The following is a 57671-nucleotide window of genomic DNA, read 5'->3' as shown; positions in this document are numbered from 1 at the left end:
ACACTGTGTTTTCGGTTCACTCGCTGACGCTCCTTCACATCCGGAAGACGCCGTAGGAAACGGGTTCGAGCGGCGCTTGCGCGCACACCGAAAGGGCAAGTCCGAGGACGGTTCTGGTGTCCGCGGGGTCGATCACGCCGTCGTCCCAGAGCCGGGCCGTCGAATAGTAGGGGTTGCCCTGGCTTTCGTACTGATCGCGGATCGGCGCCTTGAACGCCTCCTCGTCCGCCGCCGACCACGGCTGGCCCGAGCTGTCGAGCTGATCGCCGCGCACCGTCGACAGGACGGAGGCGGCCTGCTCGCCGCCCATCACCGAGATCCTGGCGTTCGGCCACATCCACAGGAAGCGCGGCGAATACGCGCGCCCGCACATCGAGTAGTTGCCCGCGCCATAGGATCCGCCGATCACCACGGTGAGCTTCGGCACCCGCGCGCAGGCCACCGCGGTGACCATCTTCGCGCCGTGCTTGGCGATGCCGCCCGCCTCGTAGTCGCGGCCGACCATGAAGCCGGTGATGTTCTGCAGGAACAGCAGCGGGATCTTGCGCTTGTCGCACAGTTCGATGAAATGTGCGCCCTTCATGGCGGATTCGCTGAACAGCACGCCGTTGTTGGCGACGATGCCGACCGGGTGGCCGTGGATGTGCGCGAAGCCGGTGACCAGGGTCTTGCCGTATTCGGCCTTGAACTCGTGGAAAGCGCTGTCCCCGTTCGGGTCGCCGTCAACCAGGCGATGGATCACCTCGCGGACGTCGTACGGGGTACGCAGGTCGACCGGCACCACGTCGTACAGCTCGGACTCCGGGGCCGCGGGTGCGACCGGCGGCAGCACCGCCCACGGGCTCGACGGACGCGGGCCGAGGGTCGCCACGATGCGGCGCACGATGCGCAGCGCGTCCTGATCGTCCTCGGCCAAATGATCGGTGACACCCGATGTGCGCGAATGCAGTTCGCCGCCGCCGAGGTCCTCCGCGGTGACCACCTCGCCGGTCGCGGCCTTCACCAGCGGCGGCCCGCCGAGGAAGATGGTGCCCTGATTGCGCACGATCACCGCCTCGTCGCTCATCGCGGGCACGTATGCTCCGCCCGCGGTGCAGGAGCCGAGTACCGCGGCGATCTGCGGAATTCCCTTGGCGCTCATATTCGCCTGGTTGTAGAAGATGCGCCCGAAGTGCTCGCGATCGGGGAAGACCTCGTCCTGCTCGGGCAGGTAGGCCCCGCCGGAGTCGACGAGATACAGGCACGGCAGCTGATTCTGCAGCGCGATCTCCTGCGCGCGCAGATGCTTCTTCACCGTCATCGGGTAGTAGGTGCCGCCCTTGACGGTGGCGTCGTTGGCCACGATCACGCACTCGCGGCCGGACACCCGCCCGATCCCGGTGATGATCCCGGCGCCGGGGGATTCGTCGCCGTACATCCCGGTCGCGGCGAGCGGGGAGAGTTCGAGGAATGGGCTGCCCGGGTCGAGCAGCTGGTCCACCCGCTGGCGGGGCAGCAGCTTGCCGCGCGCCACATGGCGGTCCCTGGCCTTCGCGGACCCGCCGAGCGCCGCGGCGGCCAGCCGGGCGTTCAGGTCGTCGACCAGCGCCTTGTGGGCGACTCGGTTGTCGACGGCCAATTCGGTAACTGTCATTACGTGATCCTTGTGGGTCAGCGTCGCGGAGCGACTCGACGAGGGGCGACGGGCGGACCAGTTAGTCGCCGATAACTGGAATCCAGGTTAATCTTGGTTAACCGAGATGTCCAGGTAGGCGAAAGGAGCGCGTGTGACCAGCACCGACCCCGTCGCGCTCACCCGCCGTGAACAGCTGAAAGCGCAGCGACGGCAGCAACTCCTCGACGCCGGAGCCCGGCTCATCGCCGACCGCGGCTTCCTCGGGATGCGCCTGGACGACCTGGGCGCGGCCGTCGGCATCAGCGGCCCCGCGGTCTACCGCCATTTCCCGAACAAGGAGGCGTTGCTGGTCGAACTGCTCGTCGGGGTCAGCCAGCGGCTGCTCGACGGCGGCAAGGCGGTGGTCGCGCGTACCGCGGGCGCGGCCGAGGCGCTGGCCGGTCTGGTCGACTTCCACCTCGACTTCGCGCTCGGTGATCCGGACCTGATCCGGATCCAGGACCGCGACCTGGAGAACGTGCCCGTCGCCGCCCGCCGGGAGCTGCGCCGGACCCAGCGCCAGTACGTGGAAATCTGGGTCACGGTGCTGCGTGAACTGCATCCCGGCTTACCCGAGGAGACGGCGCGGGTGCAGGCCCACGCCGCCTTCGGGCTGATCAACTCCACCCCGCACAGCGCGAGCACCGCAACGGCCGTCCGGGCCAGGCCCGTGCTGCGCCGAATGGCGTTGTCCGCCTTGGGGTGAGGGCTCGATCATCGAGCGCTCCAGCCGCCGTCCATGGTGTAGGAGGCGCCGGTCACCATGCCCGCGTCCGCCGAGGCGAGCCAACTCACCAGCGAGGCCACCTCTTCCGGCTCGACCAGGCGTTTGATCGCGCTCTCGGTGAGCAGGATCTTCTCCAGCACCTGCTGTTCGGGGATGTTGTGCGCCTTGGCCTGGTCGGCGATCTGCTTGTCCACCAACGGCGTTCGGACGTAGCCTGGGCTGACGCAATTGCTGGTGACGCCGTGCCTGCCGCCCTCGAGCGCGGTGACCTTGGACAACCCCTCCAGGCCGTGCTTGGCGGTCACGTAGGCGGACTTGAACTCCGACGCCCGGAGTCCGTGCACCGACGAGATATTGATGATCCGGCCGAAGCCCTGCCGGTACATGTGCGGCAGGGCGGCGCGGATGAGCAGGAACGGCGCCTCGACCATCAGCGTGAGCAAGGTGCGGAACTGGAACGGGGCGAAGTCCTCGATCGGGCTGATGCTCTGCACTCCGGCGTTGTTCACCAGGATGTCGATCTCGAGCTCGAGCGTTTCCAATTCGTCGGCTTCCAAAAGGTCTACCGCCCAGGACTTCCCGTCGAGCTCGCGGGCCAGCGCCTTCGCGCCGACCTCATCGATGTCGGCGATGGTGACCCGCGCGCCGCGGGCGGCCAGGGCCCGCGCACAGGCGGCGCCGATTCCGCTGGCGCCGCCGGTGATCAGGGCGGAACGGCCGGTGAGGTCGCTCATTTGGCGGCCACCGTGGCGGGCCGGCCGGCCAGGTAGTCGGCATCGGCGAGGTCGACGGTTGCCAAATCCAGACCTTTCGTTTCCCGGGCGAAGTAGACGGCGACGACCGTCACCGCAGCGGCGATGGCCAGATAGATGGCGATGGGTACCGCGGACTTGTAGGTGTTCAACAGGCGGACCGCGATGATCGGCGCCAGCGATCCGGCCACGATCGAGGTCACCTGATAGCCAAGGGACACACCGGAATACCGCATGCGGGTCGGGAACATCTCGGCCATGATCGCGGGCTGTCCGGCGTACATGAAGGCGTGGAAGACCAGGCCGATGATGATCGCGAACAGGATGATCGCGTTGTGCCCGCTGTCCATCATGGGGAAGGCGAAGAAGCCCCAGGTGCCCGCGGTGACCGCGCCGATCAGGTAGATCGGCCGCCGGCCGAAGCGGTCGGACAGCCGCCCGACCAGCGGGACGGTCACGAAATGCACCGCGTGCGCGGCCAGCAGCCACCAGAGGATGACCTTGGTATCGACGTGCACCTGCACCTTGAGGTAGGTGATGGTGAAGGTGACGACCAGGTAGTACAGGATGTTCTCGCCGAACCGCAGGCCCATGGCGGTGAGCACGCCGCGCGGGTAGCGCTTGAGCACCTCGACCACGCTCAGCGACGTCGCCTTGATCTGCTCCAATTCCTGTTGCGCGGCAACGAAAATGGGCGCGTCGGTGACCTTGGTGCGGATGTAGTAGCCGACCAGCACGACCACCGCCGACAGCCAGAAGGCAACGCGCCAGCCCCAGCTGAGGAAGGCCGCGTCCGACAGCCAGGTGGTCAGCGCCAGCAGCACGACCGTCGCCAGCAGGTTCCCCATCGGCACCCCGGCCTGCGGCCAGCTCGCCCAGAAACCGCGGCTGCGGCTCGGACTGTGTTCGGCCACAAGCAGAACCGCGCCGCCCCACTCACCGCCGACGGCGAAGCCCTGGATGAAGCGCAGCACGACCAGCAGGGTCGGCGCCCAGTAGCCGATCTGACCGAACGTCGGCAGGCAGCCCATCAGGAACGTCGAGGCGCCGACCAGGATGAGGCTGAATTGCAGCAGCTTCTTGCGGCCGTACTTGTCGCCGAAATGCCCGAACACGATGCCGCCCAGCGGGCGTGCGGCGAATCCGACGGCGTAGGTGATGAAGGCGGCCAGGATCGCGTCCAGATCGCTGGTGCCCTTGGCGAAGAACACCTTGCTGAACACCAGCGTCGCGGCGGTGCCGTAGAGGAAGAACTCGTACCATTCGACGACCGTGCCCGCCATCGATGCGGCGACCACCCGTCTCAGGCCGGTCGGCACCCCGCCCGGGTCGCTTGGCCACAATGCACTGCGCACGCTCATCGAACTCTCCTTCGTGCCAGGGGTCACATCAGGATGTCGATGTGATGGCCCCCACAAATCTCGGCTGCAACGAAGTATTAGTGCAGATCGGTTTGTCCGCAATGACTAGATGTGCAGTACGTATCTGCGAGGATGCAGATATGAACGTCGGTTCCGCGGGGTCTGCCCGTCGGCCGAGCGCGGACGACCTGCTGGTGCTGCTCGCCGTCGGCCGATCGGGTCGGTTCGTGTCCGCCGCCGAGGAGCTCGGCATCAACCACACCACCATCTCCCGGCGGATCGCCGCCTTGGAACACACGCTCGGCGGCCGGGTGCTCACCCGGGCCGCCGGCGGCTGGGAGCTCACCGAACTCGGCAAGGAAGCGCTGGCGGCGGCCGAGGTGGTCGAGTCCGCGGTCAAATCGCTCGCCGCCGACGCCGACGGCAGCCGGGTATTGGAAGGCGTGGTCCGGATTTCGGCCACCGACGGCTTCAGCGCCTACCTCGCCGCCCCCGCGGCCGCCGAGGTGCAACGCCGGCATCCCAAGATCACCGTCGAGATCGTCGCCACCACCAGGCGCGCCTCCACTCAGCGCTCGGGCCTGGACCTCGAGGTGGTGGTCGGCGAACCACAGGTCCACCGCGCCACCGCCATTCGCCTGTCCGACTACTGCCTCGGCCTCTACGGCAGCCGAGACTACCTGCGCGAACACGGAACTCCCTCGACCATCGATGACCTGGCCCAGCACCCGCTGGTCTACTTCATCGACTCCATGCTCCAGGTGGACGACCTCGACTTGGCCTCCAGCTTCGCCCCGGCGATGCGCGAATCCGTCACCTCCACCAACGTTTTCGTGCACGTCGAGGCGACCAGGGCCGCCGCGGGCATCGGTCTGCTGCCCTGCTTCATGGCCGACCGGCATGCCGATCTCGTGCGCGTCCTCCCCGTCGAGGTCTCCGTCCGGCTCGCCTACTGGCTGGTCGCCCGCGCCGAAACCCTCCGCAGGCCGGAGGTGGCCGCCTTCGTGGACGCCCTGCGTACCAAGGTCTTCCGCGAACAGGATGCGCTGCTCGGCTACCTCGATTGATTCGCTACCGGCTCAGGCCGGGTGCGGGACGAAGTGTGCTGGAACGTCCGAGTTCTGGGTCAGGCGGCCGTCGGTCATGGTGTGCACGGCCGTCATCCGGTGCAGGTGGGTGCGGTCGTGGGTGACCAGGAGGGTCGCCGCGTTGTGGTCGTGCACGATAGTCAGGATCAGGTCGATGATGGCGGCGCCGCGCTCGGTGTCCAGGGCGCTGGTCGGCTCGTCGATGACGAGCAGGGCGGGGTTGTTCATCAGGGCGCGGGCGATGTTGACCCGTTGCCGTTGCCCGCCGGAGAGCTGGGCGGGGCGCTTGGCGTGTTGCTCGGCCAGTCCGACAGCGTCGAGGAGTTCCATTGCCCTGGCGCGGGTTTCGTGGCGCCGGCGGGTTGAGGTGGGCCGGCGCTGGCCCAGGTGGGACATGACCTGGAGTTGTTCGACGGCGGTGAGGGCGGGGATCAGGTTCGGTTGCTGGAAGACGATGCCGATCGATGTGCGGCGTAGTTCGGCGGCCTCGCGACGGCCGACCGTGGCGAGATCGACACTGCCGGTGGGGGTTCGGAGGTCGATGCGACCCGAGTCGGAGCGGATCAGCGTGGACGCGACGGCGAGCAGGCTGGATTTGCCCGAGCCGGACGGACCGGTGATCGCGGCGATCTCACCACCCGCCACGCGCAAGCCGACGTGGTCCAGCGCGGTGAGTCTGCCCGATCCGTCGGGGTAGGTGAGGGTGACGTCATCGAGGGTCAGGGTGGTGGTCATAGGTCGAAAGCTCCAGTGCGTCAACGAGTCTTGGGTGGTGCCGAGTCAGCGTCCCGCGCCCAGTGCGGTCAGCGGGTCGGTGGTGAAGAGGAAGCGGAGTGCGAAGGCGGCGCCGAGCAGGCCGAGGACGATGAGGGCCGCGGCGGGGAGCAAGGTGGTCGCTGGACTCAGCACGAACGGGAGCGCGTCGCCCAGGAAAGCCGCTGCGGTGACCGTGATTCCGAGTCCGACGGCAACGCCGGCGGCCAGGACGATCGCGGCCTGCGCGAGTGCGTCGCGGACCAGCGAGCCGGAGGTGGCGCCCAGTGCTTTGAGGGTTGCGATGTCCGGCATGCGCTGGACGGTCCAGACGGTGAAGAACGCGCCGATCACCAGGGCGGAGATGGCGAACAGGAGCACGGTCATCAGGGTCAGCGAGCCGTTCTCGGCCTGATAGGCGCTGAGCGCGGACAGCGCGCCGCGCGGGTCGGTCGTCTGCGTGTGCGCGGCGGCGTTCAACGCCGCCTGGTCCGGCACGCCGGAGACCGCGAGCACGGTGGCCGCGCCGGAGCGCGGGCTCATCGATTGCCAGTCCGCGAGGGTGGTCCAGACCACCGGAGTGTGGCTGTACCAATCGTCTCCGCGCACCGCGGCCACGGTGAAGTCGCGGCCGCCGATGGTGACGGAATCGCCTGCGGCCGCGCCTAGATCCTTGGCCGCGCCGGTGCTGAGCACCACGCTCCCGTTCTCGGTTGCGGATCGGTTGCCGAAAGCGGTTCCGGTGGTGCCGAAGAAGGCGACCTGCGCCGAGGCGCGCCCGCGCGGATCGACCTTGCCGTGGCTGATCCCGATCGGGTCGACCGTGCCGTGCGGGCCGGCCGCGGCCTGCCAGGCGGCGACCTGCTCGGCGGTCAGCGTCGAGGCGTCGAACGACGGGGCGGCGCCGGTGTCGGCGAAGACGACGGTGTCGCCGGGGAACGATTCGACGGCCGAGATGTTCTGGTGCGCGAGCCCGGCGGTGAGCCCGCTGAGGAAGCTCACCAGCAGCGCCACCAGCGTGACGACCAGGGTGATGAGCAGGAAGCGGCCGCGGGCGGCGCGCAGATCTCGGAGTGCGACGAACATGCCTTTCACTGTTCCGCGCCGGGAGCCCGCGGCCATCGCGCGCGGGATGGAAAGGCGCACCATCGAACGGTGGGCGGCGTTTTACACCTTTCGATGGATGCCGCCGGGGTAGCCGCACATAAGCTGGCATGGTGCACTCGTCCCCGCTCACGCCCGTCTTCACCGCGCTGCGGCTCGGACTGCACGTGCTGATGACGGCGCTGGCGGTGGTGATCGCCGTGCGTGCGCTGCTGCCCGGCGCGCCGCACCCGGTCCCGGTGGTGGCGCTGACCGTGGGCTTCCTGGCGACCTACTTCGCGGGACACGTGCTGAGCGGCCGCCGCGGCGGGATCGCGATCTGGTTGACCGCCCTGACCGTGTGGTGGCTCTGCCTCGTCGTGCTCGCCCCCGACGCGGGCTATCTGGCGTTCGGCCTCTTCTTCCTCTACCTGCATCTGCTCCCGCGCCCATGGAGCCTGGCGGCGGTGGCCGTCGCGACCGCGATCGCCGTGGTGGGTTTCGGCGTGCACCGCGGCTGGTCGGTGGCCGGCGTGATCGGCCCGGTGTTCGGCGCGGCGGTCGCGGTCGGCATCGGTCTCGGTTACCAAGCGCTGTTCCGTGAATCCGCCGAACGGCAGCGGCTGATCGACGAATTGCTCAGTACCCGAGCGATACTCGCCGAACAGGAGCGCACGGCGGGCAAACTGTCCGAGCGGGAGCGATTGGCGCAGGAGATTCACGACACCGTCGCGCAGGGCCTGAGCAGCATCCAACTGCTCCTGCACGCCGCGGAACAGTCCGCACCGGATCACCCCGCGCTGCGGCAGATTCGGCTGGCCAGGGAGACGGCCGCGGAGAACCTCGCCGAAACCAGAAGGCTGATAGCCGAATTGGCGCCCGCCGCCCTCGACGGCCAATCCCTCGCGCAAGCCTTGGAACGAATCTGCTTGCGCGCCAACGCTCCCGGCCTCGCCACCCAGCTGGTGGTCGAGGGCACGCCGGAACGGCTGCCGATGCCGATCGAGGCGGCACTGGTACGCATCGCCCAGGGGGCGGTCTCGAACGTCGTGCGACACGCGAAGGCCGATCGAATGCGCTTGACCCTCACCTATGCCGACGCCGAGGTCCTGCTCGACGTGGTGGACGACGGCATCGGCATCGCGCCCGACGTCCTCGACCACTCGCCGTCCGGCTCGTTCGGCCTCGCCGCCATGCGTTCCCGGGTGGAGCAGCAGGGCGGCGTCATGGCGGTGGAATCGGAACCGGGACATACCGCGGTCACTGTCGCCTTCCCCCTCGAAACCGCCGCGCCCGAACCGGATTCGGCCGAACCGGGAGCGCCCGCATGATCCGCCTGCTGCTGGCCGACGACCACGCCATCGTCCGGGCCGGGCTGCGCGCACTGCTCGACGGCGGCGACGACATCACCGTCGTCGGCGACGTGCCGACCGGCGAGGCGGCCGTCGCGTTCTGTGCCACCACCCCGGTGGATCTGGTGCTGATGGACCTGAGCTTCGGTCCCGGTCGCTCCGGCGCGGACGCCACCGCCGAGCTGCGCGCGCTCCCGCAGCCGCCGAATGTCCTGGTGGTGACCAACTACGACACCGACGCCGACATCCTCGGCGCGATCGAGGCCGGCGCCTGCGGCTACATCCTGAAAGACACCCCGCCCACCGAACTGCTCGCCGCCGTGCGCTCGGCGGCCGCGGGGGAGAGCGTGCTGTCGCCCGCGGTGGCCTCGAAGCTGATGACCCGGGTGCGCCGCGCCGACACCACCTTGAGCGCCCGCGAGATCGAGGTGCTGCGGCTGGTCGCCGACGGCCGGTCCAATCGGGAGATCGCCAAGGAGCTGTTCCTCAGCGAAACCACCGTCAAGTCGCACCTGGTGCACATCTACGCGAAACTCGGTGTCCGCTCCCGCACCTCGGCCGTCGCCCGCGCCCGCGAGCAGGGTGCGATCTGAGCGCGACATGCGCCCGCGGCTGCCCCGCCCGGCCGCCCGCCTGCGCCTAGGGTGAAGCAATGGCTTCTCTTTCCGATCCACAGGTGCGCGAGTTTCTTTCCGCAGGCACGCGGACGGGCAAGGTCGCGTTCGTCGCCGCCGACGGCCGGCCGGTGGTGACCCCGGTCTGGTTCGTGCTCGAGGGTGACGAACTGGTCTTCAACACGGGCAAGAACACCGCCAAGGGCAAGGCGTTCGCGCGGGACGGCAGGATCGCGGTGATCGTCGACGTCGAGGCCGCGCCGTACCCGTCGGTGCAGGTGCAAGGCACCGTCACCCTGTCCGAGGATCCGGCGGAACTGCTCCGCACCGCGACCGAGATCGGCGGCCGCTACATGGGCGCCGACCGCGCCGAGGAATTCGGCAAGCGCAACGGCGTCCCCGGCGAACTCGTCGTCCGCCTGCGCCCGACCAAGGTGCTCGCCCACTTCGACGCGACGGCCTGACCCGAACCCGCCTGAATACACTCACCCGCATGACCGTGCACTTCATCGGCGCCGGGCCGGGTGCGGCCGACCTGCTGACCGTGCGGGCGGTCACCCTGCTCGGCGCGTCGCCGGTGTGCCTGTACGCGGGCACCTATCTGGACCGAGAGGTGCTCGCGCACTGCCCGCCCGACGCCGAGCTGATCGACACCCAGCACCTGGACCTCGACCAGATCACCGAGCACCTGGTGCGCGCCGACCGGGCGGGCAAGGACGTGGCCCGGCTGTGTTCGGGTGACCCGTCCGTCTATTCGGCCCTCACCGAGCAGACCCGCAGGCTCGACGCGCACGGCATCGCCTGGGATGTCACCCCCGGTGTCCCCGCCTACGCCGCCGCGGCCGCGCTGCTCGGCGCCGAACTGACCGTCCCCGAGGTCGTGCAGTCGGTCGTGCTGACCCGAACCCAGGCCCGCTCGACCGCGATGCCCGAGTCCGAGGCCCTGGCCACCTTCGCGGCGACCGGCGCCACCCTCGTGCTGCACCTGGCGATCACCCGCATCCGCGCGCTGGCCGCCGAGCTGGTCGCCGACTACGGCCGCGACTGTCCGGTCGCCGTGGTGTACCGCGCCAGCCAGCCCGATCAGCTGATCCTGCGCGGCATCCTGGCCGACATCGCCGATCAGGTCGAGGCCGCCGAGCTGCGGCAGGCCGCGATCATCCTGGTCGGCAAGGCCCTCGCGGGAGCGGCGTCGTGTGCCGAATCCCACCTCTACGATCCGGCGCGCGCCCGGCATCGGTGACCCGCCGCGCCGCCCGCGCAGCGCGTCGCGCAGGATGTGAGGTCTGCAACAGGAGACCCGCGAAGTGCGGACAACTCCACTGCCTGTGATGATGTCGGTCGGCTATCGAGGTTGGTTGGTTCGGCGCGGGCGACGACGGTAGATTGGTTCGGTGATCTGCAGCGAGATGCCCGGCATTGCCGGTCGGTGGGTAACGGGCGCGGTCGCGCCTATGTAACAAGGTCACCCTGGCGGACAGATAGTGCCAATGAGCTTTTTTTGCCTGATTGATTAGAGAACTGAACCCCGAGACGCGGGCGCCACGCTGGGATAGGTGAGCGTCCTGTCCGGGTGTCGTCGGGGAGCGCTTGCGTGGTGTTCCGGAAGCGAGGTTACGGTTGGACCGGCTGGATTTCGGCGGAAACGGCGAAGCTGGTGACGAACGGGCGCACGCTGGTTCGGACTACTTCCCGCTGTCTCCTGCACAGCTGGGCATCTGGTACGCGCAGCATGTCGACCCGCAGGTGCCGGTCAACATCGCGCAGTACGTGGATCTGCACGGCGCGCTGGATGTCGAGATCCTGGAACAGGCCAGCATCGACGCCTCGCACGAGCTCGGTTCGGGCTTCCTGCGCATCATCGAACGCGACGGTGAGCCGTTGCAGTACGTCGATCACAGCATCGCCGACTACGACAAGGTCACCTATGTAGATCTGCGCGCCGAGGCCGATCCGGCCGCGGCCGCGATGGCGTGGATGCGGGCCGAGTACAGCAGGCCGATGGATCTGACCACCGATCGCCTGATCACGATCGCGGCGCTGCAACTGGCCGACGACCACTGGTACTGGTACTCCCGGGCGCATCACGTCACGCTCGACGGCTTCGGCGCCATGACCAACCTGAACCGGATCGCCGAGCTCTACACCGCGTACACCAACGGCACCGAGCCCGCCGCCTCCAAGGCCACCGACCTGCGCACGCTCTATGAGCAGGAAATGGCCTACCGCGAGAGCACGCGATTCAGCTCGGACAAGGAGTACTGGACCCAGCGGGTCGCGGGGCTGGAGGACGGCACCAGCCTGACCGGCCGCTCCGCCCCGCCCGCCGCGATCAACGGGATCGCCAGCGCGGCGTTGTCGGACGAGCAGAACACGCTGCTGGAAGCGGCTGTGCAGCGCCATGATTCGTCGCCGGCCGGGCTGCTGCTTGCCGCGTTCGCCGGGTATCTGGCGCAGTGGAACGGCGTCGAGGACGTCATCCTGAGCCTGCCGGTGACCGCGCGCACCACCGCGGCGATGCGCCGCTCGGGTGGTGTGTCGTCGAACATCGTGCCGCTGCGGTTGCACGTCGGGCACGACACGACGGTCGGCGAACTGCTCAAGCAGGTGACGGTCGAGGTGTCCGGCGCGCTGCGGCATCAGCGCTACCGGCACGAGGACATCCGCCGCGACACCGCCGGTGACGGCGTGGTGACCACCGAGTTCTTCGGGCCGTGGGTCAACATCATGCTGTTCCACGACGAGCTGGTGATGGGCCCGATGGTCGGCCAGCTGCACGTGCTGTCCACCGGCAGCATCGAGGATCTCGGCGTCAACTTCTATCAGTCGGTCGCGGGCACCCGCTCGCACATCGACTTCGAGACCAACCCGAACCTCTACACCGAAGCCGAAGCGCAGCGCCATCATTCGCGCTTCCTGGAGTTCTTCGACCGGTTCCTCGGGGCCGCGGACGACGCCGCGGTCTGGGCGCTGGACGTCACCACCGCCGCGGAGCGGGAGCGCTCGCTGCTGGAGTGGAACGACTCCGACCAAGAGGTGCCCGACACCACGCTGTCCGCGCTGCTGGATGCGCGGATGCCGGTGGCGCCGGACAACATCGCGCTCGACTTCGAGGGCGCGACCCACACCTACGCGGAGTTCGACGCACGGGTCAACCGGCTGGCCCGGTTCCTGATCGCCGACGGCGTCGGCCCCGAATCGCTGGTCGCACTGGGCATGCGGCGGTCGTTGGAGCTGGTCGTCGGCATGCACGCGGTGCTGAAGGCCGGTGGCGCGTACGTGCCGATCGATCCGGATCATCCGGCCGATCGCACCGCCTACATCCTCGACAGTGCGGCACCGGTCTGTGTGCTGACGCTGTCGGCCGATGAGCTGGAGTTGCCGGAGTCGGTGCGGCAGGTGCAGATCGACACCCTGGATGTGTCGGAGTTCTCCGCCGCGCCGGTGACCGACGCGGACCGGCTCGCGCCGCTGCGCCCGGACAACACCGCCTACGTCATCTACACCTCGGGTTCCACCGGACGTCCCAAGGGCGTTGCGGTCACCCATCACGCGATCGTCAACCAGCAGCTCTGGATGCTCGACGAGTACCGGCTCACCGCGGACGACGTGTATCTGCAGAAGACCGCGACCACGTTCGACGTGTCGCTGTGGGGTTACTTCCTGCCGCTGCTGGTGGGCGCGAAGCTGGTCATCGCCTCGCCCGACGGCCATCGGGATCCGCTGTACGTGGCGGAGATGATCGAGCGGCACGGCGTCACCGTGACCGACTTCGTGCCGTCCATGCTCACGGTGTTCGTCGCGCACGCGACGCGGGCGCAATGTGCCACGCTGCGTGCGGTTTTCGTGATCGGCGAGGCGCTGCCGCCGGAGACCGCCGCGGGTTTCCGCGCGATCACCTCGGCGGGCCTGCACAACCTGTACGGCCCCACCGAGGCCGCCGTCTCGGTGACCTACTGGGAGGCGACCGCCGCCGACACGGTGACCGTGCCGATCGGCATCCCGGAGTGGAATGTCTCGGTCTACGTGCTGGATTCGCGGCTGCGACCGGCCGCGATCGGCGCGCCGGGCGAGCTCTACCTCGGTGGCCGTCAGCTGGCCCGCGGCTATCGCGGGCGCCCGGATCTGAGTGCGGATCGCTTCGTCGCGAATCCGTGGTCGGACAACGGCGAACGCATGTACCGCACCGGCGACCTGGTGCGCTGGAACGACGCGGGCACGCTGGAATACATCGGCCGCACCGACTTCCAGGTGAAGTTCCGTGGTCAGCGCATCGAGCTCGGTGAGATCGAGACCGATCTGCTCGCGCATCCCGCGGTCAGTCAAGCCGTCGTGCTGGTGATGGATACCGCCACCGGTCAGCAGCTGGTGGCGTATGTGGTTCCCGCGCCGGGGCATTCGGTAGATCCGACCGAGCTGACCAGGTTCGCGGCCGAGAAGCTGCCGAGCTACATGGTGCCGGCCTCGATCATGGTGCTGGACGCCTTCCCGCTCAACACCTCCGGCAAGCTGGACCGAAAGGCGTTGCCGGAGCCGGTGTTCAGCGTGGACGCGACGAGCTTCCGCGCCCCGCGCACCCAGGCCGAGCAGATCGTGGCGGGCATCTTCGCCGACGTGCTGAGCCAGGACCGCATCGGCATCGACGACAACTTCTTCGATCTCGGCGGTAACTCGCTGGTCGCGACCCAGGTGGTGTCGCGGATCGGAGCGGCGTTCGGCACCCAGATCGGGGTGCGGGCGCTGTTCGAGTCTCCGACCGTGGCCGGGATCGCCGCCCGCGCGGAGAACGCGAGCCAGACCGAGGGCGCCCGGCCGCCGCTGGTGGCCCAGCAGCTGCCCGAGCGGGTGCCGCTGTCGCTGTCGCAGCAGCGGATGTGGTTCATCAACCAGTTCGACTCGACCGTGCCCGCCTACAACCTGCCGTTCGTGGTGCGGTTGCGCGGCGAGGTCGACCTGGACGCGTTGCAGGCCGCGCTGATCGACGTGGTCGCGCGCCAGCAGTCGCTGCGCACGATCTTCCCCGAGTCCGGTGACGGCGGCTACCAGCAGGTGCTGCCGGTCGACCAGGTCGATCTCGGCATCGCGATCGAGCCGATCGACGAGGCCGCGCTGCACGGTGTGCTCACCGCGTTCGCCTCCACCGGCTTCGACGTGTCCCGGGAGCTGCCGATCCGGGTCCGGGTCTACGCGGTGACCGGCGGCCGGGACAACGGCACCGCCGATTACGCGGTCGCCTTCGTGGTGCATCACATTGCCGCGGACGGCTTCTCGTTCGGCCCGCTGGCCCGCGACGTCGCCGCCGCCTACCTCGCGCGCGCCGCGGGACAGGCGCCGAGCTGGGCGCCGCTGCCGGTGCAGTACCAGGACTTCAGCGTCTGGCAGCGCGAGCTGCTCGGCGCCGAGTCCGATCCCGGCTCCATGGCCGCCCGCGAAATCGCCTACTGGCGCAGGGCATTGGCCGGGCTGCCCGACCAGCTCGATCTGCCCGCCGACCGTCCGCGCCCGCCGGTGCAGAGCTTCAGCGGTGGCCGCGTCGCCTTCGACATCGATGCCGAACTGCACCAACGGCTTTCGGCGTTGGCGCGGGCGCAGGGCGTGAGCCTGTTCATGGTCATGCACGCCTCCCTGGCCGTGCTGCTCGCCCGCCTGTCCGGCACCAACGACATCGCCATCGGCACCCCGGTCGCCGGGCGTGGCGAGCAGGCCCTCGACGACCTGATCGGCATGTTCGTCAACACGCTGGTGCTGCGCTCGGAGGTCGACGGCAGCGAGCCGTTCAACGAATTCCTGGCCCGCACCAGGGAAACCGATCTCGCCGCGTTCGCGTTCGCGGACGTGCCGTTCGAGCGGCTGGTCGAGGTGCTCAACCCGACCCGCTCGCAGGCCCGGCATCCGCTGTTCCAGGTGATGCTCTCGTTCCAGGAAATGTCGCACGCGACCCTGGAATTACCCGGGCTCTCGGTCACCGCCGACGAGCTCGAGGTCGATATCGCCAAGTTCGACCTGCAGTGGACCGTGACCGAAGAGCGTGGCGCGCAGGGGGAACCGGCCGGCATGGCCGCCGTGGTCTCCTTCGCCACCGACCTGTTCGACGCCGCGACGGTCACCGAATTCACCCGCCGCTACCTGCGTGTGCTCGAGGCCGCGGTCAGTACCCCGCAGACCGCGGTGCGCGACATCGACATCCTCGACGACGCCGAGCGCGCCACGGTGCTCACCGGCTGGAACCGGACCGCGCACCAACTGCCCGCGGCGACCGTGCTCGAGCTGTTCGAGGAACAGGTCCGCCTGCGCCCGAACGACATCGCCGTCCTGTTCGACGGCGGCACGCGCAGCGCGGGCGAATTCGGCCCGCAGGTCCAGCTGACCTACGCCGAGTTCTCGGCGCGGGTGAATCGCCTGGCGCGCAAGCTGATCGCCGAGGGCGTCGGCCCGGAGTCGCTGGTCGCCGTCGGCATCCGCCGCTCGGTGGACATGCTGATCGCCATCTACGCCACCATGACCGCGGGCGGCGGCTACGTGCCGATCGATCCCGATCACCCGGCCGAGCGCACCGATTACGTGCTGGCGAACTCGACACCGGTGTGCGTGCTGACCACGCTGTCGGACGACGTCAAGTCCGCCGACCGCCCGGTGATCGCCGTCGACGCCTTGGATTTGCGCGAGTTCGGCGACGGACCGGTCACCGACGCCGAGCGTCGCGCACCGCTGCGCCCGACGAACACCGCGTACGTGCTCTACACCTCCGGCTCCACCGGCAGGCCCAAGGGCGTGGCGGTCAGCCACGCCAGCGTGCTGAACCAGATCGCCTGGATCACCGGCGAATACCGCATGGGCCCGGCCGATGTGGTGTTGCAGAAGACCCCGGTCACCTTCGACGTGTCGGTGTGGGAGTTGTTCGGCACCTTGACCGTCGGCGCTCGCATGCTGATCGCCGCGCCGGACGGGCATCGCGATCCGATGTACCTGTCCGAGATCATCGGCAGGCACCAGGTCACCATGACCTCGTTCGTGCCGTCCATGCTCTCGGTGTTCGCCGGCGCCGCGTCCACCGCCGAATGTGCCTCGCTGCGTGCGGTTCTGGTCGCCGGTGAGGCGCTGCCGCCGGCCACCGTCGCCGCGTTCCGGCAGTTCTCCACCGCCGCGATGCACAACCTGTACGGCCCGACCGAGTTCACCGTGCACGCGACCGCCTGGCACCTGAACGAGGTCGCCCCCACCTCGGTGCCGATCGGGCGTCCGGTGTGGAACGCGCAGGCCTATGTGCTCGACGAGGGCTTGGCGCCGGTTCCGGTCGGCGTGCCCGGCGAGCTGTATATGGGCGGCGTGCAGACCGCCCGCGGCTACCACGGCCGCCCCGACCTGAGCGCGGAACGCTTCGTCGCCAACCCCTTCGGCGCGCCCGGCACCCGGCTCTACCGCACCGGCGACCTGGTCCGCTGGGTCGAACCGCGCGATCCCGAGGTCGGCGCGGCGGGCGTGCTGGAATACATCGGCCGCACCGACTTCCAGGTGAAGTTCCGCGGCCAGCGCATCGAGCTCGGCGAGATCGAGGCCGCGCTGCTCGACCACCCGGCCGTCACCCAGGCGGTCGTGCTCGTGCTGGACACCGTGGCGGGCGACCAGCTGGTTGCCTACGTGGTCACCCCGGCGGGCCCGGTCGACATCGACAACATCAAGAACGCCCTGCATCGCACGCTGCCCGCCTACATGGTGCCGTCGGCGATCGTGGTGCTGGAGGCGTTGCCGCTCAACCCGTCCGGCAAGCTCGACCGCAAGGCGCTGCCCGCGCCGGTGTTCGAGGTGCGCGAATTCCGGGCGCCCACAACGCCGATCGAGGAGATCGTCGCGCAGATCTTCGCCGAGGTGCTCGGCATCAACCGGGTCGGCGTCGACGACGACTTCTTCGAGCTCGGCGGCAACTCGCTGATCGCGACCCAGGTCGCCTCCCGCCTCGGCATCGCGCTCGATACCCGCGTCCCGGTGCGCATGCTGTTCGAGGCGTCCACCGTCGCCGCGCTCGCGGCCAGGGTGGAGTCGCACGCCGGTGACGGTGCGCGCAAGGCCCTGGTCGCCCGGGTTCGCCCGGAGGAAGTGCCGCTTTCGCTCGCGCAGCAGCGCATGTGGTTCCTCAACCGGTTCGACACCGCGTCCGCGGTGAACAACATCCCGGTCGCCATCCGCCTGTCCGGCGACCTCGATGTGGCCGCGCTGCAGGTGGCGGTCATCGACGTGATCGACCGGCACGAGTCGCTGCGCACCGTGTTCCCGGAGACCAAGACCGGTCCGGTGCAGGTGGTGCTGGACGCGGCGCAGATCGTGCCCGACCTGACGCCGATCCCGGTGACCGAGCACAACCTGATCGACCACCTGGTCCAGCTCGCCTCCATGGCGTTCGACGTGACCAGCGAAGTGCCTTTGCACGCAAGGCTTTTCGAGATCAGCGAGACCGAGTACGTGCTCGGCATGGTGGTGCACCACATCTCCGCCGACGGCTGGTCGATGGGCCCGCTGGCCCGCGACGTGATGGTGGCCTACGCGGCGCGTACCTCGTGGGAGGCGCCGGCCTGGTCGGCGCTGCCCGTGCAGTACGCCGACTACGCGCTGTGGCAGCGCGAGGTGCTCGGTTCCGAGGACGACCCGAGTTCGTTGATCGCCAACCAGATTCGCTACTGGACTCGCGAACTCGCGGACCTGCCGGACGAATTGGTGTTGCCCTCGGACCGGCCGCGCCCCGCGGCGGCGTCCTATCGCGGCGGCACCTACCCGTTCGTGATCTCCGGGGAGACCCAGCGCGCGCTGGTCGATCTGGGCCGCAGGCACAACGCCTCGCTGTTCATGGTCATGCACAGCGCGCTGGCCGTGCTGCTCGCCCGGGCCAGCGGCACCGCCGACATCGCCATCGGCACACCGGTGGCCGGTCGCGGCGAGGCCGCGCTGGACGACCTGATCGGCATGTTCGTCAACACGCTCGTGTTGCGCACCGAGGTCGACGGCGCGGCGAGCTTCGCCGATCTGCTCGCGCAGGCCAGGGAGAAGGACCTGCACGCGTTCGCGCACGCGGACGTTCCGTTCGAGCGGCTGGTCGAGGTGCTCAACCCGGCCCGCTCGCAGGCCAGGCATCCGCTGTTCCAGGTGATGCTGACCTTCCAGAACACCAGGCAGGCCAGCCTCGAGCTGCCCGGACTCTCGGTCAACGGCGTCGACTACGACGCCCGCCTGGCCAAGTTCGACCTGCAGCTGACCCTGCAGGAGACCCAGGACGAACTGGGCGACGCGGCCGGCATGTCGGCCGAATTCTCCTATGCCGAGGACCTTTTCGACGAGGGCACGGTGGCCGCGTTCGCGCGCAGGCTGGACCGGGTGCTGGCGGCGGTCACCGCCGACCCGAACGTGCCGATCGGCGACATCGATCTGCTCGCGCCGCACGAGCAGGCGCAGGTGCTGGTCGACTGGAACGACACCGCACACCGAGTTCCGGCCGAGACCCTGGTCTCGCTGTTCGACGCGCAGGCCGCGGCCACGCCGGACGCGGTGGCCCTGGTTTTCGACGAAGAGCGGCTCACCTACCGGGAGCTACAGGTGCGGGCCAACCGCATCGCCCGGCAGTTGATCAAGGCAGGCCTCGGCCCGGAATCGCTGGTCGCCCTGTCGATCCGGCGCTCCAACGAGCTGGTCATCGCGATGTACGCGGTGTTGCAGACGGGCGCGGCGTACGTGCCGCTCGACCCGGATCAGCCCGCCGACCGGATCAACCACATCGTCGACACCGCGCGCCCGCGGATGATCCTGTACCGCTCGGCGGACGGGTTCGACATCGACCTGCAGCGTGAGGTCTCGGTCATCGCGATCGAGGGCATCGAGGGTGTGCCGGGCATGGCCGCCTCCAGCGGCGCGCCGATCACGGATGCCGAACGCACCCGGCCGCTGCGGCCGGGCAACACCGCCTACGTCATCTTCACCTCGGGTTCGACCGGCCGGCCGAAGGGCGTGGCGGTGAGCCATGCCTCGATCGTCAACCGGCTGCTGTGGATGCAGCACAAGTACCCGATCGGCGCCGGCGACGCGGTGCTGCAGAAGACGCCCGCCACCTTCGACGTGTCGGTGTGGGAGTTCTTCTGGCCCTTGCAGACCGGCGCGCGGCTGGTCGTGGCGAAGCCGGACGGGCATCGCGACCCGGTGTACCTGGCGCAGATCATCGCCGAACACGGCATCACCACGGCGCATTTCGTGCCGTCCATGCTGTCGGTGTTCGTATCCACCCTCGGCAACGAGAACGGCGACGCGGACGGTTACCCGTCCTCGCGGCTGCGGCAGGTGTTCGCCTCCGGTGAGGCGCTGCCCGCGCCGACCGCGCAGCGCCTGCGCGAGCTGACCGGCGCCCAGCTGCACAACCTGTACGGCCCCACCGAGGCGGCCGTCGACGTCACGTATCACGAAGTGACGGAAGCGGATTCGACCTCGGTGCCGATCGGCGCCCCGGTGTGGAACACCCGGGTCTTCGTGCTCGACGCCCGCCTGCATCCGGTCGCCCCCGGTGTCGCGGGTGAGCTCTATCTCGCGGGCGATCAGCTCGCCCTCGGCTACCTCGGCCGCCCGGATCTGACCTCGGATCGCTTCGTCGCCAATCCGTACGGCGGCGCGGGGGAGCGGATGTACCGCACCGGTGACCTCGTCACCTGGACCGCGGCCGGCGAGCTGGAGTATTTGGGCCGCACCGACTTCCAGGTGAAGCTGCGCGGTCTGCGGATCGAGCTCGGCGAGATCGAGGCCGCGCTGCTGGCCCAGCCCGGTGTCGCGCAGTCGGTCGTCGTGGTGCGCGCCGACGCGCACGCCGGCGATCAGCTGGTGGGTTACGTTGTCGCCGAATCGGGTTCGGTCATCGATACCGACGCGGTGAAGCTGGCGCTGGCCGGTCTGCTGCCCGGCTACATGATTCCGGCCGCGCTGGTCGTGCTCGACTCCTTCCCGGTCAACGCCTCCGGCAAGCTCGATCGCCGGGCGCTGCCCGCGCCGGTGTTCGAGGCCAAGCAGTTCCGGGCCCCGGCCACGCCGATCGAGGAGATCGTCGCGGAGGTCTTCGCCGACCTGCTCGGGCTGCCGCGCGTCGGCGTGGACGACGACTTCTTCGAACTCGGCGGCAACTCACTGGTGGCCACCCAGGTGGTCGCGCGGCTGAGCGCGGCGCTCGACACCGAGGTCGGCGTGCGCGTGCTGTTCGAGGCGCCGACCGTGGCCGCGCTGGCCGCCCGCGTCGAATCGCGGGCCGGAACCGGTGCGCGCCAGGCGCTGACCGCACAGGTGCGCCCCGAGCGCCCGCCGCTGTCGCTGGCGCAGCAGCGGATGTGGTTCCTCAACCGCTTCGACGCCGACTCGGCCGCCAACAACATTCCGGCCGCGGTGCGGCTGGAGGGCGCGCTGGATCTGGCCGCGCTGCGCGGCGCGGTCGCCGACGTGGTCGCGCGGCACGAATCGCTGCGCACCGTCTACCCGTCCCAGGACGGCGTCGCCTACCAGCGGGTGCTGCCCGCGACCAGGGCGATCCCGGACCTGGAGGTCTTCCCGGTCGCCGAGGGCCAATTGCTCGGCGCCCTCTACGAATTCGTCGAACGCGGCTTCGACGTGACCGCCGAGCCGCCGGTGCGACTGCGCGCCTACCAGCTCGGCGATCAGGATTACGTGCTGGTCGTCGTGGTGCATCACATCGCGACGGACGGCTTCTCGATGCGGCCACTGGTCCGCGACCTGATGACCGCCTACGTGGCCCGCACCTCGGCGTCCGAGCCGGGCTGGCCGCCGCTGGCGGTCCAGTACGTGGATTTCGCGCTGTGGCAGCGGGCAACCCTCGGCTCCGAGGACGACCCGACCTCGCTGATCTCCGAGCAGCTCGACTACTGGCGCACCGCGCTCGACGGCCTGCCCGACGAGCTGCGCCTGGCCGGACGTCCGCGGCCCGCGGTCGCGTCGTATCAGGCCGGGACGCACCGGTTCCGGGTGCCCGGCGAGCTGATCGACGAGCTGAACCGGGTCGCGCACGCGCACGGCACCACGCTGTTCATGGTGGTGCACAGCGCCTTCGCGGCACTGCTCGCCCGACTGAGCGGCTCCGACGACATCGCCATCGGCATCCCGGTGGCCGGCCGTGGTGACCAGGCCCTGGACGACCTGGTCGGCATGTTCGTCAACACCCTGGTGCTGCGCGCGCAGGTCGACACCGACGCGTCGTTCACCGACCTGCTCGCCCAGGTCCGCGAGCGTGACCTGCAGGCATTCGCACACGCGGACGTGCCGTTCGAGCGGCTGGTCGAGGTGCTCAACCCGGCCCGTTCGCAGGCGCGGCATCCGCTGTTCCAGGTGATGCTGTCGTTCCAGAACCTCGGCCGCGCCTCGCTCGAGCTGCCCGGCCTGCTGGTCTCCGAACTCGGCATCGACCAGCCGACCGCGAAGTTCGACCTGCAGCTCACGCTGAGTGAGGTGCAGGGCACCGAGGCGTCGATGGACGCCGAACTGCTCTATGCCACAGATCTTTTCGACGGCGGGTTCGCGAATACCTTCGCCGAGCGCTTCCTGCGCGTGCTGGCCGGCGTCGCCGCCGAGCCGACCGCGGCGGTGGGCGATATCGATCTGCTGGACCCGGCCGAGCGTCAGCTGGTCGTCGAGCGGTGGAACGACACCGAATTCCCGGTGGACGCGGCGCTGACCTCGCCGGTCGGCGATGCCGCGGCGACGCTGGTCTCGCTGTTCGAGGCCCAGGTCGCGCGGACGCCCGAGGCACACGCGGTGACGTTCGAGGGGACAAGTCTGTCCTACGCCGAGTTCGCCGGCCGGGTGCACCGCCTGGCACGCTGGCTCAAGCAGAACGGCGTCGGCCCGGAATCGTATGTCGCGCTTGGCATGCGGCGCTCGATCGACCTCCTGGTCGGCATGTACGCGGTGAACGCCGCCGGCGGCGCGTACGTGCCGCTGGATCCGGATCACCCGGCCGAGCGCACCGATTACATCCTCGACACCGCGCGCCCGGTCTGTGTGCTGACCTCGGGCTCCGACCTGGAGTCCACCGGCTCCCGGCAGGTGCGCATCGATCAGCTGGATCTGTCCGAGTTCTCGGACGCGCCGCTGACCGACGCGGACCGGCACAAGCCGCTGCGCCCGGCGAACACGGCGTACGTGATCTTCACCTCCGGCTCGACCGGCCGGCCGAAGGGGGTCGCGGTCTCGCACGCGGCCATCGTCAACCGCCTGGTCTGGATGCACGCGGAGTACGGCCTGGCGGCCTACGACGTGGTGTTGCAGAAGACGCCGGCCACGTTCGACGTGTCGGTGTGGGAGTTCTTCTGGCCCTTGCAGGTCGGCGCGCGCCTGGTGATCGCCAAGCCGGACGGTCACCGCGATCCCGCCTACCTGGCCCGGCTGATCATCGAAGAGCGGGTCAGCACGGCGCATTTCGTGCCGTCCATGCTGTCGGTGTTCGTCGCCGAGCCGCGCGCGGGCGAATGCGTCAGTCTGCGTAATGTTTTCGCCTCCGGCGAGGCGTTGCCCGCGGTGACCGCGCAGCGACTGCGCACGCTGACCGGCGCGCGGTTGCACAACCTGTACGGCCCGACCGAGGCGGCCGTCGACGTCACCTTCCACGAGGTGACCGAGGCCGACACCAGCTCGGTGCCGATCGGCGCCCCGGTGTTCAACACCCAGGTGTACGTGCTGGATTCGCGGCTGCGGCCGGTTCCGGTCGGGGTGCCCGGCGAGCTGTACCTGGCCGGCGCGCAGCTGGCGCACGGCTATGTCGCCCGTCCGGACCTGACCACCGAGCGGTTCATCGCGAATCCGTTCGGCGACGCCCAGCGCATGTACCGCACCGGCGACCTGGTGTCCTGGACCGAGGGCGGCGAGCTGGAGTACCTGGGCCGCACCGACTTCCAGGTGAAGCTGCGCGGTCTGCGGATCGAGCTCGGCGAGATCGAATCCGCGCTCACCGCACTGGAATCCATCGCCCAGGCGGTCGTGCTGGTGCGCACCGACGAGCGAGCGGGCGATCAACTCGTCGCCTACGTGGTCGGCGACCCGGACCGGGCGCTGGACGTCGAGTCGGTGAAGACCGCGCTCGGCGCGCAGCTGCCCGCGTACATGGTGCCCGCGGCCTATGTGGAGCTCGACGCGTTCCCGCTGAACCCGTCCGGCAAGCTCGACCGGCGGGCGCTGCCCGAACCGACGTTCGCGGCCAAGACTTTCCGCGCCCCGGTCACCCCGGTGCAGGAGATCGTCGCCGATACCTTCGCCGCGGTGCTCGGCGTCGAGCGGGTCGGCCTGGACGACGACTTCTTCGAACTCGGCGGCAACTCCCTGGTCGCCACCCAGGTGGCGGCGCGCCTCGGCGAGGCGCTGGACACGCAGGTTCCGGTGCGCGCGCTGTTCGACGCGTCGAGCGTCGCCGCGCTGGCCGCGCGCGTGGAATCGGCGGCGGGACAGGGCGGCCGGGCGCCGCTGGTGCCGCAGGAGCGCTCCGGGCTGGTGCCGCTGTCGCTGGCCCAGCAGCGGATGTGGTTCCTCAACCGGTTCGACAACCGCACCGCGGTCAACAACATTCCGGTCGCCATCCGGCTCACCGGTGACCTCGACGTCGCGGCGCTCAATGCCGCGATCGGCGATGTGCTGGCTCGGCACGAGGCGCTGCGCACCGTCTACCCCGAGGTGGAAGGCACTGGCTACCAGCGCATCCTGTCGGTCTCCGAGGTGTCGTCCGAGGTCGTCGCCGAGCCGGTGACCGCGGCCGAACTGCCCGCGCGCATCGTCGAGCTGGCGAGCTACCCCTTCGACGTGACCCGCGAGATCGCCTTCCGCGCGAGCCTGCTCAGCCTGGATCCGCGCAATCACGTCGCGGTACTGGTCATGCATCACATCAGCGCCGACGGCTTCTCGCTGCGGCCGCTGCTGCGCGACGTGGTCGTCGCCTACAGCGAGCGCACCCGCGGCGAGACGCCCGCCTGGGCGCCGCTGGACGTGCAGTACGCGGACTACGCGCTGTGGCAGCGCGAGGTGCTCGGCGTCGAGCACGATCCGGAATCGGTGGCGGCCCAGCAGATCGCGTACTGGGTCGAGCAGCTGCGCGATCTGCCCGATCAGATCGAGCTGCCCGCCGACCGGCCGCGCCCGGAGATCGCCTCCAATGCCGGTGGCACGCACAACTTCTCGGTCGACGCCGAGCTGCACGCCGCGCTGGTCGAGCTGGCTGGGCAACGCGGGGTCACGCTGTTCATGGTCGTGCACGCGGCGCTGGCCGCGTGGGCGAGCAGGCTGTCCAACAGCTCCGACATCGCCATCGGCACCCCGATCGCCGGCCGCGGCGAGCGGGCACTGGACGACCTGGTCGGCATGTTCGTCAACACGCTGGTGCTGCGCAGCGAGGTGGATCCCGCCGCCGCCTTCAGCGAACTGCTCGAGCAGGTGCGCCGGACCGACCTGGCCGCGTTCGGCAATGCCGACGTGCCGTTCGAGCGGCTGGTGGACGTCATCAGCCCGGCTCGCTCGCAGGCGCATCACCCGCTGTTCCAGGTCGCGCTCACCTTCGAGGCGGCCTCGGCCGCCGACATGGGCACCGTCGAGCTGCCCGGCCTTGACCTCGACGTGGTCGAATTCGACGCGGGCACCGCGAAGTTCGACGTGCAGCTGACCGTCGGCGCGGCCGCGGACGGCGCGCTGGCGCTGTCCTGGAACTACGCGACCGAGCTGTTCGATCCGGAGACCGTGGCCTCGTTCGCCGACCGGCTGGTGCGCGTGCTGCACGCCGTCGCCGAGGACCCGCAGATCGCGGTCGGCGACATCGACCTGCTCGGCGAGTCCGAGCGCTTGGACGTCTCGCAGCGCTGGGTGTCGTCCGGAATGGACGCCGTGGCGCGAGCGACGGGCGCGGAGGCGGCAGCCCGCGTAACCACGGAGCGCACCGGGAGCGCCACCAATGGATACAGCTCAGGTGGTTTCAGTAATTCAGCGGCCACTCTGGTCACGGTGTTCGATGCGGCCGTCGCCGCGCATCCGAACCGCGTCGCCGCGCGCTTCGGCGTCGAACAGCTGACCTACGCCGAGCTGGATCGGCGCGCGAACATCTTGGCGCGCAGGCTGATCGCGGACGGCGCCGGACCGGAGTCGCTGGTCGCGGTGATTCTGCCGCGCTCGCTTGACCTGGTCGTCGCGCTGGTCGCGGTGGTCAAGACCGGCGCGGGTTATGTGCCGGTCGATCCGACCTATCCGGCCGATCGCATTGCGTTCGTGCTCGCGGACTCCCAGCCGACCAGCGTGATCCTGGACTCGACGGTCCAGGTGACGGTGCCGGTGGACCTGCCGAGCGTGGTGCTGGACGGCTTCGCGGTGGAGACCGGCAACGTCGAGGACGCCGACGACGCGCCGATCACCGACGCGGACCGCAACGCGGCGCTCTCGCCCGATCATGTCGCGTACGTCATCTACACCTCCGGTTCGACCGGCCGCCCGAAGGGGGTCGCGGTCGCGCACCGGAATGTGGTGCGGCTGTTCGCCAATACCGATCGCGACTTCAACTTCGGCCCCGACGACGTGTGGACGCTGTTCCACTCCTACGCCTTCGACTTCTCGGTGTGGGAGCTGTGGGGCCCGCTGCTGTTCGGCGGCACCCTGGTCGTGGTCGACTACTACACCTCGCGGTCGCCCGAGCAGTTCCTGGAACTGCTGCGCGCGGAACGGGTCACGGTGCTCAACCAGACCCCGTCCGCGTTCTATCAGCTGGCCGAGGCCGATCGCAACGCCGCACCCGAGGCCGCCCCGCTCGCGCTGCGCTACGTGGTGTTCGGCGGCGAGGCGCTCGAACTGCGCAGGCTCTCGGATTGGGTTGCCCGCCACGGCGATTCGGCGCCGCTGCTGGTCAACATGTACGGCATCACCGAGACCACGGTGCACGTGTCCTACCGCGCGCTGGACGCGGCGACCATCGCCGCCGCCTCCGGCAGCGTGGTCGGCCGGGCCATCGCCGGACTGCGGGTGTTCGTGCTGGACAGCCGGCTGCGTCCGGTCCCGGTCGGCGTGGCGGGCGAAATGTACGTCGCCGGACCGCAATTGGCCCGCGGCTACCTCGGTCGCCCCGACCTGTCCGCCACCCGGTTCGTGGCCAACCCGCTGGCCGGCTCCGACTCGGCGGGCTCGCGGCTCTACCGCTCCGGTGACCTCGCCCGCTGGAACCGCTTCGGCGAACTCGAATACCTCGGCCGCGCCGACGATCAGGTGAAGGTCCGCGGCTTCCGCATCGAACTCGGCGAGATCGAGTCCGCGATCCTGGCCCAGCCGGGCATCGCCCAGGCGGCGGTCATCGTGCGCGAGGACCAGCCGGGCGATCAGCGGATCGTGGCCTACGTGGTCGCCGAGCCCGACGTCGTCCCGGTGCTCGACCGGGTGCGCGACGGCGCCGCCGAGCGGCTGCCGTCCTATATGGTGCCCGCGGCCCTGGTGCGGCTGGAGTGGATTCCGTTGACCGTCAACGGAAAGCTCGATCGCCGGGCGCTGCCCGCCCCCGCGGTGCAGTCGCGGGCCTTCCGCGCGCCGGTCACCCCGGTGCAGGAGACGGTGGCCGCGGTGTTCGCCGAGGTGCTCGACCTGCCCAGGGTCGGCGTCGACGACGACTTCTTCGACCTCGGCGGCAACTCGCTGATCGCGACGCGGGTGGTGTCCCGCATCGGCGCCGCGCTCGGCACCACGGTCGCGGTGCGCGCGCTGTTCGAGGCGCCGACCGTCGCCGCGCTGGCCGCGCGGGTGGAATCGCATGCCGACGGGGCCGCGCGGGCCAGGCTGGTTGCCCGGCCGCGCAAGGCCGACGAACTGGTGCCGCTGTCGTTCGCACAGCAGCGGATGTGGTTCCTGAACAAGTACGACACCTCCTCGGCGGCCTACAACCTGCCGGTCGCCATCCGCCTGACCGGCGCGCTCGACGTGGCCGCGCTGCGGCTGGCGGTGGCCGACGTGGTGCGCAGGCACGAATCGCTGCGCACCCGCTACCCCGAGCACGGCGGCACCCCGGTCCAGGTGATCGTGCCCGCCGAGAACATCGCGCTCGACCTGCATCCGGTGCAGGTGGATCCGGCCGAGCTGACCGCCGTGGTGACCGACTTCGTCACCACCGGATTCGATGTGGCCGAACAGGTTCCGCTGCGCACCCGGCTCTACAGCGCGGGGCCGGACGAGCACGTGCTGGTTGTCGTGGTGCACCACATCGCGGCCGACGGCTTCTCGATGGGCCCGCTGACCCGCGACGTGATGCTCGCCTACTCGGCGCGCACCCAGGACAGCGCGCCCGGCTGGGCGCCGCTGGCCGTGCAGTACGCCGACTTCGCGGTCTGGCAGCGCGAGGTGCTCGGCACCGAGGACGATCCGGACTCGCTGATGGCGCGCCAGGTGGCGCACTGGCAGCGGGCCCTCGACGGCGTCCCGGACGAGCTGACCCTGCCCACGGACCGGCCGCGCCCGGCGATCGCCTCGTTCCGCGGCGCGACGCTGCACCGCGAGCTGCCCGGCGAGCTGATCGCCGCGCTGGAAGACATTGCCCGCCAACGCGGTGCGTCGCTGTTCATGGTGATGCACGGCGCGCTGACCGTGCTGCTGTCGCGGCTGTCCGGCGCGGACGACATCGCGGTCGGCACGCCGATCGCGGGCCGCGGCGAGCAGGCCCTCGACGACCTGGTCGGCATGTTCGTCAACACCCTGGTGCTGCGCACCGGGATCGACGCCGCCGAGTCGTTCACCGAGCTGGTGGATCGGGTGCGGCGCACCGACCTGGACGCGTACGGCAACGCCGACGTGCCGTTCGAGCGACTGGTGGAGCTGCTCGCCCCGGAACGCTCGCAGGCGCGCAATCCGCTGTTCCAGGTGATGCTCGCGTTCCAGAACCTGGATCGCACCAGCCTCGAACTGCCCGGGCTCTCGGTGTCCGCGCTCGATCTCGAAGAGAGCATCGCGCGCTTCGACCTCCAGTTCACGCTGTCCGAGCTGGGTGAACCCGGCACGGCCGGAATGGCTTTGGCGCTCACCTATGCCACCGAGCTGTTCGACGAGTCGACCGCGGCGGAGATCGCGCAGCGCTGGCAGCGGGTGCTCGAGGCCATCGCCGCGAACCCGGCCATCGCGGTCGGCCAGATCGACGTGCTCGATGCCGCGGAGCTGGCCGACCTGACCGCGCGCACCGGCGAGGCGGCCACACCCGCGCGGACGCTGCCGGAGCTGATCGCCGAGGCCGCCGCCATCGACCCGGCGGCACCCGCGGTGGTCTTCCAGGGGCGCAGTCTGTCCTACGCCGAGCTGGACGAACGCTCGAACCGCCTGGCCCGCCTGCTGATCGAGCGCGGCCTCGGCACCGAGGATCTGGTCGCGGTCGCCGTGCCGCGCTCGGACGACTCGTACTTCGCCGAATGGTCGGTGGCCAAATCCGGCGCCGCCTTCGTGCCGATCGACCCGACCTACCCGGCCGACCGCATCGCGCACATGGTCACCGACTCGGGCTCGCCGGTCGGCCTGACCGTGACGTCCGTGCGCGGCGACCTGCCGGACTCGGTCGAATGGCTGGTCCTCGACGAGCTGGATCTGTCCGGCGTCGACGCCGCCGCGATCACCGACGCCGAGCGCGTGCGTCCGGTGCGGCCGGAACATCCGGCCTACGTGATCTACACCTCCGGCTCCACCGGCGTGCCCAAGGGCGTCGTGGTCACGCACGCCGGTCTGGCGAACTTCCGGGACGAGCAGAATGCCCGTTACGACGTCGACTCGTCTACGCGCGCACTGCATTTCGCGTCGCCGAGCTTCGACGCGTCGATCCTCGAGTTCCTCCTCGCGATCGGCCGCGGCGGCGCCCTGGTGGTCTGCCCGCCCGGGGTGTACGGCGGCGAGGAACTGGCTGAGCTGATCCGTGCCGAGCGGGTCACGCACGCGTTCATCACGCCATCGGTGCTCGCCTCGCTGGATCCGGCCGGGCTGGCCGGCATGCGGGTGATCGTGGCCGGCGGCGAGGCGGTCCCGGCCGACCTGGTGACCAAGTGGGGCGGCGCGCCGGACGGTTCCGGCCGGCGCTTCCACAACGGTTACGGCCCGACCGAGACCACCATCATGACCAACATCAGCGACCCGCTGACGCCGGGCGATCTGGTCACCATCGGCGGCCCGACCCGTGGCATGCAGTCGCTGATCCTGGACGCCCAGCTCCGGCCCGTTCCGGTGGGTGTCGCGGGTGAGCTCTATATTTCGGGCGTTCAGCTGGCCCGCGGTTACCACGCGCGGGCCGGGCTGTCCGCAGACCGCTTCGTGGCGAATCCGTATGTCGCCGGAGCTCGGATGTACCGCACGGGTGACGTGGTGCGCTGGACCCGCACCGGTGAGGTCGAATACGTCGGCCGGTCCGACTTCCAGGTCAAGGTGCGTGGTTTCCGCATCGAGCTGGGCGAGATCGACGCGGCGCTGGCGGCGCACGAGAGCGTCGACTTCGCGGTCACCGTCGGCCACAGGAGTTCCGCGGGGGCCACCTCGCTGGTGGCGTATGTGGTTGCGGCGCAAGGCCGTTCGATCGATGTCGCGGCGCTGACCGCATACGTCGAGGATCGGCTGCCCGCCTACATGGTGCCGTCGGCGATCATGGTGATCGACCGGGTGCCGCTCACCCCGGTGGGCAAGCTGGATCGAAAGGCGTTGCCGGAGCCGGTGTTCGCGACCGAGGTCGTGTTCCGGGCGCCGCGCACGCCGGTCGAGCAGACCATCGCCGAGGTGTTCGCCGAGGTGCTCGGCCTCGAGCGGGTCGGCGTGGACGATTCGTTCTTCGCGCTGGGTGGCGACAGCATCGTCTCCATTCAGCTGGTGTCGCGGGCCAAGGCGCGCGGCGTGGTGTTCACCCCGCGGCACGTCTTCGAGCAGCGCACCGTGGCCGGGCTGGCCGCGGTCGCCGAAACCGCCGACGCCGCAGCGGCTTCGGCGGCGGTGCTGGCCGAGCTGCCCGGTGGTGGCGTCGGCACGATGCCGCTGACCCCGGTCGTGCGGTTCATGGCCGAGCGGCGCGGTTCGTTCGGGCGGTTCAACCAGACGCTCGCGCTGGAGCTGCCGGTCGGCATCGACCGGGCGGGCATCGTCGCGACCGTCGGCGCGGTCATCGACCGGCACGACATGCTGCGGGCGAGCCTGCGACAGGTCGACGGCGAGTGGATTCTCGAAACCGCCGCTGCCGGAACGGTCGACGTGGACGCGCTGGTCGACCACCAGACCTTCGACGCCGGTATCGATGATGCCGAGCTGATCGAGATCGCCTCCGCCGCACTGGATTCCTCGCTGGATCGGCTCGATCCCGCCGCGGGCGTCGTGGTTCGGTTCGTCTGGCTGGAGCCGTCGGGCGGCGAACGCGCCGGGCGACTGATCGTCGTCGGTCACCACCTGGTGGTCGACGGTGTCTCCTGGCGCATCCTGGTGCCGGACTTCGTCGCGGCCTGGGGCCAGCGCACCGCGGGGCAGCAGCCCGAGCTGGTCGCGCCGGCCACCTCGATGCGTGCCTGGGCGCACGCGCTCGAACGCGAGGCGCGCAGTGCCGAGCGCGTCACCGAACTCGAGCACTGGCGTTCGGTGGTCGACGCGGCCGATCCGCTGCTCACCGAGCGGCCGATGGACCCGGCGGTCGACACCTCCGGAGTCATCGAGAAGCTGCGGGTCGAGGTGTCCGCCGAGGTCACCAAGGCGCTGCTGACCACGGTGCCCGCGCTGTTCCACGGCGGCGTGAACGATGGCCTGCTCACCGCGCTGGCGCTGGCCACCGCGAAATGGCGGGCGCGCCGGGCGGGCGCCCGCGGCGACTCGCTGCTCATCCGCCTGGAGGGCCACGGCCGCGAAGAGGACATCGTGCCCGGCGCGGACCTGTCGCGCACGGTCGGCTGGTTCACCGCGATCTTCCCGGTCCGCTTCGACCTGTCCGGCATCGATATCGACGCCGCGCTGGCCGGCGGACCCGCGCTCGGTCAGGCGGTCAAGGCGATCAAGGAGCAGCTGCTCGCGGTGCCGGACAAGGGCGTCGGCTACGGACTGCTGCGCTACCTGAACCCGGAAACCGCCGCCGAACTGCCGGTCGAGCTGCCCGGCCAGGTGAGCTTCAACTACCTCGGCCGCGTGTCCGAGGGGGACGTGCCCGAGTCGCTGCGCGGCTTCGGCTGGATTCCGGCCGCCGAGCTGGGCGCGCTGGGCGGGGCCTACGACGCGGACATGCCCGCGATGGCGCCGCTGGACATCAACGCGATCGTCACCGGCGACAAGCTGACCGCGAACATCGGCTACCCGTCGACACTGCTCGACGCCGCCGCCGTCCGCGAGTTCGGCGAGCTGTGGACGACCGCGCTGGAAGCGGTTGCCCGGCACGCCAATTCGACCGGCGCGGGTGGCCACACCCCGTCCGACTTCGGCCTGGTGCGCAGTACGCAGGGCGATATCGACGGCTGGGAGCGGCGCTTCCCGAACCTGGCCGATGTCTGGCCGCTGTCCGCGCTGCAAGCCGGCCTGCTGTTCCATGCCAGGCTCGCCGCCACCTCGGTGGACGTGTACACCGCACAGGCGGTGCTCACCCTCACCGGACGGGTGGACGCGGCCCGGTTGCGTTCGGCCGCACAGGCTTTGGTCGATCGCTACGAGAACCTGCGCACCGCGTTCGTCACCGATCGCGACGGCAGCCCGGTGCAGGTGGTCCTGGACAGCGTCCGGGTCGCCTGGTCCGAGCACGACCGGATCGAGCAGGGCAACGGCGACGACCTGATCGCCGCCGACCGCACCAAGCGCTTCGATCTGACCGAGCCACCGCTGATCCGGTTCACGCTGATCCAGGTGGCGCGCGACCGCTGGCAGTTCGTGGTGGCCAACCACCACATCCTGCTCGACGGCTGGTCCATGCCGCTGCTCATGCAGGACCTGCTGGTGCTCTACGCGGCGCACGCGGACACCAGCGTGCTGCCCGCCGTGCGGTCCTACCGGCACTTCCTGGAATGGACCGCGCAGCAGGATCATTCGGCCTCGGTCGCGGCCTGGGCGAACGCGCTGCGCGGGGTCACCGAGCCGACGCTGCTGGCCCGGCCGGATGCCGGACGCGAGATCACCTCGCTGTCCGGGGAGTACTTCTTCGAACTCGACGAGCAGGCCACCGCGCGGCTCACCGCGCTGGCCGGTTCGCTCGGCGTCACGCCGAACACCGTGCTGCAAACCGCGTGGGGCATCCTGATCGGCCGGATGACCGGCCGCGACGACGTGCTGTTCGGCACCACGGTGTCCGGGCGCCCGGCGGATCTGTCCGGCGTGGAGTCGATGGTCGGCCTGTTCATCAACACCGTGCCGGTGCGGGTGCGCTTCGACCCGGCGGAGTCCGCGCGGCAGCTGCTCGCCCGGACCCAGGGGGAGCAGGCGGATCTGCTCGATCACCACTACGTCGGCCTCGCGGACATCCAGTCCGCGGCGGGCATCGGCGGGCTGTTCGACACGCTCGTGGTGTTCGAGTCCTACCCGGTGGATGCCGAGGGATTGCAGGCGCAGGCCTCCGACATCGACGGCATGGCGGTCGTCGGCCTCGACGCGGCCGACGCCACGCACTACCCGCTGACGCTGATCGCCCAGCTGGACTCGAAGCTGCGGGTCCGCGCGGGCTACCTGCGCGATCTGTTCGACGAGCAGACCGTGCGGCGCATCGCCGATCGCCTGATCCGGGTGCTGACCGCGATCACCACCGAACCGGCGGTGCCGGTCGGCGATATCGAGCTGCTCGACACCACCGAGCGCGAGCTCGTGGTGGCCGGCTGGAACGACACCGCGCACGAGGTGGATTCGGCCGCGACGCTGGTCTCGATGTTCTACGACCAGGCCGCGCGCACGCCCGACGCGACCGCGCTGAGCTTCGAGGGGACACATCTGTCCTACGACGAGTTCGCCGGTCGGGTCAATCAGCTGGCCCGCTGGCTGATCGCCCGCGGTGTCGGCGCGGAATCGTATGTGGCGCTCGGCATGCGGCGCTCGATCGACCTGGTCGTCGGCATGTACGCGGTCGCCGTCGCCGGTGGCGCGTACGTGCCGCTGGATCCGGATCACCCGGCCGAGCGCACGGAATACATTCTGGCCACGGCCGATCCGGTGTGTGTGCTGACCTCGGGCAGCGACCTGGACATCGATACCGCGCAGGTGCGGATCGACCTGCTCGATCTGAGCGGGCTGTCCGAGGCCGCGATCACCGACGCGGATCGCCGGTCGCCGTTGCGCCCGTCGAACACCGCGTACGTGATCTTCACCTCCGGTTCGACCGGTCGCCCCAAGGGCGTCGGCGTCGCGCACGCGGCGATCGTGAACCGCCTGGTGTGGATGCAGGCCGCCTACCAGCTCAACCCCGCGGACGCGGTGTTGCAGAAGACCCCGGCCACGTTCGACGTGTCGGTGTGGGAGTTCTTCTGGCCCTTGCAGATCGGTGCGCGACTGGTGGTCGCGAAGCCCGACGGGCATCGGGACCCGGCGTACCTGGCCGAGATCATCAGCGGTGAGCGGATCACCGTCACCCACTTCGTGCCGTCGATGCTCGCCGTGTTCGTCGCCGACGCCGCTGCGGCGCAGTGTGATTCGCTGCGGCTGGTGTTCGCCTCCGGTGAGGCGCTGCCGCCCAAGCCCGCGCATCGCCTGCGCGAGCTGACCGGCGCGGCGCTGCACAACCTGTACGGCCCGACCGAGGCCGCGGTCGACGTGACGTTCCACGAGGTCATCGACTCCGACACCGACACGGTGCCGATCGGTGCGCCGGTGTTCAACACCCAGGTGTACGTGCTGGATTCGCGGTTGCGCCCGGTGCCGGTGGGTGTCGCGGGTGAGCTGTATCTGGCGGGCACACAGCTGGCCCGCGGCTACGTCGCGCGTGCGGATCTGACCAGCGACCGGTTCGTGGCCAACCCGTACGGCGCGGCCGGCGAGCGGATGTATCGCACCGGCGACTTGGTCTCCTGGACCGCGGACGGCGAACTGGAGTACTTGGGCCGCACCGACTTCCAGGTGAAGCTGCGTGGCCTGCGGATCGAACTCGGCGAGATCGAGACGGCGCTGACGGCGCTGGACGAGGTCGCCCAGGCGGTCGTGGTGGTCCGCGGCGACCAGCACACCGGCGATCAGCTCGTCGCGTATGTCGTTCCCGCGCCGAACGTCCGGGTGGACACCGAGCTGCTGCGCGAGGACCTCGCCGAGCGGCTGCCCGCGTACATGGTGCCGTCGATGGTGCTGGTACTCGACGAGTTCCCGCTCAACGCCTCCGGCAAGCTCGATCGCAAGGCGCTGCCCGCGCCGGTGTTCGAGGCCGCGGTGTTCCGCGCGCCGACCACGCCGGTCGAGGAGATCGTCGCGGCGACCTTCGCCGAGGTGCTCGGCCTGGAACGGGTCGGGCTGGACGACGACTTCTTCGCGCTCGGCGGTAACTCGCTGACCGCCACCCAGGTGGCCGCGCGGCTGTCCGCCGCGCTGGACGCCGATCTCGGGGTCCGGGAACTGTTCGAGGCGTCCACGGTGGTCGCGCTCGCGGCCAGGGCGGAGACGCACACCGGCGCGGGCGCCAGGGCGGCGCTCGCGCCGCAGCAGCGGCCCGACCTGGTGCCGCTGTCGCTGGCGCAGCAGCGGATGTGGTTCCTCAACCGGTTCGATCCGGACTCGGCGGTGGACAACATCCCGGCCGCGGTGCGGCTGTCCGGCCTGCTGGACCGGCAGGCGTTGCAGATCGCGGTCGCCGACGTGCTGGCCAGGCACGAGTCGCTGCGCACCTTCTATCCGGAGGTGGACGGCGCCGCGCATCAGGTGACCGTGCCCACCGCCAAGGTGATCCCGGACCTCGCGCCGTTCGACGTGACCGAGGCCGAACTGCCGCAACGGCTTTCCGAGCTGGTGCTGACCGCGTTCGACGTCACCGCCGAGGTGCCGTTCCGGGCCAGGCTGTTCGAGGTCAGCCCGACCGAGCACATCCTCGCCCTGGTGGTGCACCACATCTCGGCCGACGGTTTCTCCATGGGCCCGCTGACCCGGGACGTGATGACCGCCTACGGCGCCCGCGTCGAAGGCGGCGAACCCGCTTGGCGGCCACTGGAAGTGCAGTACGCCGACTTCGCGCTGTGGCAGCGCGCGGTCCTCGGCGACGAGGACGATCCGGAATCGGTGATCGCCCAGCAGATCGCGTACTGGTCGAACTCGCTGGCCGGGCTGCCCGATCAGCTCGACCTGCCGACCGACCGGCCGCGACCCGCGGTCGCCTCCGGTCGCGGCGCGACGCACAGCTTCGAGATCGACGCCGAAACCCATGCCAGGCTCACCGAATTGGCCCGCACCCGGGGCGCGACGCTGTTCATGGTCACGCATACCGCGCTGGCCGTGCTGCTCGCCCGCCTCTCCGGCGAGGACGACATCGCCATCGGTACCCCGGTGGCCGGTCGTGGCGAGCGCGCGCTCGACGACCTGATCGGCATGTTCGTCAACACCCTGGTGCTGCGGACCCCGATCGACAGCGGAGCCACGTTCACCGATCTGCTGCGCACGGTGCGCGCCACCGACATCGCGGCGTTCGGGCACGCGGACCTGCCGTTCGAGCGGCTGGTCGAGATCCTGAACCCGGCCCGCTCGCAGGCGCGGCACCCGCTGTTCCAGGTGCTGCTCTCGTTCCAGAACCTCGGCCAGAACAGCCTCGAACTGCCCGGGCTGACGGTCAGCGGCGTCGAATTGCCGATCGACACGGCGAAGTTCGATCTGCAACTGACGTTGTCGGAGAAGAACGCGACCCAGGCGGCGAACGGCGCGCACGCGGCCCCGGCCGGGATCAGCGCCGAATTCATCTACGCCACGGATCTTTTCGATCCGGAGACGATGGCGGAGCTCGGGCAGCGGTTCACCCGTCTGCTGGGAGCGCTTGCGGCGGAACCGGATCGGCCGATCGGCGATATCACGCTGCTGGACGAGCGGGAGACCGAGCAGGCGCTGCGCGGCTGGAACGACACCGCGCGGGACCTCGGTGCGCCGAGCACGCTGGTCGCCGAGTTCGCCGCTCAGGCTCAGGCCACGCCGGACGCGGTCGCCGTCGTCGACCCGGCCACCGGCAACTCGTTGAGCTACGCCGAGTTCGGTGCGCGCGTGCATCGGTTGGCGCACAAGCTGATCGAGGCCGGTGTCGGCCCCGAGTCGCTGGTCGCCCTCGGCCTGCGGCGCTCGGTCGACCTGGTGGTCGCCGCGTACGCCGTGCACGAGGCCGGTGGCGGTTACGTGCCGCTCGACCTCGACCAGCCCGCCGACCGGGTGAACTACGTGCTGGATTCCGCGGATCCGGTGTGCGTGCTGACCACGTCCCGCGACGCGTTCGAGGCCGGCGGCCGGACCGTGCTGTCGATCGATGAGCTGGACCTGTCCGGCTACTCGGACGAGCCGGTCACCGACGCCGATCGGATCGCGCCGCTGCTGCCGCAGCATCCGGCGTATGTGATCTTCACGTCCGGCTCGACCGGTCGCCCGAAGGGCGTCGCGGTGCCGCACGCCGCCGTGGTCAACCAGATCCGCTGGATCACCGGCGAGTACGGCATCGGCGCCGAGGACATCGTGCTGTTCAAGACGCCGGCCACGTTCGACGTGTCGGTGTGGGAGCTGTTCGGCCCGATGACCACCGGCGGCCGCATCGTGGTGGCCAGCGCGGACGGGCATCGCGATCCGCAGTACCTCGCGGATGTGATCGCCGCCGAACGCGTCACCATGACCTCGTTCGTGCCGTCGATGCTCACCGTGTTCGCCGGCAATGTCGACGCCACCGGTGGCCGTGCCGCGCTCGCCTCGCTGCGGACCCTGTTCGTGGCCGGTGAGGCGTTCACCGCCGAGGCGGTCGAGGCGATCCGCCGGGTCAGCTCGGCGGAGCTATTCAACCTGTACGGACCGACGGAATTCACCGTGCACGCCACGCACGGCCCGGTGGCCGAGGATGTGACCGGAGCGGTGCCCATCGGTCTGCCGGTGTGGAACGCCCAGGCCTACGTGCTGGATGCCCGGCTGAAGCCGGTGCCGTCCGGTGTCGCCGGTGAGCTGTACCTGGCCGGCGCACAGCTGGCGCGCGGCTACTTCGGCCGCGCCGACCTGACCGCGGATCGCTTCGTGGCCAACCCGTTCGGTGCCGACGGCGCCCGGATGTACCGCACCGGTGACCTGGTCACCCGGGACGACACCGGCGCCATCGTCTACATCGGCCGCACCGACTTCCAGGTGAAGCTGCGCGGCCTGCGGATCGAGCTCGGCGAGATCGAAACCGCGCTCACCGCACACGATTCGGTGGCCCAGTCGGTCGCCATGGTGCGCTCGGACGCGCACACCGGCGATCAGCTGGTCGGCTATGTGGTGCCGGCCGGCGGGGCGACGGTGGATGTGGACGAACTCCGCGCCCACCTGGCCGGCCGCCTGCCGTCCTACATGGTCCCGGCCGCGCTGGTGGTGCTCGACGCCATGCCGCTCAACCCGAACGGCAAGCTGGACCGGCGCGCGCTGCCCGAACCCGCCTTCGAGGCAAGGGAATTCCGCGCGCCCTCGACCCCGATCGAAGAGATCGTGGCGAACACCTTCGCCGAGGTGCTCGGCCTGACCGGCACCGACGGTGAACGCGCCGTCGGCGTCGACGACGACTTCTTCGAGCTTGGCGGCAACTCGCTCATCGCCACCCAGGTGGTCGCCCGCCTCGGCGCTGCGCTGGACACCCGGGTGCCGGTGCGGATGCTGTTCGAGGCGCCGACCGTGGCGGCGCTGGCCGCTCGGATGGAGGCGCACCAGGGCACCGGGCGCCGCCGCGAGCTCGTCGCGGGACCGCGTCCGGCCCGGATTCCGCTGTCGCTCGCGCAGCAGCGGATGTGGTTCCTCAACCGGTTCGACACCGACTCGGCGGTCAACAACATCCCGCTCGCGGTGCGGCTCACCGGCTCGCTCGACACGGACGCGCTGCGCCGAGCGGTGGCCGACGTGGTGGACCGGCACGAGGTGCTGCGCACCGTCTACCCGGAAACCGCCGACGGTCAAGGCGTTCAGGTCGTGCTGCCCGCCGGGCAGGAAACCATCGATCTGACCCCGATCGAGGTGTCCGAGACCGAAATCCAGGACCGGGTCAGCGAATTGGTGCTGACCGGCTTCGACGTCACCGCCGAGGTGCCGGTGCGCGCCCAGCTGTTCCGGGTGGCCGGGTCGATGGACGGCTCGCAGCCCGACACGCACGTGCTGGTCTTCGTGGTGCACCACATCTCCGGCGACGGCTGGTCGGTCCGGCCGCTGGCCCGCGACGTGATGATCGCCTACGCGGCCCGCTCGCGCGGCGAGGCCCCGGCCTGGTCGCCGCTGCCGGTGCAGTACGCCGACTACGCGCTGTGGCAGCGGGAAACCCTTGGCTCCGAGGACGATCCGGCTTCGCTGATCGCGCAGCAGGTCGCCTACTGGTCCGCGGGCCTGGCCGGGCTGCCCGATCAGCTCGACCTGCCGTCGGATCGCTCACGACCCGCCGTCGCGTCCAATCGCGGTGGGGTGTACGAGTTCGCGCTCGACGCCCAGCTGCTGCGCGACCTGAACGCGCTGGCCAGGGAGCACGGCGCGAGCCTGTTCATGGTGGTGCACGCCGCGTTCGCCGCGCTGCTGGCCCGGCTGTCCGGTAGCGACGACATCGCCATCGGCACCGCGGTCGCCGGGCGCGGCGAGGCCGTGCTCGACGACGCCATCGGCATGTTCGTCAACACGCTCGTGCTGCGCACCGAGGTCGATCCCGCGGCGCCGTTCGCGGATCTGGTCGCCCGCACCAAGGACCGCGACCTGGCCGCCTTCGGGCACGCGGACCTGCCGTTCGAGCGGCTGGTCGAGATCCTGAACCCGGCCCGCTCGCAGGCTCGGCACCCGCTGTTCCAGGTGATGCTGTCGTTCCAGAACACCGGGGAGGCCGCGTTCGAGCTGCCCGGTCTCGAGGTGGCCGGCGTGCCGCTGGACGTGGTGACGGCCAAGTTCGATCTGCACCTGAGCCTGTCCGACCGGTTCGACGCCGAGGGCTCCGCCGACGGCATGACCGCCGAATTCGCCTACGCGACGGACATGTTCGACGCAGGCACGATCGCTCGGGTCGCGGAACGGCTGGTCCGGCTGTTGACCGCCGTGGTCGCGGATCCGTCCGTGGCGATCGGCGATGTCGAGCTGCTTGACTCGGCCGAGCACGCGCAGGTGGTCGCGCGCTGGAACGACACCGCGCACGCGGTGGACGAGTCGGCGACGCTGGTGTCGATGTTCGAGGCGCAGGTCGCGCGGACCCCGGACGCGACCGCGGTGACCTTCGAGGGGACGAGTCTGTCCTACGCCGAGTTCTCGGCGCGGGTGAATCGCCTTGCGCGGCACCTGATCTCGCTGGGTGTCGGACCGGACTCGATGGTGGCGCTCGGTATGCGCCGGTCGATCGACCTGGTCGTCGGCATGTACGCGGTCGGCGTCGCCGGCGGCGCCTACGTGCCGCTGGATCCCGATCACCCGGCCGAGCGCACCCACTACGTGCTCGATACCGCGCGACCGGTCTGCGTGCTGACCACCGCGCGCGACGAGTTCGACGCGGGGAGCACGCCCGCCGTCGAGATCGATCGCCGCGCGCTGGCGGACTACTCGGACGCGCCGGTGACCGACGCGGATCGTCGTGCGCCGCTGCGCCCGTCGAACACCGCGTACGTCATCTTCACCTCCGGTTCCACCGGCAGGCCGAAGGGCGTCGCGGTCAGCCACGGCTCGATCGTCAACCGCCTGGTGTGGATGCAGGCCGAGTACGACCTGCAACGCAACGATGTGGTGTTGCAGAAGACGCCCGCCACGTTCGACGTGTCGGTGTGGGAGTTCTTCTGGCCCTTGCAGATCGGCGCCCGCCTGGTCGTCGCGAAGCCGGACGGTCACCGCGATCCCGGCTACCTGGTTCAGGTGATCACCGAGCAAGCGGTCACCACCGCGCACTTCGTGCCGTCCATGCTCTCGGTGTTCGTCGCCGAGCAGCGCGCGGACGAATGCACCAGCCTGGTCAACGTGTTCGCCTCCGGTGAGGCGCTGCCCGCGGCCACCGCGCAGCGGATGCAGGAACTGACCGGCGCGCGGTTGCACAACCTGTACGGCCCGACCGAGGCCGCCGTCGACGTCACCTTCCACGAGGTGGACGAGGCCGACGCGGTGTCCGTGCCGATCGGCGCCCCCGTGTTCAACACCCAGGTGTACGTGCTGGATTCGCGCCTGCACCCGGTGCCGGTGGGTGTCGCGGGTGAGCTGTATCTCGCCGGCGCGCAGCTGGCGCGCGGCTATGTCGCGCGTCCGGAGCTGACCGCGGATCGGTTCGTGGCCAACCCGTTCGGCGCCGACGGCGAGCGCATGTACCGCACCGGTGACCTCGTCACCTGGACCGCGGCCGGTGAGCTGGAGTACCTGGGCCGCACCGACTTCCAGGTGAAGCTGCGCGGTCTGCGGATCGAGCTCGGCGAGATCGAATCCGCGCTCACCGCACTGGATTCCATCGCGCAGGCCGTGGTGGTGGTCCGCTCGGACGACCGCCTCGGCGACCAGCTCGTCGGCTACGTCGTGCCCGCCGCGGGTCAGGCGATCGACCTCGACGGCGTGCGCGCCGAACTGGGCGGCGAGCTGCCCGCGTACATGGTGCCGTCGGCCTTCGTGGTGCTCGACGCGTTCCCGCTCAACGCCTCCGGCAAGCTCGACCGCAAGGCGCTGCCCGCGCCGGTGTTCGAGGCCAAGGTGTTCCGCGCGCCGTCCACCCCGATCGAGGAGATCGTCGCGGGCACCTTCGGCGACGTGCTCGGCGTCGCCCGGGTCGGCCTGGACGACGACTTCTTCGAACTCGGCGGCAACTCGCTGCTGGCCACCCAGGTGACCGCGCGGCTCGGCGCCGCGCTGGACACCCGCCTGGCGGTCCGCGACCTGTTCGAGGCGTCGACGGTGGCCGCGCTGGCCACCAGGGTCGAGCACAACGCCGGGTCCGGCAGGCAGCGGCCGAAGCTGGAGACGGGGGAGCGCCCCGCGCGGATCCCGCTGTCGCCGGCCCAGCAGCGCTACTGGTTCCTCAACCAGTTCGACACGACCACGTCGGCGGTCGACAACATCCCGCTGGCCGTGCGGTTGTCCGGCGCGCTGGACGTCGCGGCGCTGGAGCAGGCCATCGGCGACGTGTTCGCCCGGCACGAGGTGCTGCGCACCACCTACCCGCGCTCCGCCGAGGGGCCGCACCAGGTGATCCGTCCCGCGGCTCAGTCCGCGGCCGCGCTCACCCCGGTCGACGTCACCGAGGCCGATCTGCTCAACGCGGTCATCGCGTTCGCGCTGACCACCTTCGACGTCACCGTCGAGGTGCCCCTGGCCGTGGCGCTGTTCCGGATCGCGCCGGACGAGCACGTGCTCGCCTTCACCGTGCACCACGTGGCGGCCGACGGCTCCTCGATGGGCCCGCTGGCCCGCGACGTGATGGCCGCCTATGTGGCCCGTGTGCAAGGCGATGTGCCGCAGTGGCTTCCGCTGCCGGTGCAGTACGCCGACTACGCGCTGTGGCAGCGCGCGGTGCTCGGTTCCGAGGACGACCCGCAATCCCTGGCCGCCCAGCAGGTCGCCTACTGGCAGAGCGCGCTGGCCGGGCTGCCGGATCAGCTGGAACTGCCCGCCGACCGGCCGCGCCCGCCGGCGCAGTCGTTCCACGGCAAGGCGATTCGCTTCGAGATCTCCCCGGAACGGCACGCCCGCCTGCACGAACTGGCCCGCGCCAACAACGCGTCGCTGTTCATGGTGGTGCACGCGGCACTGGCCGTGCTGCTCTCGCGGCTGTCCGGCACCGACGACATCGCGGTCGGCACCCCGATCGCGGGTCGCGGCGAGCGTGAACTCGACGACCTGATCGGCATGTTCGTCAACACCCTGGTCTTCCGGACCAGGGTGGCGCCGGGCGATCGGTTCGCCGACCTGCTCGCCGACGTCAAGGAACGCGACCTGGAGGCGTTCGCCAACGCCGACGTGCCGTTCGAGCGCCTCGTCGAGGTGCTCAACCCGGTCCGCTCCACCGCCCGCAATCCGCTGTTCCAGGTGGGCCTTTCGTTCCAGAACCTGGCCGAGACCACCTTCGAACTGCCGGGCCTGTCGGTGAGCGCGGTCAACTTCGACTCGCAGCTGGCCAAGACCGACCTGCACGTCACGCTGTACGACCGCTACGCCGAGGACGGCACGCCGGCCGAGATCATCACCGAATTCGGTTACGCCATCGACCTGTTCGACGAGGACACGGTTCAGGGCTTCGCGGACCGCTTCGTGCGCGTGCTCGACGCCGTGGTCGCCGACGCCACCATGCCGGTGGGCGAGATCGACCTGCTGGCCACCGACGAGCACACCCGCATCCTCAGCACCTGGAACGACACCGCGCACGAGGTCGATCCGTCCGCGACGCTGGTGTCGCTGCTCGACGCCGCGGTGGCCGCGACGCCGGACGCGGTCGCGCTCGTCGCCGACGAGCCGACCGGTCAGCAGGAGTTGACCTACGCCGAGCTGGACGCCAGGGTGAATCGCCTGGCCCGCTACCTGATCCAGCGTGGCGTCGGCCCGGAGGACCGGGTGGCGCTGGCCATCCGCCGGTCCGCCGATCTCGTGGTCGCCATGTACGCGGTGGCGAAATCCGGTGCGGCGTATGTGCCCATCGATCCGGATCAGCCGGCCGAACGGACCGACTACATCCTGGCGACCGCGGCACCGGTCTGCGTGCTGACCACCGGCCGGGACGGATTCCGCACCGCGGCAACCGAAACCGTGCAGATCGACGCGCTCGACCTGACCGTGCTCGCGCCGAGCCCGGTGACCGCGACCGAACGCCGCGGCACGCTGACTCCGGCGAACACCGCGTACGTGATCTTCACCTCCGGCTCGACCGGCCAGCCCAAGGGCGTCGCGGTGCCGCACGCCGCCATCGCCAACCAATTGCAGTGGGAGATCGCGACCTTCGGCCTCGGCGCGGACGACGCGATCCTGCTGAAGACCGCGGCCACGTTCGACCTCTCGGTGTGGGAGTTCTGGACCGCCGCCGCGTCCGGTGGGCGCCTGGTGATCTCGGCGGCCGACGGCCATCGCGATCCGGCCTACCTGAACGAGCTGATGCGCTCGACCGGCGTCACCACGCTGCACGTGGTGCCGTCGATGCTGGACTCGCTGCTCACCGAATCCGCGGGCCACCTGACGCCTTCGCTGCGCCGGGTGCTCGCCATCGGTGAGGCGCTGCCTGCCGCGACCGCGCAGCGCTTCCGCCGCGACAACGACGCCGAGCTGTTCAACCTGTACGGCCCGACCGAGGCGGCGGTGTCCATCACCAGTCACCTGGTCACCGACGCCGACGAGCTGTCGGTGTCGATCGGCGCGCCGGAGTGGAACAGCCGCGTCTACGTGCTCGACGCCAGGCTGCGGCCGGTCCCGGTCGGGGTCTCCGGCGAGTTGTACCTGGCCGGTGCGCAATTGGCGCGCGGATACTTCGGTAAGCCCGAGCTAACCGCCGACCGGTTCGTCGCCGATCCGTTCGGCGCGGCGGGCGAGCGCATGTACCGCACCGGCGACCTGGTGGCGTGGGACGCGTCCGGGGAGCTGGATTACCGTGGCCGCACCGACTTCCAGGTGAAGATCCGCGGCTTCCGGATCGAGCTCGGCGAGATCGAGGCCGCGCTGCTGCGGCAGCCGGCGATCACCGCGGCCGCCGTGCTCGCGCACACCGATCCGAGCATCGGCGACCGCCTGGTGGCCTATGTGGTGCCGCGGTCGGGTCAGCTCGACAAGCGCGGATTGCAGGCCGCGCTCGCCGCCGAGCTGCCGTCCTACATGGTGCCGTCGGTAATGGTGCAGCTGGACGCGTTGCCGCTCAACGCCAACGGCAAGCTGGACCGGAAGGCGTTGCCGCAGCCCACCTTCGAGAAGGCGGTGTTCCGCGCGCCGGTCACGCCGATCGAGCAGATCGTCGCGAACACCTTCGCCGACGTGCTGCGCATCGCCGATCGGGAAGGGGCGGAGTCGAAGCGGCTCGGCCTCGACGACGACTTCTTCGCCTGGGGCGGTAACTCGCTGCTGGCCACGCAGGTCGCGGCCCGTCTCGGCGAGGCGCTGAACACGCGGGTGCCGGTCCGGTTGATGTTCGAGGCCTCGACCGTCGCCGCGCTGGCGGTCCGGGTCGAGCAGCACGCCGACGCGGGTGGCCGCAGGGCGCTCACGGCGGGTCCACGGCCGGACCACATTCCGCTCTCGCTCGCGCAGCAGCGCATGTGGTTCCTCAACCGGTTCGACACCCAGTCGGCGGCCTACAACGTGCCGATCGCGGTGCGGCTCACCGGCGCCCTGGACGTGGCCGCGCTGCGTGCCGCGATCGCGGATCTGGTCAGCAGGCACGAGATCCTGCGCACCATCTACCCGCAGACGGACGGCGGCCCGGTGCAGGTGATCCTGCCGCCGGCCCAGGCCGTGCCGCGGCTGGAGGTGCGCGTGGTCGCGCCCGCGCAGATCGAATCCGCCGTGGTGGCACTGACGTCGACGATGTTCGACGTCACCACCGAGGTGCCGATGAAGGTCGCGCTGTTCCAGATCGCCGGGGAGGCAACGGAATCGGAGGCGGGGGCGCCTACCACCCCGGACGTGGAATACGTGCTCGCCATGGTGGTGCACCACATCTCCGGTGACGGCTCGTCGGTCGGCCCGCTGACCCGCGATCTGATGATCGCCTACGCCGCGCGCTCGGCCGGCGAGGCGCCGAACTGGGCGCCGCTCGAGGTGCAGTACGCGGACTACAGCATCTGGCAGCGTGAGCTGCTCGGCAGCGAGGACGATCCGGAGTCGCTGGCGGCCAAGCAGGTCGCCTACTGGCGCGACGCGCTGGCGGAGCTGCCGGATCAGCTGGATCTGCCGTCGGATCGGCCGCGTCCCGCGGTGCAGTCCTTCGCCGGCGGCAAGGTCGAGCTGCGCATCGACGCGCAGACCCATCAGGCGCTGATCGAGCTGGCTCGCGCCGAGGGCGCGACGCTGTTCATGGTCGTGCACACCGCGCTCGCGGTGCTGCTGGCCCGGCTCTCCGGCACCGACGACATCGCCATCGGCACGCCGATGGCGGGTCGCGGCGAGGCCGTGCTGGACGACCTGATCGGCATGTTCGTCAACACGCTGGTGTTCCGCAGCCGGATCGATGCGGGCGAGCCGTTCACCGAACTGCTTGCGCGGCAACGCGAGACCGACATCCAGGCGTTCGCCAACGCGGACGTGCCGTTCGAGCGTCTCGTCGAGGTGCTCAACCCGGTGCGCTCCACCGCGCGGCATCCGCTGTTCCAGGTGGGTCTCTCGTTCCAGAACCTGGCCAAGGCCGGGCTGGAACTGCCGGGCCTCACCGTGGCCGGACTGGATATCGACACGGCGCTGTCGCAGTTCGATCTGCACCTGATCGCGACCGACCGCTACAGCGACGCCGGCGAGCCCGAGGGCATCACCGGGTTCTTCACCTACGCCACCGACATGTTCGAGCGGGACACGGTGCAGGGCTTCGTCGATCGGTTCGCGCGCCTGATCGGGGAGATCATCGCCGCGCCGCGCACCGCGGTCGGCGATATCGAACTGCTCGCGGCCGCGGAGCGGGCGCAGCTGGTGACCGGCCGCAACGCGACCGACAACGCGGTGGATTCGTCCGCGACGCTCGTCTCGCTGCTCGACGCCTCGGTGGCGGCCGGGCCGAAGGAAGTCGCGCTGGTCACCGAGGACGGCGCGTCGATCACCTACGGCGATCTCGATGCCAGGGTGAATCGTCTTGCGCGGCATCTGATCTCGATCGGGGTCGGGCCGGAGTCGCGGGTGGCGCTGGCTTTCCGCCGCTCGGTCGATCTGGTCGTGGCGATGTACGCGGTGGCGAAGTCCGGTGGCGCGTATGTGCCGGTGGATCCGGCGCAGGCCGCCGAGCGGACGAGCTACATCCTCGAGACTGCGGCGCCGGTGTGTGTGCTGAGCAATGCCGATGCCGGGTTCGCCACCGATGTCGCGCCCGTAGTGCGGATCGATGAGCTGGATCTGGCCGAGGTGGACAAGGCCGTCATCACCGATGCCGATCGTGTCTCGCCGTTGCGTCCGGAGAATACGGCCTATGTGATTTTCACGTCGGGTTCGACGGGTCGGCCCAAGGGTGTTGCGGTGTCGCATGCGGCGATCGCGAATCAGTTGCAGTGGAAGGTGACCGAGTTCGGTCTCGATGCCGCTGATGCGATTTTGCTGAAGACCGCTGCCACGTTCGACCTTTCGGTGTGGGAGTTCTGGTCTGCGGCGGTGTGTGGTGGCCGTTTGGTGATCGCGGCCCCGGATGGTCATCAGGATCCGGCGTATCTGAATGAGTTGATGGCGCGTGAGTGGGTGACCACGTTGCATGTGGTGCCGTCGATGCTCGACGCGCTCACCGCCGGTGATTTCCCGAACTCGCTGTGGCGGGTGCTGGCGATCGGTGAGGCGCTGCCGGGTGCGCTGGCGCAGCGGTTCGTGCGGGAGCACTCGCGGACCGAGCTGTTCAACCTCTACGGTCCGACCGAGGCCGCCGTCTCGATCACCAGTCATCGGGTGACCAGGGCGGACGAGACCTCGGTGCCGATCGGCCTGCCGGAGTGGAACAGCCAGGTCTTCGTGCTGGATGCACGACTGCGGCCGGTGCCGGTCGGTGTCTCCGGTGAGCTGTATCTGGCCGGTGCCCAGCTGGCGCGTGGTTACTTCGGTCGGGCGGATTTGACCGCGGATCGGTTCGTGGCCAACCCGTTCCAGACCGGTGTGCGGATGTACCGCACCGGTGACCTGGTGGCCTGGAATGCCGCCGGTGAGCTGGAGTATCGGGGCCGTACCGACTTCCAGGTGAAGATCCGCGGCTTCCGCATCGAGCTGGGGGAGATCGAGGCCGCGCTGCTGGCGCTGCCGGGGATCGCGCAGACCGCGGTGGTCGCCAAGTCCGATCCGAAGACCGGTGACCGGCTGGTCGCGTACCTGGTGCCGTCGAACGGTGCGGTCGATGTCGCACAGGTGAAGTCGGCGCTCATCGACGGTCTGCCGTCGTACATGGTGCCCGCGGCGTTCGTGGTGCTGGATGCGTTGCCGTTGAACGTGAACGGCAAGCTGGATCGGAAGGCGTTGCCGGAGCCGGAGTTCGAGGCTCAGGTGTTCCGTGCGCCGTCGACGCCGATCGAGGAGATCGTGGCGTCGGTGTTCGCCGAGGTGCTCGGTGTCGATCAGGTCGGCGCCGACGATGATTTCTTCGGTCTCGGTGGTAACTCGCTGCTGGCCACCCAGGTCGCCGCGCGGATCGGCGCCGCGCTCGATTCGCGGGTGCCGGTGCGTGCCCTGTTCGAGGCGTCGACCGTGTCCGGCCTGGCCGTGAAGGTCGAACAGCACGCCGGTGCCGGTGGCCGTCGCGCCCTGGTGGCGGGTCCGCGCCCGGAACAGATTCCGCTGTCGCTGGCGCAGCAGCGGATGTGGTTCCTGAACCAGTTCGACGTCGCCTCGGCCGTCAACAACATCCCGGTGGCCGTGCGGCTGACCGGCGACCTCGATGTCACCGCGCTGCAAGAGGCGGTCGGGGACGTCATCGCCAGGCACGAGACGCTGCGCACGGTGTACCCGGAGCAGGGACGCGCGGCGAGCCAGGTGATCCTGACCGCCGAGCAGTCGGTGCCGGACCTGACGCCGGAAGACGTTGCCGTCGAAGACATTCAGCAGCGGATCGTGGACGTGATCGCCGCCGGATTCGACGTGACCGCGGAGATCCCGTTGCGGGCCAAGCTGTTCCGGATCAGCGACGGCGAATACGTGCTGGTGTTCGTTGTGCATCACATCAGCGCGGACGGCTGGTCCATGGGCCCGCTGACCCGCGACGTGATGCTCGCCTACGCGGCCCGCTCGAACGGGGTGCCGCCGGGCTGGGCGCCGCTGCCGGTGCAGTACGCGGACTTCAGCCTCTGGCAGCGCGACGTGCTCGGTTCCGAGGCCGATCCGGCCAGCCTGATCTCCCAGCAGGCCGAGTACTGGCGGGCCGCGCTGGCCGGGCTGCCGGACGAGCTGAACCTGCCCGCCGACCGGAGCAGGCCGACCACCCAGTCGTTCGCCGGCGGCCGCGTGGTGTTCCCGATCGACGGCGAGCTGCACCGCAGGCTCACCGAGATCGCGCGGGAACAGAACGCGACCATGTTCATGGTGGTGCACGCCGCGCTCGCGTTGTTCCTGGCGCGGATGTCCGGCACCGACGACATCGCCATCGGCACGCCGATCGCGGGTCGTGGCGAGGCCGAACTCGATGACGTGATCGGCATGTTCGTGAACACGCTGGTGTTGCGTTCGCACATCGAGGGCGATCTCACCTTCGGCGAGTTGCTGGCCCGCACCAAGGACGCGGATCTGCAGGCGTTCGCGCATGCCGACCTGCCGTTCGAGCGGCTGGTGGAACTGCTCAACCCGGAGCGCTCGACCGCGCGGCACCCGCTGTTCCAGGTGGCGCTGTCGTTCGAGAACCTGCCGGAGACGAGCTTCGAGCTGCCCGGATTGCACGTCAGCGCGGTCGATTTCGACGTGGACACGGCGAAATTCGATCTGTCCCTGACCATCCGGGAGGCCGCCGCCACCGACGACGCGGGCATGTACGCCGAGTTCTCCTTCGCCCGTGACCTGTTCGACGACGCCACGGTCGAGGTGTTCGCGCAGCGGTTCACCCGCCTGCTCGACGCCATCGCGACCGAACGCGACCTGCCGATCGGTGACCTGCCGCTGCTCGACGCGGACGAGTACGAGCTGCTCACGCACGTGCACGGCGAAGACGTGATGGCCACCGGGCTGCTGCCGGATCTGTTGCAGCGCGGCGCCAAGCTGAACCCGGAGCAGATCGCGGTCCGCTACCAGGGCCGGTCGATCACCTACCGCGAGCTCGACGAGTACTCCTCGCGGCTGGCGCGGGTGCTGATCGAACGCGGCGTCGGTCCGGAACGCATTGTGGCGCTGTCGTTCCCGCGTTCCTACGAGATGGTCGCGGCGTTCTGGGCGGTGGCGAAGGCGGGCGGCGCGCACGTGCCGGTCGACCCGACCTACCCCGAAGACCGCATGCGGCACATGATCAACGACTCCGGCGCGGTCATCGGCATCACCGCGACCGAGCACGTGGATCGCCTGCCGCGCGACGTCGAATGGCTGCGCCTGGACGATCCGGCGCTCGGTGCGCTGATCGAGGCCAAGTCGCCGGACTCGGTCACCGACGCGGACCGGATCTCCTCGCTGGCCATGCGGCACCCGGTGTATGTCATCTACACCTCGGGTTCGACGGGTATGCCCAAGGGCGTCACCGTGACCCACGCGGGCATGGGCGGCCTGGTCGGTGTCGCGACCGACCTGTACCAGCTCGAGGCGCACCACCGATTCCTGCACATCTGCTCGCCGAGCTTCGACCCGTCGGTGCTCGAATGGCTGTGTGCCGCCTACACCGGCGCGACGCTGGTGATCGTGCCGTCGACCATCATCGGCGGCCCGGACCTGGCCGAGCTGCTGCGCACGGAGCGGGTGACGCACACGATCATCACGCCCGCGGTGCTCGGCACGGTGGATCCGGCGGGCATGGAGGCGCTCGAGGTCGCCTCCGTCGGTGGCGATGTCACCACGCCGGAGTTGCTGGCCAAGTGGTACCCGGGCCGCAAGTACTTCAATGCCTACGGTCCGACCGAGACGACGATCATCTCGTCCTACGCGAGCCTGACCCCGGGACGGCACGTCACCATCGGCCTGCCGGTGCGCGGCATGTCGGCGCTGGTGCTGGACAACCGGCTCAACCCGGTGCCGCCGGGCGTCGCGGGCGAGCTCTACCTCGCCGGTGGCGCGGTGGCGCGGGGTTACCACAACCGCCCCGACCTCACCTCGGAGCGGTTCGTCGCCAACCCGTGGAGCAACGAGGGCGCGCGGATGTACCGCACCGGTGACGTGGTGCGCTGGTTCGCCGAGCCGGGCGAGCGCGCGGGTAATGCCGCGGTGCCCGAGGTGCGCTGGGAGCTGGACTACGTCGGACGCTCGGACTTCCAGGTGAAGATCCGCGGCTTCCGCATCGAGCTCGGCGAGATCGACACCGTGCTCGCGGCCCATCCGGACGTCGAGTTCGCGATCACGCTCGGCAAGGAGACCGCGGCGGGCGCCACGATTCTGGTGTCCTATGTGCTCGCGGTGCCCGGCCACGAGATCGACCCGGCCCGGCTGAGCGAGCACGCCGCGCGCAGCCTGCCGCCGCACATGGTGCCGTCGGCGATCATGGTGCTCGACGAGATCCCGCTGACCCCGGTCGGCAAGCTCGATCGCCGGGCGCTGCCCGAGCCGGTGCTCGCGCCGCGCGAGTTCCGGGCGCCGGCCAGCGAAGTCGAGGCGGTCATCGCCGAGGTGTTCGCCGAGGTGCTCGGGGTCGAGCAGATCGGCCTGGACGACTCGTTCTTCGCGCTCGGCGGCGACAGCATCCTGTCCATCCAGCTGGTGTCGCGGGCCAAGGCGCGCGGCGTGGTGTTCTCCCCGCGCGACGTGTTCGAGCGACGCAGCGTGGCCTCGCTGGCCGAGGTCGCCACGCTCGGAGCGGGCGCGGAACAGATCACCCTGGAGGAGCTGCCCGGTGGCGGGGTCGGCGAGATTCCGCTGACGCCGATCATGACGCAGATCCTGGCGAGCGGCTCGTCCTACGAACGCTTCTCGCAGACGATGGCGTTGCGCCTGCCGGACGGCATCGACCGGGCGACGCTGGTCGGAACCATCGCGGCGGTGTTCGATCACCACGACGTGCTGCGGACGCGGTTGCGCCGCACCGGCGATCGGTGGGCGTTCGAGGCGCTGGCGACCGGCGCGGTCGACGTGGATGCCCTGGTGCATCGGGTCGAGCTGGCCGCCGACGTGGACGACGCGGAGCTGAAGCGGGTCGGCAGTGCGGCATTCGACGCCGCGCTCGGCCGCCTGGATCCGGCGAATGCTGTGATGGCGCAGTTCATTTGGTTCGCGTTCGAGGGTGAGCGGCGGGATGTGCTGCTGATCGTCGCGCACCACTTCGTGGTCGACGGTGTGTCGTGGCGCATCCTGATTCCGGACTTCGCGGTCGCGTGGTCGCAGCTGGCCGCCGGTCAGCAGGTTGCGTTGCCCGCCAACGGAACCTCGATGCGGCGCTGGGCGCACAGTTTGGTCGAGGCGGCGACCTCGCCCAGGCGGGTCGCGGAACTGCCGTTCTGGCAGCAGGTTTCGACCACGCCGGATCCGTTGCTCGGGTCGCGTCCGTTCGATCCGGCGGTGGATACCTTCGCCACGGTCGAGCGGGTCGAGGTCACGCTGCCCGCCGAGGTCACCGACGCGGTGCTCACCGCCATCCCCGGCCTCTACCGCGGCGGGGTGAACGACGGGCTGCTGTCCGCGCTGGCCATGGCGGTCGCGCGCTGGCGCGGCACCGGTTCCGCCGCGCTCGTGAAGCTCGAGGGGCACGGCCGGGAAGAGGAAGTCGTTCCCGGCGCGGATCTTTCGCGCACGGTCGGCTGGTTCACCACGGCCTACCCGGTCCGGCTCGATCTGGGCGGCGCCGATCTGTCCGACGCGTTCGCCGGTGGCGCCGCGCTCGGCGAGATCGTGAAGTCGATCAAGGAGCAGCTGCTCGCGGTGCCGGACAAGGGTCTCGGGTACGGCCTGCTGCGGCACCTGAACCCGGCGACCGGTCAGCGACTGGGCGCCGCGGGGCAGATCAGCTTCAACTACCTGGGTCGCATGTCCGCCGGGGAGATCCCCGAGCAGCTCGCCGAGATCGGCTGGGTGCCGGTGTCGGACCTCGGCCAGCTCGACGGTGATCTGGATCTGGACATGCCCGCCAACGCGACGATCGACATCAACGCGATCGTCACCGACGGCGCGGACGGTCCCGAGCTCGGCGCGGCGTTCGCGTTCCCGACCGGGCTGCTGAGCAAGGAACAGGTGCAGGAGTTCGCCGACCACTGGGTCGCCGCGCTCACCGCGCTGGCCACGCACGCGAAGCGGCCGGACGCGGGTGGCTTCACCCCGTCCGACATGTCGCTGGTGCGGGTCGAGCAGACCGACATCGAGCTGTGGGAACGGAGCTACCCGGCGCTGGCCGAGGTCTGGCCGCTCTCGCCGTTGCAGTCGGGTCTGCTGTTCCACGCGATGATGACCCAGGCGACCGTCGACGTGTACACCATGCAGGCCGTGGTCGATCTCGGCGGCACGCTGGATGTCGCGCGGTTGCGTTCGGCCGCGCAGGGCATCATCGACCGCTACCCGAACCTGCGGACCGCGTTCGTCACCGACTCCGACGGGCAGGCCGTGCAGGTCGTGCTCGATCGGATCGAGGCGCCGTGGCGCGAGGTGGATCTCACCGCGCTGGCCGCGGACGAGCGGACCGCGGAACTGCGCAGGCAGGTCGCGGCCGACCAGGCGACGCACTTCGACATGGCGACGCCGCCGTTGCTGCGGTTCACCCTGTTCCGCACCGCGGAGACCCAGTGGCACCTGGCCATCACCACCCATCACATCCTGTTGGACGGCTGGTCGATGCCGCTGCTCATGCGGGATCTGCTGGTGCTGTACGCGGTGCGCGGCGATCAGACCGCACTGCCGCGGGTGGCCTCGTACCGCAACTTCCTCAGCTGGCTGGCCGGGCGGGACCGCGAGGCCTCGCTGCGCGCCTGGGCGACCGCGCTCGACGGGGTCAACGAGCCGACTCAGCTTGCGCCGCAACCGCGTTCGGCCGAGCAGTACGAGATCGGCAAGCTGGTCACCGAGCTCGACAGCGACCGCACGCGCCAACTCACCAAGCACGCCGCCGAATTGGGCGTCACGGTGAACACGCTGGTGCAGGCGGCCTGGGGCATCCTGCTCGGACGGCTCACCGGGCGTGGCGATGTGGTGTTCGGCGCCACCGTCTCCGGGCGGCCCGCCGAACTGCCGGGCGTGGAGTCGATGGTCGGCCTGTTCATCAACACGCTGCCGGTGCGGTTGCGCATCGATGACCGCCAGACCATCGGCAAGCTGCTGGAGCGGTTGCAGCACGACCAGGCCGATCTGCTCGAGCACCACTATGTGGGGCTGACCGACATCCAGCGGGTGGCGGGCACCGGATCGCTGTTCGACACGCTGCTGGTGTTCGAGTCGTATCCGATGGACAAGGAGGCCATTTCGGCCGCCAGCTCCATCGACGGCATGTCGGTGACCGGGGTCGGCGTCAACGACGCCACGCACTACCCGCTGACGCTGCTGGTCACCGCCGAGGCGACCATCGAGCTGACGCTCAAGTACCTGGGCAGCCGGTTCTCCGCGGACGAGGTGGAGATCATGTCCGCGCGGTTGATCCGGGTGCTGGATGCGCTGCTCGGTGATCCGGACGGACTGGTCGGCGACATCGATATCCTCGATGCCGGCGAGCGGGCCCGCCTGCTCGTCGAATCCGGGATCACCGCAAGCACTTCCGCGCCGGAACCGGCCGGCCGGGTCGGCGCGCACACGGTCGCGAAGGTGCTCGCCGAGGTGGTCGAGGAGGATCCGGAGGCGCCCGCGCTGCTCGCCGACGGTGACGAAATCGCCTACCACGTCCTGGATCGACGCTCCTCGCAGCTGGCGCGGGTGCTCATCGATCGGGGTGCCGGGCCGGGCGACATCGTCGCGCTGGCGCTGCCGCGTTCGCTGGACGCGGTCGTCGCGGCCTGGGCGGTGCAGAAGGCCGGTGCGGCACTGCTGTTCGCCGGTGATCTCGCCGTCGACGACCTGGTCGGTGCCGGAGCCACCTTCGGCGTCGGGTCGAAGTCGGTGCCGGACAGCCCGATTCGCTGGCTCGTCCCGGCCGACATGCAGGCCGACCTGGTCGCGGCGCCGTCGCACCCGGTCTCCTACGCCGACCGGGTCCGCCCGCTCGGCGAAGATCACCCGGCCTTCGTCGTCCCGACCGGCGACGGTGTCCTCTCGATCACGCAGACCGAGGCGCTTGCCCGGGCCGAGCATGTCCGCGAGGAGTACGGCATCGACTACGAGTCGACCACGTACACCACCGCCGCCTCCGGCCGCGCCGCCGTGCTCGAGTTCCTGGCCGCCGCCACCGCGGGCGCCCTCTCGGTCCTCCCGACCGGCGAGGTCGCCACCGACCTGGCCGACGGTGAGGTCACGCACTGGTTCGTCACCCCGAACGAGGCGACGGACGCGGCGGACGCCGAGGTCAAGATCGTGATCGCGGAGTAGTTTCCACCGGCAATCCGCCTGTGAAGAGCAGAAACTGTGCTCTTCACAGGCGGATTGGCCAGCGCGTTCAGCTAGGATCGGACGACACCAGCAAGGCTTCAGTTGCTCCCGTTCAACGAGGTTGGAGGTGCCCGATGCCGATGCCCCATGCCGACTATTGGACATCCGCGGACCTCGAGAATCTTCCTGACGACGGACTGCGTTATGAGGTGTTGAACGGCCAGCTCGTCGTCAACGCCGCACCTGAACCCAAGCATCAGTGGCTGATCAGGTGGCTGGGGCGTGCGCTCGACGCAGCGCTTCCTCCGGATCTGTTCGTGATGGAAGGTGTCGGCGTCTTGATCGGCGAGGACGAACCGATCCCCGACCTGATTGCGGCTGTCGGCCCGATCGACTGGGATGGCCGCGGGATTCCCGCGGAACAGGTGAAACTGGTTGTCGAAGTGGTGTCCAGGTCGACGACGCTGCAAGACCGGATGGTCAAACCCGTCGTCTACGCCGAGGCCGGTATTCCTAACTACTGGCGATGCGAGATAAACCCGTTCAAAGGACAATTGCCGGGTGAATCCCTCCCGATCTTGTTCGCTCACGAGCTCGGCGACGACAAGACCTACGAACTGACTCACCGAGTGGCGGCCGGAGACACCGTCACCTTGCGCAGACCATTCGAATTCACCATCGATCCCGGACTGCTGCTGCCCTGACTGCCGAAGTGTTTCAGCGCAAAGGGATCCATCATGAGATCGCCCTTTTCGCGGGGGTCAGGGTGAGGGTGACGATCAGGAGGAAAGCCAGGAGGGCGCAGATCGTGCGGGCGAAATGGAACGCTTCCCAGCGGTTGAGGATCTCGGCGTAGTCCGGCGGCGGGGAGGTGACCGCCCAGACTTTGATCTGCTGGTTGATCGGGACGTTGCCGAGGCGGGTGATGAGGAACGAGGCGATGGCCAGTCCCGCGGCGGTTCCGGAGAACCAGCGGTGGCGGGCGGTCGTCCGGAACGCCAGGACCAGGCAGCTGAGGATGGTCAGGCCCATGAGGGACTGCATGACCGGTCCGTTCACCGACATCAGCGCGGTGTGGAAGGTGAAGCGGACCTCGAGCGGGACCTCACGGAACGCGTAGAGGACATTGACGGCGCCGTAGCCGAATGCGCCGGCCAGCAGGCCGCCGAAGCAGAGGGCGGATGCCCTTGCGAGGGTGGACTTGTCGAAGGTGATCACGGGTGTTGTACCGAAACCTTTGCCAGGGTGAGGAGTTCGTCGACCGACCATTGGTCGTAGATGTGGGTGCCGTGTTTGGCCGCGAGGACGCGGCCGTCGGGGGCGATGAGGAAGTCGGCGGGCAGGCCTAGGCGGCCGCCTTCGGGTGCTGCCGGGGGAGCGGGTTGTCGCTTGCGGAGGGCGGCGGTGGCGGCGTGGGTTACGCCGCGGAGGATGGCGGGCCAGCCGCGCGGGTCGAGGAGGGCGCGCGGGGAGGATTCGACGCCGAACTCGCGGTAGAGCTCGCGGGTGGGGTCGGCGATCAGGTCGAGCGGGATGTCTTCGGTGTAGGTGCGCAGTTCCGTTGCGCTGGAATGGAATACGACTGCCTCGTGGATGCCGGCGGCGGCGATCTCGGACCGGCGGGCGACGATCGAGCGCAGGTGCAGGTTGCAGACGGGGCAGCCGGCGAAGCGGCGGAACTGCAGGTGGATCAGGCGATCCGGGTCGGGAACGGGGACCGGGGCGCCGGCGATGGTGGTCAGGACCCGGGCGGAGACGGACGTGGGCAACGGCATGAGCGATTCCTTTCGTAGGCGTACCTCGTACGCCTACGTTCAGTATGCGCGTAGCTTGTACGCTGTCAACCCATGCCACGTCCTCGTTCGCTGACGAAATCCGATCTCGGCGCCGCCGCGCTCGCGGTGATCGACCGCGACGGCCTGCCCGCGCTGACCATGCGGGCCGTGGCGAAAGAGCTGCACATGGCCACGATGGCGCTCTACCGCTACGTCGCCGACCGGGAGGAACTGGAGGTCTTGGTGGTCGACCAGGTGCTGGCGGGGTTGGACGTAGCCACCCCGGCCGAGTCGCACTGGCGAGACCGCCTTGCCACGCTGCTCGAGCGGATGCGGGCGGCCATCTCGGCGCATCCCGCGACGGTGCCGCTGGTCCCTCGCCATCGCAAGTCGTCGAACGGCACCCTGCGCTGGATGGAGGCCATGCTGTCGGTGCTCGACGACGGCGGCTTCACCGGACCCGATCGGGTGATCGCCCAGCGCACCCTGGTGGCGTTTCTGCTCGGGTCGTTGGAGAACCAGCACTACGCGTCGATCAATGCCCCCGCGACCGCGGCCATCGCACAACTCTCCCCCGAGGAGTATCCGCTGCTGACCCAGACCGCGGCGCAGGCCAGGACGATGTCGGTCGACGACGAGTTCCGCGGCGGCCTGGCAATCGTGTTGCGCGGGTTGGCATCCTAGCCGGGCGGCGACGAGGAGCGCCGTTGCGCGATGTGGCGCAACGGCGCTCAGGTCCGTGTCTCAGTTGAACAGGGCCGCCACGTCGACGGTTTCGCCCATGGCGCGGTGGCCGGCGTCGTTCAGGTGCATGCCGTCGCCGCTGTCGAAGGCGGGCAGGATGAAACCGGGGCGGGCTGGGTCCTCGACGGCGCGGGCCACGTCGAAGACCGAGTCGAAGACGTCGGTGGCGCGCAGCCATTCGTTCACTTCGGTGCGGGTCCGCTGGGTTTCCGCGAGCGGCATGCCGGGGTAGATGCAGCCGGCGTAGGGGCCGATGGTGGCGGCGTGGATGGTCAGGTTCGCCTCGTGGGCGCGGCGGGCGATCTCGGTGAAACCGGCGATCAGCTGGTCGGTGGTGGCGTGCGGTTCGCCGGACATGCCGCCGAGGATCAGGTCGTTGATGCCGAAGTTGATCAGCACGGTGCGGACGCCGGGGACGCTGAGCACGTCCCGGTCGAATCGTTCCAGGCCGGGCACACCGATTTCGTTGGTGAGCAA

At 69.9% G+C, this 57671-nt stretch carries 17 protein-coding genes (1 of these 17 only partly in view); 9 read left to right on the top strand and 8 right to left on the bottom strand.

Going from position 1 to position 57671, the window contains the following annotated elements:
* Window positions 1–34: 34 nt before the first annotated feature.
* Window positions 35–1633 carry a carboxyl transferase domain-containing protein gene (locus ACFQ9K_RS33230; RefSeq protein WP_378713631.1) on the bottom strand — a complete coding sequence of 533 codons (1599 nt, stop codon included), beginning with the start codon at window positions 1631–1633 and terminating at the stop codon, window positions 35–37.
* Window positions 1634–1766: 133 nt separating this feature from the next.
* On the opposite strand from ACFQ9K_RS33230, the gene ACFQ9K_RS33225 reads away from it, so the two are divergent.
* Window positions 1767–2360: a TetR/AcrR family transcriptional regulator gene (locus ACFQ9K_RS33225; RefSeq protein WP_378713629.1), complete on the top strand. Its 594-nt coding sequence runs from the start codon at window positions 1767–1769 to the stop codon at window positions 2358–2360.
* A gap of 8 nt (window positions 2361–2368) precedes the next feature.
* Here the strand turns inward: ACFQ9K_RS33225 and ACFQ9K_RS33220 are convergent, their stop codons facing one another.
* Together ACFQ9K_RS33220 and ACFQ9K_RS33215 are read right to left on the bottom strand one after the other, a co-directional pair.
* Window positions 2369–3115 carry a 3-hydroxybutyrate dehydrogenase gene (locus tag ACFQ9K_RS33220; protein ID WP_378713627.1) on the bottom strand — a complete coding sequence of 249 codons (747 nt, stop codon included), beginning with the start codon at window positions 3113–3115 and terminating at the stop codon, window positions 2369–2371.
* Window positions 3112–4494 (bottom strand): MFS transporter, encoded by a 1383-nt coding sequence (locus ACFQ9K_RS33215; RefSeq protein WP_378713625.1) that lies wholly within the window; start codon window positions 4492–4494, stop codon window positions 3112–3114. The genes ACFQ9K_RS33220 and ACFQ9K_RS33215 overlap by 4 nt, the downstream gene beginning before the upstream one ends.
* A gap of 101 nt (window positions 4495–4595) precedes the next feature.
* Here ACFQ9K_RS33215 and ACFQ9K_RS33210 point away from each other — a divergent pair, with 101 nt between their 5' ends.
* On the top strand, window positions 4596–5561 hold the full coding sequence (locus ACFQ9K_RS33210) for a LysR family transcriptional regulator (RefSeq protein WP_378713623.1): 966 nt from the start codon (window positions 4596–4598) through the stop codon (window positions 5559–5561).
* Between the two features lie 12 nt (window positions 5562–5573).
* Here the strand turns inward: ACFQ9K_RS33210 and ACFQ9K_RS33205 are convergent, their stop codons facing one another.
* The gene (locus ACFQ9K_RS33205) at window positions 5574–6317 is read right to left on the bottom strand and encodes an ABC transporter ATP-binding protein (protein ID WP_378713622.1); all 744 of its coding nucleotides are present in this window, start codon (window positions 6315–6317) and stop codon (window positions 5574–5576) included.
* A 45-nt stretch (window positions 6318–6362) separates the two neighbouring features.
* The gene (locus tag ACFQ9K_RS33200; RefSeq protein ID WP_378713620.1) at window positions 6363–7421 is read right to left on the bottom strand and encodes an ABC transporter permease; all 1059 of its coding nucleotides are present in this window, start codon (window positions 7419–7421) and stop codon (window positions 6363–6365) included.
* Window positions 7422–7552: 131 nt separating this feature from the next.
* Here ACFQ9K_RS33200 and ACFQ9K_RS33195 point away from each other — a divergent pair, with 131 nt between their 5' ends.
* From ACFQ9K_RS33195 to ACFQ9K_RS33170, 6 genes are all read left to right on the top strand, one after another.
* The gene (locus ACFQ9K_RS33195; RefSeq protein ID WP_378713711.1) at window positions 7553–8749 is read left to right on the top strand and encodes a sensor histidine kinase; all 1197 of its coding nucleotides are present in this window, start codon (window positions 7553–7555) and stop codon (window positions 8747–8749) included.
* Entirely contained in the window at window positions 8746–9363 is a 618-nt protein-coding gene (locus ACFQ9K_RS33190) for a response regulator transcription factor (RefSeq protein ID WP_364723167.1), read from the top strand. Before ACFQ9K_RS33195 ends, ACFQ9K_RS33190 begins: the two co-directional genes overlap by 4 nt.
* A 59-nt stretch (window positions 9364–9422) precedes the next feature.
* On the top strand, window positions 9423–9848 hold the full coding sequence (locus tag ACFQ9K_RS33185; protein ID WP_378713618.1) for a PPOX class F420-dependent oxidoreductase: 426 nt from the start codon (window positions 9423–9425) through the stop codon (window positions 9846–9848).
* Between the two features lie 29 nt (window positions 9849–9877).
* On the top strand, window positions 9878–10627 hold the full coding sequence (gene cobM / locus ACFQ9K_RS33180; protein ID WP_378713617.1) for a precorrin-4 C(11)-methyltransferase: 750 nt from the start codon (window positions 9878–9880) through the stop codon (window positions 10625–10627).
* Between the two features lie 377 nt (window positions 10628–11004).
* Window positions 11005–54675, top strand: a complete 43671-nt coding sequence (locus ACFQ9K_RS33175; RefSeq protein WP_378713616.1) for a non-ribosomal peptide synthase/polyketide synthase — start codon at window positions 11005–11007, stop codon at window positions 54673–54675.
* A 134-nt stretch (window positions 54676–54809) separates the two neighbouring features.
* Window positions 54810–55379 (top strand): Uma2 family endonuclease, encoded by a 570-nt coding sequence (locus tag ACFQ9K_RS33170; RefSeq protein ID WP_378713614.1) that lies wholly within the window; start codon window positions 54810–54812, stop codon window positions 55377–55379.
* 31 nt (window positions 55380–55410) lie between these two features.
* Here the strand turns inward: ACFQ9K_RS33170 and ACFQ9K_RS33165 are convergent, their stop codons facing one another.
* Together ACFQ9K_RS33165 and ACFQ9K_RS33160 are read right to left on the bottom strand one after the other, a co-directional pair.
* Window positions 55411–55893 carry an anthrone oxygenase family protein gene (locus tag ACFQ9K_RS33165; protein WP_378713612.1) on the bottom strand — a complete coding sequence of 161 codons (483 nt, stop codon included), beginning with the start codon at window positions 55891–55893 and terminating at the stop codon, window positions 55411–55413.
* Complete coding sequence (locus tag ACFQ9K_RS33160; RefSeq protein WP_378713610.1) at window positions 55890–56450, bottom strand: peroxiredoxin-like family protein; 561 nt, start codon at window positions 56448–56450, stop codon at window positions 55890–55892. Before ACFQ9K_RS33160 ends, ACFQ9K_RS33165 begins: the two co-directional genes overlap by 4 nt.
* Before the next feature lie 72 nt (window positions 56451–56522).
* Here ACFQ9K_RS33160 and ACFQ9K_RS33155 point away from each other — a divergent pair, with 72 nt between their 5' ends.
* The gene (locus tag ACFQ9K_RS33155; protein WP_378713609.1) at window positions 56523–57134 is read left to right on the top strand and encodes a TetR/AcrR family transcriptional regulator; all 612 of its coding nucleotides are present in this window, start codon (window positions 56523–56525) and stop codon (window positions 57132–57134) included.
* 60 nt (window positions 57135–57194) lie between these two features.
* On the opposite strand, the gene ACFQ9K_RS33150 is transcribed toward ACFQ9K_RS33155, so the two are convergent.
* Window positions 57195–57671: the 3' portion of a GDSL-type esterase/lipase family protein gene (locus ACFQ9K_RS33150; RefSeq protein WP_378725841.1), read on the bottom strand. 663 nt of this gene lie beyond the right edge of the window; only the last 477 of its 1140 coding nucleotides appear in the window; its start codon lies beyond the right edge, outside the window; it ends in the stop codon at window positions 57195–57197.

It is taken from the genome of Nocardia sp. NPDC056564 (genome assembly GCF_042793755.1).
Taxonomy (GTDB): Bacteria; Actinomycetota; Actinomycetes; order Mycobacteriales; family Mycobacteriaceae; genus Nocardia.
This window is presented reverse-complemented; position numbering and strand designations above follow the sequence as displayed.

Excerpts from the sequence above, each read along its gene's own strand:
- ACFQ9K_RS33205 (WP_378713622.1), bottom strand. The coding sequence starts at position 6,317 with ATGACCACCACCCTGACCCTCGATGACGTCACCCTCACCTACCCCGAC.
- ACFQ9K_RS33190 (WP_364723167.1), top strand. The coding sequence starts at position 8,746 with ATGATCCGCCTGCTGCTGGCCGACGACCACGCCATCGTCCGGGCCGGG.
- ACFQ9K_RS33230 (WP_378713631.1), bottom strand. The coding sequence starts at position 1,633 with ATGACAGTTACCGAATTGGCCGTCGACAACCGAGTCGCCCACAAGGCG.
- cobM (WP_378713617.1), top strand. The coding sequence starts at position 9,878 with ATGACCGTGCACTTCATCGGCGCCGGGCCGGGTGCGGCCGACCTGCTG.
- ACFQ9K_RS33155 (WP_378713609.1), top strand. The coding sequence starts at position 56,523 with ATGCCACGTCCTCGTTCGCTGACGAAATCCGATCTCGGCGCCGCCGCG.
- ACFQ9K_RS33185 (WP_378713618.1), top strand. The coding sequence starts at position 9,423 with ATGGCTTCTCTTTCCGATCCACAGGTGCGCGAGTTTCTTTCCGCAGGC.
- ACFQ9K_RS33210 (WP_378713623.1), top strand. The coding sequence starts at position 4,596 with ATGACTAGATGTGCAGTACGTATCTGCGAGGATGCAGATATGAACGTC.
- ACFQ9K_RS33220 (WP_378713627.1), bottom strand. The coding sequence starts at position 3,115 with ATGAGCGACCTCACCGGCCGTTCCGCCCTGATCACCGGCGGCGCCAGC.
- ACFQ9K_RS33215 (WP_378713625.1), bottom strand. The coding sequence starts at position 4,494 with ATGAGCGTGCGCAGTGCATTGTGGCCAAGCGACCCGGGCGGGGTGCCG.
- ACFQ9K_RS33160 (WP_378713610.1), bottom strand. The coding sequence starts at position 56,450 with ATGCCGTTGCCCACGTCCGTCTCCGCCCGGGTCCTGACCACCATCGCC.
- ACFQ9K_RS33200 (WP_378713620.1), bottom strand. The coding sequence starts at position 7,421 with ATGTTCGTCGCACTCCGAGATCTGCGCGCCGCCCGCGGCCGCTTCCTG.
- ACFQ9K_RS33170 (WP_378713614.1), top strand. The coding sequence starts at position 54,810 with ATGCCGATGCCCCATGCCGACTATTGGACATCCGCGGACCTCGAGAAT.